At 60.2% G+C, this 57,671-nt stretch carries 49 protein-coding genes and 2 pseudogenes (2 of these 51 only partly in view); 26 read left to right on the top strand and 25 right to left on the bottom strand.

All coding sequences use genetic code 11. The features are described 5' to 3' along the window. From AC3IUE_RS30075 to betI, 5 genes are all read right to left on the bottom strand, one after another. Positions 1–1,306 carry the 5' portion of a TldD/PmbA family protein gene (locus AC3IUE_RS30075; RefSeq protein ID WP_489264507.1) on the bottom strand. The gene continues 32 nt to the left of window position 1, outside the view, so 1,306 of the gene's 1,338 nt are visible here — the first part of the coding sequence; its start codon is at positions 1,304–1,306; its stop codon lies beyond the left edge, outside the window. Then, complete coding sequence (locus AC3IUE_RS30070; RefSeq protein WP_489264506.1) at positions 1,306–2,748, bottom strand: TldD/PmbA family protein; 1,443 nt, start codon at positions 2,746–2,748, stop codon at positions 1,306–1,308. The genes AC3IUE_RS30075 and AC3IUE_RS30070 overlap by 1 nt, the downstream gene beginning before the upstream one ends. Positions 2,749–3,022: 274 nt before the next feature. Beyond that, on the bottom strand, positions 3,023–4,726 hold the full coding sequence (gene betA / locus AC3IUE_RS30065) for a choline dehydrogenase (protein ID WP_489264505.1): 1,704 nt from the start codon (positions 4,724–4,726) through the stop codon (positions 3,023–3,025). Between the two features lie 155 nt (positions 4,727–4,881). Then, entirely contained in the window at positions 4,882–6,354 is a 1,473-nt protein-coding gene (gene betB / locus AC3IUE_RS30060; protein ID WP_046045290.1) for a betaine-aldehyde dehydrogenase, read from the bottom strand. Between the two features lie 108 nt (positions 6,355–6,462). Beyond that, the gene (betI, locus tag AC3IUE_RS30055; RefSeq protein ID WP_489264504.1) at positions 6,463–7,056 is read right to left on the bottom strand and encodes a transcriptional regulator BetI; all 594 of its coding nucleotides are present in this window, start codon (positions 7,054–7,056) and stop codon (positions 6,463–6,465) included. A 379-nt stretch (positions 7,057–7,435) separates the two neighbouring features. On the opposite strand from betI, the gene AC3IUE_RS30050 reads away from it, so the two are divergent. Then, on the top strand, positions 7,436–9,385 hold the full coding sequence (locus AC3IUE_RS30050; protein WP_489268990.1) for a BCCT family transporter: 1,950 nt from the start codon (positions 7,436–7,438) through the stop codon (positions 9,383–9,385). Between the two features lie 200 nt (positions 9,386–9,585). On the opposite strand, the gene choV is transcribed toward AC3IUE_RS30050, so the two are convergent. The 3 genes from choV to AC3IUE_RS30035 form a co-directional block, all read right to left on the bottom strand. After that, positions 9,586–10,764: a choline ABC transporter ATP-binding protein gene (gene choV, locus AC3IUE_RS30045; protein WP_056739058.1), complete on the bottom strand. Its 1,179-nt coding sequence runs from the start codon at positions 10,762–10,764 to the stop codon at positions 9,586–9,588. Beyond that, on the bottom strand, positions 10,761–11,606 hold the full coding sequence (choW, locus tag AC3IUE_RS30040; RefSeq protein WP_046045293.1) for a choline ABC transporter permease subunit: 846 nt from the start codon (positions 11,604–11,606) through the stop codon (positions 10,761–10,763). Before choW ends, choV begins: the two co-directional genes overlap by 4 nt. Positions 11,607–11,672: 66 nt before the next feature. Beyond that, positions 11,673–12,620, bottom strand: coding sequence for a choline ABC transporter substrate-binding protein (locus AC3IUE_RS30035; RefSeq protein ID WP_056739060.1), 948 nt, complete (start codon positions 12,618–12,620; stop codon positions 11,673–11,675). 435 nt (positions 12,621–13,055) lie between these two features. On the opposite strand from AC3IUE_RS30035, the gene AC3IUE_RS30030 reads away from it, so the two are divergent. Beyond that, the gene (locus AC3IUE_RS30030; RefSeq protein WP_046052442.1) at positions 13,056–14,432 is read left to right on the top strand and encodes an L-serine ammonia-lyase; all 1,377 of its coding nucleotides are present in this window, start codon (positions 13,056–13,058) and stop codon (positions 14,430–14,432) included. Between the two features lie 512 nt (positions 14,433–14,944). Next, complete coding sequence (gene gbdR / locus AC3IUE_RS30025; protein ID WP_046029844.1) at positions 14,945–16,048, top strand: choline metabolism transcriptional regulator GbdR; 1,104 nt, start codon at positions 14,945–14,947, stop codon at positions 16,046–16,048. 106 nt (positions 16,049–16,154) lie between these two features. Here gbdR and AC3IUE_RS30020 read toward each other — a convergent pair whose 3' ends face one another. The 6 genes from AC3IUE_RS30020 to choX all read right to left on the bottom strand — a co-directional run bounded on the left by AC3IUE_RS30020 (position 16,155) and on the right by choX (position 21,500). Continuing rightward, positions 16,155–16,418 carry a hypothetical protein gene (locus AC3IUE_RS30020; protein ID WP_149416450.1) on the bottom strand — a complete coding sequence of 88 codons (264 nt, stop codon included), beginning with the start codon at positions 16,416–16,418 and terminating at the stop codon, positions 16,155–16,157. Positions 16,419–16,797: 379 nt separating this feature from the next. Next, complete coding sequence (locus tag AC3IUE_RS30015; RefSeq protein ID WP_489264503.1) at positions 16,798–17,961, bottom strand: gamma-butyrobetaine dioxygenase; 1,164 nt, start codon at positions 17,959–17,961, stop codon at positions 16,798–16,800. 14 nt (positions 17,962–17,975) lie between these two features. Beyond that, a complete protein-coding gene (locus AC3IUE_RS30010; protein WP_489264502.1) occupies positions 17,976–18,452 on the bottom strand; it encodes a thioesterase family protein in 477 nt (158 codons plus the stop codon). A 134-nt stretch (positions 18,453–18,586) separates the two neighbouring features. Further along, positions 18,587–19,552, bottom strand: a complete 966-nt coding sequence (locus tag AC3IUE_RS30005) for an L-carnitine dehydrogenase (protein WP_338920995.1) — start codon at positions 19,550–19,552, stop codon at positions 18,587–18,589. A 27-nt stretch (positions 19,553–19,579) separates the two neighbouring features. Beyond that, positions 19,580–20,467, bottom strand: a complete 888-nt coding sequence (gene cdhC, locus AC3IUE_RS30000; RefSeq protein ID WP_017341199.1) for a 3-dehydrocarnitine:acetyl-CoA trimethylamine transferase CdhC — start codon at positions 20,465–20,467, stop codon at positions 19,580–19,582. Between the two features lie 88 nt (positions 20,468–20,555). Beyond that, positions 20,556–21,500 (bottom strand): choline ABC transporter substrate-binding protein, encoded by a 945-nt coding sequence (gene choX, locus AC3IUE_RS29995; protein ID WP_462000063.1) that lies wholly within the window; start codon positions 21,498–21,500, stop codon positions 20,556–20,558. Positions 21,501–21,708: 208 nt separating this feature from the next. Here choX and AC3IUE_RS29990 point away from each other — a divergent pair, with 208 nt between their 5' ends. Then, positions 21,709–22,668, top strand: coding sequence for a GlxA family transcriptional regulator (locus tag AC3IUE_RS29990; protein ID WP_489264501.1), 960 nt, complete (start codon positions 21,709–21,711; stop codon positions 22,666–22,668). A gap of 123 nt (positions 22,669–22,791) precedes the next feature. Here the strand turns inward: AC3IUE_RS29990 and AC3IUE_RS29985 are convergent, their stop codons facing one another. From AC3IUE_RS29985 to AC3IUE_RS29975, 3 genes and pseudogenes are all read right to left on the bottom strand, one after another. Then, positions 22,792–23,208, bottom strand: coding sequence for a DUF3010 family protein (locus AC3IUE_RS29985; RefSeq protein WP_489264500.1), 417 nt, complete (start codon positions 23,206–23,208; stop codon positions 22,792–22,794). Between the two features lie 32 nt (positions 23,209–23,240). Beyond that, a pseudogene (locus AC3IUE_RS29980) lies at positions 23,241–23,471 on the bottom strand (helix-turn-helix domain-containing protein); the annotation flags it as partial. Positions 23,472–23,481: 10 nt separating this feature from the next. Next, on the bottom strand, positions 23,482–23,883 hold the full coding sequence (locus tag AC3IUE_RS29975; RefSeq protein ID WP_046045304.1) for a lysozyme inhibitor LprI family protein: 402 nt from the start codon (positions 23,881–23,883) through the stop codon (positions 23,482–23,484). Positions 23,884–24,119: 236 nt separating this feature from the next. Between AC3IUE_RS29975 and AC3IUE_RS29970 the strand changes: the two genes are divergently transcribed. The 8 genes from AC3IUE_RS29970 to AC3IUE_RS29935 all read left to right on the top strand — a co-directional run bounded on the left by AC3IUE_RS29970 (position 24,120) and on the right by AC3IUE_RS29935 (position 33,991). Next, positions 24,120–25,097: a dipeptidase gene (locus tag AC3IUE_RS29970; RefSeq protein ID WP_128874053.1), complete on the top strand. Its 978-nt coding sequence runs from the start codon at positions 24,120–24,122 to the stop codon at positions 25,095–25,097. Positions 25,098–25,268: 171 nt separating this feature from the next. Next, complete coding sequence (locus AC3IUE_RS29965) at positions 25,269–25,799, top strand: DUF5943 domain-containing protein (RefSeq protein WP_008033249.1); 531 nt, start codon at positions 25,269–25,271, stop codon at positions 25,797–25,799. Between the two features lie 15 nt (positions 25,800–25,814). Next, on the top strand, positions 25,815–27,875 hold the full coding sequence (gene dgcA / locus AC3IUE_RS29960; RefSeq protein ID WP_046045305.1) for a dimethylglycine demethylation protein DgcA: 2,061 nt from the start codon (positions 25,815–25,817) through the stop codon (positions 27,873–27,875). Between the two features lie 169 nt (positions 27,876–28,044). After that, a complete protein-coding gene (gene dgcB, locus AC3IUE_RS29955) occupies positions 28,045–29,994 on the top strand; it encodes a dimethylglycine demethylation protein DgcB (protein WP_489264499.1) in 1,950 nt (649 codons plus the stop codon). Continuing rightward, complete coding sequence (gene etfA, locus AC3IUE_RS29950) at positions 29,994–31,214, top strand: electron transfer flavoprotein subunit alpha (RefSeq protein WP_056739079.1); 1,221 nt, start codon at positions 29,994–29,996, stop codon at positions 31,212–31,214. The genes dgcB and etfA overlap by 1 nt, the downstream gene beginning before the upstream one ends. 15 nt (positions 31,215–31,229) lie before the next feature. Beyond that, positions 31,230–32,000, top strand: a complete 771-nt coding sequence (gene etfB, locus AC3IUE_RS29945; RefSeq protein WP_056739081.1) for an electron transfer flavoprotein subunit beta — start codon at positions 31,230–31,232, stop codon at positions 31,998–32,000. A 146-nt stretch (positions 32,001–32,146) separates the two neighbouring features. Then, entirely contained in the window at positions 32,147–32,713 is a 567-nt protein-coding gene (locus AC3IUE_RS29940) for a GNAT family N-acetyltransferase (RefSeq protein WP_489264498.1), read from the top strand. Positions 32,714–32,791: 78 nt separating this feature from the next. Continuing rightward, on the top strand, positions 32,792–33,991 hold the full coding sequence (locus tag AC3IUE_RS29935; protein ID WP_489264497.1) for a retropepsin-like aspartic protease: 1,200 nt from the start codon (positions 32,792–32,794) through the stop codon (positions 33,989–33,991). Between the two features lie 680 nt (positions 33,992–34,671). On the opposite strand, the gene gbcA is transcribed toward AC3IUE_RS29935, so the two are convergent. After that, complete coding sequence (gbcA, locus tag AC3IUE_RS29930; protein ID WP_489264496.1) at positions 34,672–35,967, bottom strand: glycine-betaine demethylase subunit GbcA; 1,296 nt, start codon at positions 35,965–35,967, stop codon at positions 34,672–34,674. A 284-nt stretch (positions 35,968–36,251) separates the two neighbouring features. On the opposite strand from gbcA, the gene gbcB reads away from it, so the two are divergent. Further along, on the top strand, positions 36,252–37,352 hold the full coding sequence (gbcB, locus tag AC3IUE_RS29925) for a glycine-betaine demethylase subunit GbcB (protein ID WP_056739089.1): 1,101 nt from the start codon (positions 36,252–36,254) through the stop codon (positions 37,350–37,352). Positions 37,353–37,575: 223 nt separating this feature from the next. Here gbcB and AC3IUE_RS29920 read toward each other — a convergent pair whose 3' ends face one another. From AC3IUE_RS29920 to AC3IUE_RS29910, 3 genes are all read right to left on the bottom strand, one after another. Continuing rightward, complete coding sequence (locus tag AC3IUE_RS29920; RefSeq protein ID WP_489264495.1) at positions 37,576–38,400, bottom strand: SDR family oxidoreductase; 825 nt, start codon at positions 38,398–38,400, stop codon at positions 37,576–37,578. A gap of 241 nt (positions 38,401–38,641) precedes the next feature. Further along, on the bottom strand, positions 38,642–39,175 hold the full coding sequence (locus AC3IUE_RS29915) for an REP-associated tyrosine transposase (protein WP_489264494.1): 534 nt from the start codon (positions 39,173–39,175) through the stop codon (positions 38,642–38,644). Positions 39,176–39,431: 256 nt separating this feature from the next. Next, positions 39,432–40,472 carry a threonine aldolase family protein gene (locus tag AC3IUE_RS29910; protein ID WP_046045314.1) on the bottom strand — a complete coding sequence of 347 codons (1,041 nt, stop codon included), beginning with the start codon at positions 40,470–40,472 and terminating at the stop codon, positions 39,432–39,434. 133 nt (positions 40,473–40,605) lie between these two features. On the opposite strand from AC3IUE_RS29910, the pseudogene AC3IUE_RS29905 reads away from it, so the two are divergent. The 8 genes and pseudogenes from AC3IUE_RS29905 (at position 40,606) to fdhA (ending at position 50,345) form a co-directional block, all read left to right on the top strand. Further along, positions 40,606–40,937, top strand: a pseudogene (locus tag AC3IUE_RS29905) (TraX family protein). 284 nt (positions 40,938–41,221) lie between these two features. After that, positions 41,222–42,475 (top strand): serine hydroxymethyltransferase, encoded by a 1,254-nt coding sequence (glyA, locus tag AC3IUE_RS29900; RefSeq protein WP_033053962.1) that lies wholly within the window; start codon positions 41,222–41,224, stop codon positions 42,473–42,475. Between the two features lie 23 nt (positions 42,476–42,498). After that, positions 42,499–43,749, top strand: coding sequence for a sarcosine oxidase subunit beta (locus AC3IUE_RS29895; protein WP_007947735.1), 1,251 nt, complete (start codon positions 42,499–42,501; stop codon positions 43,747–43,749). Positions 43,750–43,763: 14 nt separating this feature from the next. After that, positions 43,764–44,093 carry a sarcosine oxidase subunit delta gene (locus tag AC3IUE_RS29890; RefSeq protein ID WP_123368610.1) on the top strand — a complete coding sequence of 110 codons (330 nt, stop codon included), beginning with the start codon at positions 43,764–43,766 and terminating at the stop codon, positions 44,091–44,093. Further along, the gene (locus AC3IUE_RS29885; RefSeq protein ID WP_489264493.1) at positions 44,090–47,107 is read left to right on the top strand and encodes a sarcosine oxidase subunit alpha; all 3,018 of its coding nucleotides are present in this window, start codon (positions 44,090–44,092) and stop codon (positions 47,105–47,107) included. Before AC3IUE_RS29890 ends, AC3IUE_RS29885 begins: the two co-directional genes overlap by 4 nt. A 129-nt stretch (positions 47,108–47,236) precedes the next feature. Further along, positions 47,237–47,869 carry a sarcosine oxidase subunit gamma gene (locus AC3IUE_RS29880; protein WP_436273336.1) on the top strand — a complete coding sequence of 211 codons (633 nt, stop codon included), beginning with the start codon at positions 47,237–47,239 and terminating at the stop codon, positions 47,867–47,869. Between the two features lie 212 nt (positions 47,870–48,081). Next, positions 48,082–48,939 (top strand): formyltetrahydrofolate deformylase, encoded by an 858-nt coding sequence (gene purU, locus AC3IUE_RS29875; protein ID WP_008147101.1) that lies wholly within the window; start codon positions 48,082–48,084, stop codon positions 48,937–48,939. A gap of 206 nt (positions 48,940–49,145) precedes the next feature. Further along, the gene (fdhA, locus tag AC3IUE_RS29870; RefSeq protein ID WP_007947729.1) at positions 49,146–50,345 is read left to right on the top strand and encodes a formaldehyde dehydrogenase, glutathione-independent; all 1,200 of its coding nucleotides are present in this window, start codon (positions 49,146–49,148) and stop codon (positions 50,343–50,345) included. A 253-nt stretch (positions 50,346–50,598) separates the two neighbouring features. Here the strand turns inward: fdhA and AC3IUE_RS29865 are convergent, their stop codons facing one another. Genes AC3IUE_RS29865 through AC3IUE_RS29855 form a run of 3 tightly spaced genes read right to left on the bottom strand, consistent with a single transcriptional unit; the run spans position 50,599 to position 52,549 of the window. Continuing rightward, complete coding sequence (locus tag AC3IUE_RS29865; protein WP_489264492.1) at positions 50,599–51,273, bottom strand: anti-sigma factor; 675 nt, start codon at positions 51,271–51,273, stop codon at positions 50,599–50,601. Beyond that, positions 51,270–51,905: a sigma-70 family RNA polymerase sigma factor gene (locus AC3IUE_RS29860; protein WP_056741254.1), complete on the bottom strand. Its 636-nt coding sequence runs from the start codon at positions 51,903–51,905 to the stop codon at positions 51,270–51,272. The genes AC3IUE_RS29865 and AC3IUE_RS29860 overlap by 4 nt, the downstream gene beginning before the upstream one ends. A 53-nt stretch (positions 51,906–51,958) precedes the next feature. Beyond that, positions 51,959–52,549: a fasciclin domain-containing protein gene (locus tag AC3IUE_RS29855; RefSeq protein WP_056741255.1), complete on the bottom strand. Its 591-nt coding sequence runs from the start codon at positions 52,547–52,549 to the stop codon at positions 51,959–51,961. Positions 52,550–52,764: 215 nt separating this feature from the next. Here AC3IUE_RS29855 and AC3IUE_RS29850 point away from each other — a divergent pair, with 215 nt between their 5' ends. Beyond that, positions 52,765–53,325 (top strand): DUF2780 domain-containing protein, encoded by a 561-nt coding sequence (locus AC3IUE_RS29850; protein ID WP_489264491.1) that lies wholly within the window; start codon positions 52,765–52,767, stop codon positions 53,323–53,325. Position 53,326: 1 nt separating this feature from the next. Here AC3IUE_RS29850 and yihG read toward each other — a convergent pair whose 3' ends face one another. Continuing rightward, positions 53,327–54,214, bottom strand: coding sequence for a 1-acylglycerol-3-phosphate O-acyltransferase, YihG family (gene yihG, locus AC3IUE_RS29845; RefSeq protein ID WP_489264490.1), 888 nt, complete (start codon positions 54,212–54,214; stop codon positions 53,327–53,329). Positions 54,215–54,483: 269 nt separating this feature from the next. Here yihG and rloA2 point away from each other — a divergent pair, with 269 nt between their 5' ends. From rloA2 to creD, 4 genes are all read left to right on the top strand, one after another. Further along, positions 54,484–54,990, top strand: a complete 507-nt coding sequence (gene rloA2, locus AC3IUE_RS29840; RefSeq protein ID WP_033053442.1) for a retropepsin-like aspartic peptidase RloA2 — start codon at positions 54,484–54,486, stop codon at positions 54,988–54,990. 74 nt (positions 54,991–55,064) lie between these two features. Next, positions 55,065–55,745, top strand: coding sequence for a two-component system response regulator CreB (gene creB / locus AC3IUE_RS29835; RefSeq protein WP_489264489.1), 681 nt, complete (start codon positions 55,065–55,067; stop codon positions 55,743–55,745). Continuing rightward, on the top strand, positions 55,745–57,166 hold the full coding sequence (gene creC / locus AC3IUE_RS29830; protein ID WP_489264488.1) for a two-component system sensor histidine kinase CreC: 1,422 nt from the start codon (positions 55,745–55,747) through the stop codon (positions 57,164–57,166). The genes creB and creC overlap by 1 nt, the downstream gene beginning before the upstream one ends. Before the next feature lie 262 nt (positions 57,167–57,428). After that, positions 57,429–57,671: the 5' end (the start) of a cell envelope integrity protein CreD gene (creD, locus tag AC3IUE_RS29825; RefSeq protein WP_489264487.1), read on the top strand. 1,128 nt of this gene lie beyond the right edge of the window; 243 of the gene's 1,371 nt are visible here — the first part of the coding sequence; the start codon lies at positions 57,429–57,431; its stop codon lies off the right edge, out of view.

Genomic DNA, 57,671 nt, shown 5'->3' with positions numbered 1-57,671 from the left:
CCCCCGGCAACAATGCCGAAGCGGTGGCCCGCTGGCTGTAGGTACTGGCCGACAACATCAGCTCGCGCTCCTCGGTCAACGCTTCCAGCTGCGATCCCAGCAAACTGTACGCACTGTCATCAAACCGCATGGTGCTCACCGGCGCCTGAATCTCGCCGTTCTCGACCCAGAAGGTCGCAAACCGCGTCATGCCGGTCAGGCGTGCCGCCGGCTGATCCGAGTAGTTCAGGTACCAGAGGTTGCTGATGTACAAGCCCGTGCCCAATTGCTTGAGAATCTCTGCATCAGGCAACGTACCAGCCGCCATGTTCACTGCGCTCGGCATTTCACCACCGCTGGCGCCGTTGGCAGTCAGGCCGTACTCGGCCGCACTGCGTGAACTGACCATCTGCGCGCCAGCCTTGCCGTTGACGATCAACCCCAGATCGCTGCGCGGATAACCTTCGCCGGAGAATGCCGGGCTCAACGAACCGCTGACCTTTTCATCGACCGACACCAACGGGCTGAGCGCACTGTCGCCCGCGTAAAGCTTCTGCAGCGGACTGTTTTTGCTGGCAATCGACTGCGCCGAGAAACCGCCCCAGCCCAGCATGTCCATGATTTCTCCCAGAGCTGCCGGCGCCAGATAGGCGCGGTACTGACCCGGCGCCAGGGTGTGTTGCGGTCTGCCGAGAAACGCCAACTGCTCGCGTGCCTGCGCAAAGCGCTTGGTAAACCCTTCGCTGTTCCAGTCGTGCCCGGCGTAACTGGCTTTCACCGCTTGGCCGTTTTCATGGACCAGACTGAAATCGAAGTTGAAGCTGTTGGCCTGATGCCAGCCGAACGCGCCCGAAGAACTGGCGAAACCACGACTGATCGGGCCGGCGGCGTAGAAACCCACCAGATCCAGCCCTTCGGCCGCCTGGGTGATTTCAGCGACCACCTGCTCGGTGTCCGGCAGCGGGTGATCTTGAACATTCTTGCTCTGCCAACCGTTGTGGTTGAGCAGCAGGTACGGATCCTGCGGCAGCAGCGGCAAGGTTTCGCGCAACTGTTGCAGACCCTCGGCCAGACGCTGAACGTCGACTTCCGCATCACCGGAAAGGGTAATGTTCAGGTCGGCATGCCGCCCCTCGTTGATCAGTTTGAAACCGACGCTCGCCTGTTGCACCTGCCCGGCCTGACGCACCTTGGCATGGTTGAAGCGCACGAAGGCCGACGATTCCGCGGCGTAGCTGAGGGTGAATTGTTCCGGCTCGTGAATCGCGTCGCGCAGCCAGTTGACCAAGGCCTTGAACGCATCGGCCTGACTTTTTGAAGTACTCATCAGGCATCTCCCCCAAACACATCCACATTGCTGAACACACAGGCCGGCGACGCATGGCCGACGCGGATCACCTGGTTCGGTTCGCCCTTGCCGCAGTTCGGTGTGCCCAGGACCTTGACGGAGTTGGCATCGCCAACGGCGCTGAGGCTTTTCCAGAACTGCGCGGAAATTGCCCGGTAGTTCGGGTTCTTGACCACGCCTTTGAGTTCGCCGTTTTCGATCAGTTGGCCCCACTCACAGCCGAACTGGAACTTGTTGCGGGCATCGTCGATGGACCAGGACCGGTTGGTGCTCATCAAGATGCCGTGCTCGATGTTACCGATCATCTGCTCCAGCGGTTGATCGCCGGGCTCGATGTTCAGATTGGCCATGCGGTCGATTGGCGGGCGGTTCCAGCCGCAAGCGCGGCTGTTGGCGACGCCTTCCATACCGGCACGGAATTGCGACAGTGCACCGCCCAATGGGCGCAGCAGCAAGCCTTCTTTAATCAGGAATTGTTTGCTCGCGGCAGTACCGTCGTCGTCATGGCCATAGCTGGCTAGCTGCTCGGGAATGTCCGGGTCGAAGGTCACGTTGAGCAGTTTGGAGCCGTATTGCAGGCTGCCGAAGTCTTCTGCCTTGACGAAACTGGTGCCGGCGTAATTGCGCTCGTCACCGAGGATGCGGTCCAGTTCCAGCGGATGGCCGATGGATTCGTGGATCTGCAGCATCATCTGGTCCGGCATCAACAGCAGGTCGCGCGGGCCTTGCGGAGTGTTCGGTGCCAGCAGCAATTGCAGCGCCTGATCGGCGATTTTCGGACCGGCGCCGACCAGGCCGCAGCGGCTGATCACATCGAAGCCGCCTTGTTGGCCGAAATTTTCGCGGCCCAGGGTGCGGGTCTGGCTGTCATTGCCGTCGTAGGCGGTGACGTCCACGCTCGGGTAGACGAAACGCTGGGCCTGGCGCAGTTCGGCGCCGGCGCTGTTGAGGTAAATCTGCTCGACGTTAGTGATGCCGATGCTCACCTGCCAATTCACCAGTCGCTCGTCCTTGGGCACGGACGCGGATTCGGCGCCGAGCAGTTGGTAGCAATCGCTCAGGGACGGGAAGGGCTGGTCCAGGTTCGGCGAAAAGTAGTCGGCGCGGTCGCTGGAGACGGCTTGCTCGCGCAGGTCGAGCAGGGCGTGTGGCTTGAGTCGGCGGGCTTGCTGCTCGGCTCGCTCCAGCGCGGCTTGCAGGCCGGATTGCGACAGGTCATTGGTCGCGGCGTAGGCTTCGACGCCGTTGACCCGAACGGTCAGCATCGCGCCTTCGTCACGGCTCAGGCTCGGAGGTTCGGCGACATTCTTGCGCACCGACAGGTACTGGCCGGACTCGCGCACATAACGCAACGAAAAGAATTCAGCGCCCGTGCGCAAGGCAGCGAAGCGCTGCTTGAGCTGGGGATGGAAATCGAACATTCGGGAACCTCCTTGGTATGGAGTGGCGGTGTATCGATGTTGCGAGGGGGGTGAAACGTTTGCGTGGCGCTAGATTAGGCCTGCGTGGGGGGTAGGATCAAGCGCGGAGCGGTGTAGGAAAGGATTACCAGGAGAGGTGTTGTGTTTCGTAGGGCCCCTTCGCGAGCAGGCTCGCTCCCACATTTGGTCTTTGGTGTTCACAGAATCTGTGTTCACTGAAGATCCCCTGTGGGAGCGAGCCTGCTCGCGAAGGCCGCGCCTCGGTGTAACGGTTTTACTGAGCAGTCAGGCTCACATCACGCAACGGCTTGCCTTTCACCGGAGCATCACCCGCCACGAAGTAAGCAGCCTTGCTACGAGGCAATGGCTTGCGGCCACGGATCTTGTCGGCGATTTTCTCGGCGATCATGATCGTCGGCGCGTTCAGGTTGCCGGTGGTGATGATCGGCATGATCGAGGCATCGACCACACGCAGGCTCTGCATGCCATGCACACGACCTTCAGCGTCAACCACGGCCATTTCGTCGGTGCCCATTTTGCACGAGCAGGACGGGTGGAACGCAGTTTCGGCGTGTTCGCGGATGAACTGGTCGAGCTGCTCATCGGTTTGCACGTCGATGCCCGGGCTGATTTCGCGGCCACGGAAAGCGTCCAGTGCAGGCTGTTGCATGATTTCACGGGTCAGGCGGATGCCGTCACGGAATTCCTGCCAGTCCTGCTCGGTGGCCATGTAGTTGAACAGGATGCTCGGGTACTCGCGCGGATCCTTCGACTTGGCCTGAATCCGACCACGGCTTGGCGAACGCATGGAGCCCATGTGCGCCTGGAAGCCGTGCTCTTTCACACCGTTGCTGCCGTTGTAGTTAATCGCAACCGGCAGGAAGTGGTACTGGATGTTCGGCCAATCGAATTCCGGACGGGTACGGATGAAACCGCCGGCTTCGAACTGGTTGCTGGCGCCGATACCGGTGCCGTTGAACAGCCACTCGGCGCCGATGGCCGGCTGGTTGTACCAGAGCAACGACGGGTACAGCGAGACCGGTTGGGTGCACGCGTATTGCAGGTACAACTCGAGGTGATCCTGCAGGTTTTCACCCACGCCTGGCAGGTCGTGGACCACCGGGATGTCGAGTTTTTTCAGCAGCTCGGCCGGGCCGACGCCGGAGCGTTGCAGGATCTGCGGCGAAGCGATGGCGCCGGAGCACAGCAGCACTTCTTTGCGGGCGCGGGCTTCAACGCGCTCTTCGGCCGCGCCGATCAAGTAACGCACGCCGACCGCACGCTTGCCTTCGAACAGGATCTTGTCGGTCAGGGCGTGGGTGACGATGGTCAGGGTCGAGCGCTTCTTGGCGATGTCCAGGTAACCGCGAGCGGTGCTGGCGCGACGGCCGTTCGGCGTCACGGTACGGTCCATCGGGCCGAAACCTTCCTGTTGGTAACCGTTCAGGTCTTCGGTGCGCGGGTAACCGGCTTGTACGCCGGCTTCAACCATCGCGTGGAACAGCGGGTTGTTGCCGGCTTTCGGCGTGGTCACGCTGACCGGGCCGTCGCCACCGTGGTAGTCGTTCGGGCCGATGTCACGGGTTTCAGCCTTGCGGAAATACGGCAGACAGTTCAGGTAGTCCCAGTCTTCAAGACCTGGCAGTTTGGCCCAGTTGTCGTAGTCCATCGCGTTGCCGCGGATGTAGCACATGCCGTTGATCAGCGAAGAACCACCCAGGCCCTTGCCGCGACCGCATTCCATCCTGCGACCGTCCATGTGTGGCTCTGGATCGGTTTCGTAGGCCCAGTTGTAGCGACGACCTTGCAGCGGGAATGCCAAAGCAGCCGGCATTTGCGTGCGGAAATCCATACGGTAGTCCGGGCCGCCTGCTTCGAGCAGCAGGACGGTGACGCCTTCGTCTTCAGTCAGACGGGTCGCCAGGGTGTTACCGGCGGAGCCGGCACCGATGATGATGTAATCGAATTCTTGGGACATTGAATGCACCCTCTTTGAAGTTGGTCAGGTCACCTGTAGCAGCTGTCGAGGCACGAGGCTGCGTTGGGCCGCGCAGCGGCCCTCTGAGGGCGGTCCTGCGGACACGCAACGCAGCCTCGTACCTCGGCAGCTGCTACAGGGTTTTCAGCCGGGGCTTAGAACACCGAGGCGTAATCGCCCAGTTCGACCTGTACCGATTTGATGCGTGTGAAGTTGTTCAGCGAGCTGATGCCGTTCTCACGACCCACGCCCGACTGCTTGTAGCCGCCAACCGGCATCTTGGCGTCGGATTCGCCCCAGGCGTTGATCCAGCAGATACCGGCTTCCAGTTGATGAATCACGCGGTGAGCGCGGTTCAGGTCTTTGGTGACAACACCAGCCGCCAAACCGAACTCGGTGTCGTTGGCGCGACGGATCACTTCTTCTTCGGTTTCGTAGGTCAGGATGCTCATCACCGGGCCGAAGATTTCTTCGCGCACGATGGTCATCTCGTCGGTGCAGTCGGTGAACACGGTCGGTGCCACGAACGCGCCTTTGGCGAATTCGCCTTCGGTCAGGCGGCTGCCGCCGCATAGAACGCGAGCGCCTTCTTCCTTACCTTTGGCGATGTAACCCAGCACGCTTTCCATGTGGGCGAAGCTGACCAGAGGACCGAAGTTGGTGTTCTCGTCTTCCGGGTTGCCAACGCGGATGCGCGCAACGCGTTCAACGATCTTGGCTTCGAAAGCGGCTTTCAGGTGGCTTGGCACGAACACGCGAGTGCCGTTGGTGCAGACCTGACCGGAGCTGTAGAAGTTGGCCATCATCGCGGTGTCGGCGGCGCGATCGAGGTCGGCGTCGTCGAAGATGATCAGCGGGGATTTGCCGCCCAGTTCCATGGTCACGTCTTTCAGCGACGAAGCGGAAGCGCTGGCCATGACCTTCTTGCCGGTGTCGGTGCCGCCGGTGAAGGAGATTTTTTCGATGCGTGGGTGCTCGGTCAGCCAGGTACCGACTTCACGGCCACTGCCGGTCAGAACGTTGAACACGCCAGCCGGAACGCCAGCTTCGGTGTAGATCTCGGCCAGTTTCAGCGTGGTCAGGGAAGTGACTTCGCTTGGCTTGAAGATCATCGCGTTACCGGCCGCCAGGGCAGGTGCGGATTTCCACAGGGCGATCTGGATCGGGTAGTTCCACGCGCCGATACCGGCCACGACGCCCAGCGGCTCGCGACGGGTGTAGACGAACGAAGTGGTGCGCAGCGGAATCTGCTCGCCTTCGATGGCCGGCACCAGACCTGCGTAGTACTCCAGCACGTCAGCGCCGGTGACGATGTCGACGTACTTGGTTTCGGAGAACGACTTGCCGGTGTCCAAGGTTTCCAGAGCAGCCAGTTCATCGTTGCGCTCGCGCAGGATATCGACGGCACGACGCAGGATGCGCGAACGCTCCATGGCGGTCATCGCGGCCCAGATTTTCTGGCCCTTTTCGGCGCTGACTACAGCGCGCTCAACGTCTTCCTTTGTCGCACGTTGTACGGTTGCGAGGACTTCACCGTTAGCCGGGTTGATGGCTTCGAAAGTGGCGTCGCTGCTGGCGTCACTGTAGCCGCCATCGATGTAGAGTTTTTGCAGTTCGAAACGGGCCATATAGTCCTCGCAAGAGCATAAGTTGGTTGGCGGTAACCACTGGGCGTGCCTTATAGCTTGGGCAACGCTGGTCAGTGGCGGTTCAGGTGCTGAGCGGTTCTGTGTGCTCTAACTCACCTGCTTGGCCAGTTGGAAATCCATGTATTCGTAAGCGATCTGGTGCGCCTGCTCGGTGTCGAAAGCATCTCCCGACAGCGCGCCGCGCAACCACAAACCGTCAATGAGGGCTGCCAGGCCGCGGGCTGCACTGCGCGCTTGATCAAGCGGCAATACACGGCGGAACTGGCAGCACAGGTTGGAATACAGACGGTGATCGTTGATCCGCTGCAACCTGTGCAAAGACGGGTGGTGCATGCTGGTGGCCCAGAAGGCCAACCAGGTTTTCATTGCCGGGCCATTGACCTGGCTGGCGTCGAAGTTGCCTTCGATAATCACCTGGAGGTGCGCCCGCGGGCTGCTGTCCTCCAGCGCCTGACGGCGCGCGGTGACGTTCTCGCTGAGGACACTCATCAGATACTGCGCCGTGGCGGCGATCAGGCCATTCTTGTCCTGAAAGTAGTGACTGATGATGCCATTCGAGACACCGGCCAAACGGGCGATCAGCGCAATGCTGGCGTCCCCCATGCCGACCTGATCTACCGCCTGCAACGTGGCTTCGATCAACTGCTGGCGGCGGATGGGTTGCATACCGACCTTGGGCATCTTGCACATCTCCTTAGGCCTTCCGGCGGACGTGAAGCGTCTATCGGATTGAAGGCCAGTCTATTTTGTTTTGATTGAACGTTCAATCAACAAAGAATAAGATCTGCGACAATTCGTCGCTGCCTACAGGTTTTTCCTACATGTAGTTGGCGGAAAAACGACATCCGAAAACGCTCGAAACCCACGCGCATTGGCGCTCCCGGGTTTCGGGCTTTTTTCGGGCTGTCTTTATATCACCCGCTGGTCGGCTGCCAACTAAGCGATTGGTCGGGTAACGCGTTGCCTTGTGTTCTTCTCTCGCACTGCCTGGAGCATCTGTGCCATGAGTTCTGCCTCTCTAATAAAGACCCCACCCGAGAAGGTGACGGTCAACGGTTGGGTGTTCTACACCTCTACCGCGTTGATCCTGTTGTTGACCGCCATTCTGATCATCGCCCCGCAAGAGGCTGGCAGATTGCTCGGTATTGCCCAGGCCTGGTTGTCCCGCAGCTTCGGCTGGTACTACATGGTGGTGATCGCCGCCTACCTGGTCTTCGTGGTCGGCCTGGCGTTTTCGTCCTACGGCAAGCTCAAACTGGGCAGCAAGGACGACACCCCGGACTTCAGCTACGGCGCCTGGGCGGGGATGTTGTTCTCGTCGGGTATCGGCATCTCGCTGCTGTACTTCGGTGCTTCGGAGCCGCTGGACCACTACTTCAATCCGCCGGAAGGCGTGGCTGCCAGCAACATGGCCGCCCGTCAGGCCGTTCAGCTGACGTTCCTGCACTGGGGCCTGCATGGCTGGGCGATCTACGCATTGGTCGGCCTGGCCGTTGCTTACTTTGCTTACCGTCATAACCAGCCGCTGGCGTTGCGTTCGGCGCTGTATCCGCTGGTCGGCGAGCGTTGGGTCAAAGGCGCCGCCGGTCATGCGGTAGACGGCTTCGGCATGTTCGTGACCCTGCTGGGTCTGGTGACGAACCTGGGGATTGGTTCGCTGCAAGTGTCGTCGGGGCTGGAAAACCTGTTCGGCATGGAACACAGCAACACCAACCTGCTGATCGTGATCATCGTGATGAGCACCGTGGCGACCATCGCTGCCGTGTCCGGCGTGGAAAACGGCATTCGCCGTCTGTCCAACCTGAACATCGTGCTGTTCAGCGGCCTGCTGATTTTCGTGCTGCTGTTCGGCCCGACCCTGCACCTGCTCAACGGCTTCGTGCAAAACGTCGGCGACTACCTGAACGGCGTGGTGCTGAAGACCTTCGACCTCTATGTGTACGAAGGCGACAGTGAGAAGTCTGACCGCTGGTTGGGCCTGTGGACCCTGTTCTACTGGGCCTGGTGGATTTCCTGGGCCCCATTCGTGGGTATGTTCATCGCGCGTATTTCCCGCGGTCGCACGGTGCGTGAGCTGGTGGCCGGCGTGCTGCTGATTCCGCTGGGTTTCACTCTGGCGTGGCTGTCGATCTTCGGTAACTCGGCCCTCGACCTGGTGATGAACCATGGGGCGGTGGAGCTCGGGAAGACGGCGCTCGAACAGCCGTCGATGGCGATTTACCAACTGCTTGAGCACTACCCAGCGTCGAAAATCGTGATCGGCGTGTCGATATTTGTCGGTTTCGTGCTGTTCCTGACCCCGGCGGATTCCGGCGCGGTGATGATGGCCAACCTTTCCTGCAAGGGCGGTAACGTCGACGAAGACGCCCCGCACTGGCTGCGGATCTTCTGGTCGGCGGTGATCACGCTGGTGACCATCGGCCTGCTGTTCGCCGGTAACTTCGAAGCCATGCAAACCATGGTGGTGCTGGCCGGTCTGCCGTTCTCGGTGGTGCTGGTGTTCTTCATGTTTGGCCTGCATAAGGCGATGCGCCAGGACGTGCAGATCGAACAGGAGCAAGCGGAGCTCGCAGCGCGTGGTCGTCGTGGTTTCAGCGAGCGTTTGACGCAGCTGGACTTGCAGCCGAACCAGTCGATTGTTCAGCGTTTCATGGACAAGCAGGTCAGCCCGGCGCTGGAAGATGCGGCTGTGCAATTGCGTGCTCAGGGTCTGGATGTGCAGACGTTGCTGGGCAAGTCGAAACGCTGCATGGGCCTGCGGATCGAGATGGAAGAGGGCAACCCTTTTGTCTACGAAGTAAGCCTGGACGGCTATCTGGCAGCGGCGAGCGACATGGTTTCGGCTGAAAGTGCTGATGAACCGCGTGCACGTTACTACCGCGCCGAGGTGTACCTGCACAACGGCAGCCAGGACTACGACTTGATGGGCTTCACTTCGGATCAGATCACCCGTGACGTGCTCGATCAGTTTGAAAGCCATCGGCAGCTCCTTGGCCGTGTCTATAGCTGAGTGTTGAACAGGCTTGGTGTTTCAGTCTGAACCACCGCGCCGCCTTCATTCGCGAGCAGGCTCGCTCCCACATTGGAATGCATACCCCTGTGGGAGCGAGCCTGCTCGCGAAGGGGTCATCAGCCGTAAAGCTGCTTGACCCGATATCGCTATAAACAAAAACGCCGCGATCCTCTCGCGGCGTTTTTGTGTGTGTTGCCTTACCCCAGGTTCTTGCCGAGCAGTGCGTGATACAGCTCACTGTCACCGAGGATCCCGACAACTTTGTTGTTGTCGTGCAGCACCAGCTTGTTACCCGTCTGATATCGAATCTGCAGCGCGTCGCGCATGCCGATGTTCGAATCCACCAGTGTTGGCCGACGACCCAAGCCTTCAACCGCTTGCCCTGGGATCCAGTTCTGCAGGTCCAGGCTCGCGCCATTCTGGCGTGCGCCTTTGATGGTGTTGCCTTCGGCCAGGTCCAGCCAGGAATCGCCGCCCGGATCGAGGCATACCGAACCGTTGATGCGTTTGCAGTTGTCCAGGGTGCGCATCAGGCTGCGACCGCAGAGAACGTTCAGCGGGTTGGTGTGGGCAACGAAGGTCCGCACGTAATCGTCCGCAGGGTTCAACACGATCTCTTCCGGCACGCTGTACTGAACAATGCGGCCATCTTTCATGATTGCGATACGGCTGCCGAGCTTCAGGGCTTCATCGAGGTCGTGGCTCACGAACACGATGGTTTTGTTCAGCTTGCTTTGCAGTTCCAGCAGTTCGTCTTGCAGACCTTGGCGGATCAGCGGGTCGAGTGCCGAGAACGGTTCATCCATCAGCAGGATGTCGGCGTCCATCGCCAGGGCACGGGCCAGGCCCACGCGTTGTTGCATACCACCGGACAGCTCGTTGGGTTTCTTGTTGCGCCATTGGGTCAGGCCCACCAGCTCAAGCTTGTCATCCACCAGTTTGCGGCGTTCTTTCTCAGGGCGACCCTGCATTTCCAGACCGAAACTGATGTTCTCGCGCACCGTCAACCAAGGCATCAGGGCAAACTTCTGGAACACCATCGCAATGCGCTTGGTGCGCATCATTTTCAGTTCCGCCGGGGTGCAGGAAGCGATGTCGATCTGCTTGCCTTCGTGCTCGACGAACAGTTTGCCGCGGCTGACGGTGTTGAGGCCGTTGATGCAGCGCAGCAAGCTGGACTTGCCGGAGCCGGACAGGCCCATCAGTACGCAGATTTCACCTTTTTCGACGTCCAGGCTGGCCTTTTCGACCCCAACGATCTGCCCGGTCTTTTTCAGGATCTCGTTACGGGTCATGCCTTGATCCAGCAGCTTGAGCGCCTCGCGTGGATCCTTGGAGAAGATTACGTCGACGTTTTCGAAGCGAATAATGCTCATGCGTCACCCCCTACTTTGGCTTCGGGTTGTTTGCAGATACGGTCGAGCATGATCGCCAGCAGTACGATCGCCAGGCCTGCTTCGAAGCCCAGGGCGATATCAGCAGTGTTCAGTGCGTTGACCACGGGTTTGCCCAGGCCATCGGCGCCCACCAGTGCCGCGATCACCACCATCGACAACGACAGCATGATGCACTGGGTGATACCGGCCGCGATGCTTGGCATGGCGTGGGGCAGTTCGATTCGCGAGAGCAGCTGACGTCGCGAGCAGCCAAAGGCCTTGCCAGCGTCCATCAATTCTTCCGGGACATCGCGAATACCCAGGTAAGTCAGGCGGATAGGCGCGGCAATCGCGAACACCACCGTAGAGATCAGACCCGGGACCACACCCAGACCGAAGAGGGTCAGGGTAGGAATGAGGTACACGAAAGTCGGTACGGTCTGCATCAGATCGAGCACCGGACGCATCAGTGTGTAGAACATCGGTTTATGCGCGGCGACGATGCCCAACGGCACGCCGATGATCACGCAGACGAAGGTGGCAAACAGCACCTGTGCGAGGGTTTCCATGGTTTCCTGCCAGTACCCCAGATTGAGGATCAGCAGGAAGGAGGCGATGACAAAAACGGTCAGGCCCCATTTTCGTTGAATGAAGTGTGCCAGTAGCGCGATGAGGCCGATCAATGCCAGCGGGTTGAACCAGGTCAGCGCAAAAGTCACACCGTGGATCATCGTTTCCAGTGACACGGCGATTGCGTCGAAGGTGCTGGCGCCGTGTTGCGTCAACCATTCAACGAAGCCCGCGATGTACTGGCCTAAAGGTATTTTCTGATCAATCAGCATGGTAGTGAACGTCCGCATGCAAGGAAATAAACAGCCCGGGCGAGCGAACTCGCCCGGCGTAAGCGATTACTGCGCGAGCTTGGCTTTCACGGCCTCCAGGCCTGGTTTACCGTCAATGGTGGTCACGCCAGCGAGCCAGGTATCGAGGACCTGTGGATTCTTTTTCAGCCAGGCCTTGGCGGCCGCGTCAGGCTTCATTTTGTCGTCCAGGATGTTGCCCATCAGCGAGCTTTCCATGTCGACGGTGAACTCCAGGTTTTTCAGCAGCTGACCGACGTTGCCGCATTCCTGGACATAACCCTTGCGGGTGTTGGTCGCCACGGTGGCGGCACCGAAGTCTGGGCCGAAGAAATCGTCACCACCCGTGAGATATTGGATCTTGAAGCGTTTGTTCATCGGGTGCGGCGCCCAGCCCAGGAACACCACGGCGGTGTCGCGTTTCTGGGCGCGGTCGACTTGCGACAGCATGCCCGCTTCGCTGGACTCGACGATCTTGAATCCGGCGTCTTTCAAGCCGAAGGCGTTCTTGTCGATCATACTCTGAATCAGACGGTTGCCATCGTTACCCGGTTCGATGCCGTAGATCTTGCCGTCGAGTTCTTTCTTGAATTTCGGAATATCAGAGAAGTCGTGAAGACCTTTGTCATACAGCGCTTGAGGTACGGCGAGGGTGTACTTGGCGCCTGTGAGGTTGGTGCGCACGACGTCCACGGTGCCGGCATCGCGATAAGCCTTGATGTCGTTTTCCATGGTCGGCATCCAGTTGCCCAGGAATATGTCCATGTTCTTGCCGTCGGCCAGGGACTTGTAGGTCACCGGTACGGAAATCATCGTGGTTTTGGTCTTGTAGCCGAGGGCGTTGAGGACGACGCTGGTGGTGGCGGTCGTTGCGGTGATGTCGGTCCAGCCGACATCGGAGAAGTTTACGGTGCTGCATTGAGCCGGTTCTGCGGCTTGAGCCAGAAACGGCAGACTCAGCATGGCGGCCAACAACAACGACGGGGAACCTTTCATGGATGGACTCCTTGGTGTTTTTTTTGGCAGTGTTCCGACTGGACCACCGCACTTATAGGTTGCGGTTGGATGGCGTTTTGGAGACAGCTCTACCACGGCGCCTTGCAATCGAGTCGATACGATCATGTACCAGTGAAAATCTGACGCCTACAGGGGGCGTCGTAACCAGTACAGGGATGGTCGCATCCAGTGTCGGTGACGTCGTTTACAGCTTTTTTCAGCCCCTTTTGACCCTCTGATCCGCAAAAAAACGGCGAAAACGCAGCGTCAAAGCCTCGCGGCGTTGGTGGGCATGAGTGCGTCGGTGTGAGACGTCGAGCGACATGACAAAAGCCTGATGATGCGGCCATCTCGGCGGATTGCAGCTTGAGCGTAGCAGCTCCGTCACTGGGCGCTTTTGCGTCTGGAGTTGGCACATCCAGGAGTTCGGCAGTAATGGCTATCAGTGTTTTCGACCTGTTCAAAATCGGCATCGGCCCTTCCAGTTCGCACACCGTGGGGCCTATGCGCGCCGCGGCGTTGTTCGTGCAAGGTTTGCGTGAGCGGGGTCTTTTGGAACAAGTACGGCGCGTCGAAGTTCAGCTTTATGGTTCGTTATCGGCCACCGGCATCGGTCACGGCAGCGACAACGCGGTGATCATGGGCCTGATGGGCGAGTGGCCGGACGCGATCGATCCGTCGCAAATCGGCATCCGCATCGAAACCCTGCGCGAAACCCACACGCTGTTGCTCGACGGTCGCTTGTCGGTCCCGTTCATCTGGGCCCGGGACATGCGCCTGATCGACGAGAACCTGCCGTTCCACCCCAACGCCATGACGCTGATCGTCGAAGGTGATGACGGCGAGCTGCATCGCGACACCTACTATTCCATCGGCGGTGGTTTTGTCGTTGATGAGGCACAGGCTTCCAGCGGCGTGGTCGATCTGGACCGCACCGTGCTGCCGTACGATTTCTCCAGCGCCGCCGAACTGCTTAGCCTCTGCAAGCAGCACAACCTGCGCGTTGCAGAGTTGATGATGGCCAACGAGAAGGTCTGGCGCAGCGAAGAGGAAATCCGCGCCGGCCTGATGACACTTTGGCGCGCCATGCAGGATTGCGTGGAGCAAGGCCTCAAGCACGAAGGCATCTTGCCCGGCGGCCTGAATGTGCGTCGTCGCGCGGCCAAACTGCACCGCAGCCTTCAAGAACTGAACAAGCCCAATGTGATCGGCTCGACCTTGAGCGCCATGGAGTGGGTCAACCTGTTCGCCCTGGCGGTCAACGAAGAAAACGCCGCTGGCGGGCGCATGGTCACGGCACCGACCAATGGCGCGGCGGGGATCATTCCGGCGGTGTTGCACTACTTTATGAAGTTCAGCGAAGTGGTGACCGACGCCAACGTGGTCGACTATTTCCTCAGTGCGGCGGCGGTAGGGATTCTGTGCAAGAAGAACGCTTCGATTTCCGGTGCCGAAGTCGGTTGCCAGGGCGAAGTCGGTTCGGCTTGCGCCATGGCGGCGGCCGGGCTGGCGGAGATTCTGGGGGCGACACCGGAACAGCTGTGTAACGCGGCGGAAATCGGTCTGGAGCACAACCTCGGCCTGACCTGCGACCCGGTGGGCGGGTTGGTGCAAGTGCCGTGCATCGAGCGCAATGCGATTGCCGCGGTGAAGGCGATCAACGCGGCGCAGATGGCGCTGCGTGGCGACGGTCAGCACTTTATCTCGCTGGATCGGGTGATCCGCACGATGCGTGATACCGGCGCGGATATGCATGACAAATATAAAGAGACATCGCGCGGTGGGTTGGCGGTTAGCGCGGTTGAGTGCTGAGACCGTAGCGCCCCCTTCGCGAGCAGGCTCGCTCCCACAGGGAGTGCGGTCAACTGTGGGAGCGGGCTTGCTCGCGAAGGCGTCAGACCAGTCAAAACTGCGCGCAAAGTGAACACTCGATTCAAAACGCGCCACGTTTTGGCGCGTCGCTTACAGACAAGCGGCTTCACCTGGATCACGGATCCAGGTTGGCCATTACCGCCTGTCACCTGTGCTTGCGGTGACACTCTTCACCAGGTCGCTGTAGCCCTGTTCCCACAAGTGCTACCGATTTGCTCACGCCCAACGGGGCAGAGCGCCTCCCGCCGATAATGGCACTTATAACCTCCTGTCTCTGCGAGTCATATTTAGACACATCACGACGTCGTTTTCAGGAGTTATTGAACGGCCATTCAACTTTAGGCATGGCATTTGCTCTGTCATTACAAAGCCCGTCTCCCACGCGAGAACGATGGCAATAACAAGAGCCTCCGCCTGAGGCCATCACCCGCTTTGTGTGAGGAGATACCGCGATGACGACGTTCAACTCCGGGGCCCAACCCCAGAACCGTGCGCCTCAATCCATCGGCTTTTTGCTGCTGGACAATTTCACGCTTATTTCTCTGGCCTCCGCAGTAGAACCCCTGCGCATGGCCAACCAGTTGTCCGGTCGTGAGCTGTATCGCTGGACCACGATCACAGTCGATGGCGGTCAGGTCTGGGCCAGTGATGGCCTGCAGATCACTCCCGACTGCTCCATGCACAAAGCACCCGCCCTGGACACCATCATTGTCTGCGGCGGTATCGGCATCCAGCGCACTGTTACCCGTGAACACGTTTCGTGGCTGCAAAGCCAGGCGCGTCAGTCGCGCCGTCTCGGTGCGGTCTGCACCGGCAGCTGGGCCCTGGCGTGCGCCGGCCTGCTGGATGGTTTCGATTGCAGCGTGCACTGGGAATGCCTGGCCTCGATGCAGGAAGCTTTCCCGCGTGTGGCCATGAGTACCCGTCTGTTCACCCTCGACCGTAACCGTTTCACCAGCTCCGGCGGCACCGCGCCGCTGGACATGATGCTGCACCTGATCAGCCGCGATCATGGCCGTGAACTGTCGGCCGCGATTTCGGAGATGTTTGTCTACGAGCGTATTCGCAACGAGCAGGATCACCAGCGTGTGCCGCTCAAGCACATGCTCGGCACCAACCAGCCGAAGTTGCAGGAAATCGTCGCGCTGATGGAGGCCAACCTGGAAGAGCCGATCGACCTCGACGAGCTGGCGGTGTATGTCGCCGTGTCGCGTCGTCAGCTGGAGCGGCTGTTCCAGAAATACCTGCACTGCTCGCCGTCGCGTTATTACCTGAAACTGCGCCTGATTCGCGCCCGGCAGCTGCTCAAGCAAACGCCGATGTCGATCATCGAAGTGGCGTCGGTGTGTGGCTTCGTGTCTACGCCGCACTTCTCCAAGTGCTACCGCGAATACTTCGGCATTCCGCCGCGTGACGAGCGCGTAGGCTCCAACACCACGCAACAAGTAGCGATGATGCCGCTGCCGCAAGCACTGGTGCTGTCGCCGTTGTCCGGGCCGTTGTCGGCGTTGAGTCAGGCGCGCAATGAGTCGACGTTTGCCAGCGTAAGGCTCTAAACCGAGGCGCCTTCATTCGCGAGCAGGCTCGCTCCCACATTAGATCGCGTTCCTCCGAGAGGAGTCGGTCAACTGTGGGAGCGAGCCTGCTCGCGAAGGCGGTTTATCAGGCGCTACGGCTCTGCTGATACTCCGCCAACGCGGGCAGCAATTGCCTGTCGATGGCCTGGCGCACGGCCGGCAGGATGGTCGCGCTGCTGGTGTACATCTGCTTGACCATGGTCCGCAGTTCCGTTGCCCGTTCGTTGTTCAAACCTCGTACCGCGCATTCGCAGGCCTGCTCAGCGGTTGCACCAGGGGGCACCGCAAATCCTAACGCCTTGAGCTGGCCCAACAGGTCTTCCTGGTCAATCAAATCGGCGTACATCATGACGCAATCCTTCTTCAGGGAACGGTGTCGTGGATCGATTCTCGTAGGGGTACGGAGTGGCGGCAAGGACGATTTGTCGCAATGGCCGCAATACCTATGAACAGGTCGTTTTCGGCTAACTTGCGCAGAAGGAGAGTGGGCACACTGGGGTCAGCTGGCTTCACGAAGGTTTGGTCACCCTCGCGCAACGGCTCCTCAACAGTACCCACCTCTGCCCCGATCCTGTCACGGCTTGATCGGGGTTTTTTTTGCCTGTGAATCAGGGAGATATGGTGTATGCACTGGCGCCATCGCGAGCAAGCTCGCTCCCACAGTTGATTTGTGCATGACGCAAAACCAATGTGGGAGCGAGCTTGCTCGCGATGAACGATGACGCGGTTTAACGCTGTAAAACGAGGATGCGCGACAACAATTCATCACGGTCGACATAGCAACCCTGAAAATGCCGGGCGCCAGTGGCGGGGTCGAAAGCGTTGCGGGCGTGGAGGGTGCGGCGGTTGTCGAAACACCACATTTCGCCGGGGCTTAACCGCGTCATCACGCGGAATCGCGTTTCCCGGGTCATCGCAATGAAGCGGCGGTAGGCGTGATAGAGAGCGGGCATCTGCTCGACCGATGCATCGAACGGACCGCGCAGAAAGTTCGCCATGCGGATTTCCGAAACCTGCCCAAAGGCATCCAGCGCGATGATCGGCGCGAGACGGCGGTAGTCGCTGTGGCGGTCTTTGTTGCGGAACTCCACAGGGATTTCGCAAAGGCTTTTGAACGCCTCGGGATCTTCATCGCGCAAGGCTTCGGCAATGGCAAAACCGTCGACGAAAATACTCTCCCCACCCTCGGCGTCATTCACCAGGCAATGCAGAAATTGCAGCCCCGGTTGCAACTCCCGGGTCGGCAGGTCGCTGTGCAGCGGCAGGTTGAACGCGGTGTAGGCGTTGCTGTCTGCATCGGCCTTGGATTGCACGTTGAACAGCACGCCAAAATTGCTCTCGCGGATGAAGGAAATCCGCTGGGCAATCAGCTTCAACGAGCCCGGCTCGGTGGACACACCGCGGACCTGAGTCAGGCCGAGATCGCGCACGGCCAGCAGCCATTGCAGCAAGGCGTCGTTGTCGTCCATCAACGCCTGGTAGTCGAATACCGGCAGCTTCAGGTTACTGTTCCAGAGCTGGCTTTTGGGCTTGGCGGCCCGGCGTTCGGCGCGGGACTGGTCATCGTAGGCGTGAGCCCGTAACCAGCCAGGATCGAAGCGGCTGAGATGACCGTCCTGCCAGTCGACACGCAGGCAGCCTTCGGCATCAATGCTGACGTCCGAGGGCTTCAGGTTGTCGGCGACGTCGACGATTTCCAGCACTTGCTCGCGGGTGACGGTGTAGACGCACAGCGGGCACGGGCAGTTGTCCCGCAGCCACTGATGATGAAAAGGGCTGACACGGTCATCGGCCCACTTCACTTGAATTCGGTCCGCCAGGGTGTGTACGGCGGTCAACGCGCTGATCAACGGGTAGGTACGGAAGTCGGCAAAAGCGGCGGCGGTGTTCAATGGCGATCTCCTTGTTATTTTTTAGGGGGTAACGCGATCACTCGGCCAATGTAGTCGGGGGCGGGAAGGTCGGTTTGCTCGGCGACGATGGCTTGCAGCTTGCTCAAGGTGTCTTCGCTGAACGGTGCAGAGCGCGGCCCGGCGAGGTCGACGTGCAGCAGCATTTGCTCGTTGCCTGCCAGCTCCTTGTCATCGCCTACCCAATGCAGGCTGTGATAGAGGTGCAGGCGTTTTTGGTCGTGAGCGATGATTTGGGTGTGCACTTCGACGTCGGCGTCGAGCTTCACTTCGTGCAGGTAATTGAGGTGCAGTTCGAGGGTGAACAGCGAGTTGCCGCTGGCTTCGCGGTTGTTGCTGTCCATCCCCAGACGATCCATCAGCGCGTCGGTGGCGTAGCTGAAGATGAGCAGGTAGAAGGCGTCGCGCAGGTGGCCGTTGTAGTCGACCCAGTCGGGGATGATTTTGGTTTGGTAGGTGGTGAGGGTGGGCATGGTGAGGGATCCAAATGGCGTGGTGACTGGATGGCCTCATCGCGAGCAAGCTCGCTCCCACATTGGTTCTGTGAACGACGCAGATCTAGTGTGGGAGCGAGCCTGCTCGCGATGGGGCCGGCCCTGTTGACTCATTATTCGCTGAAGGCCATCCCATGCTTCTCTTTGGTGGTTTTCACCGCTTCCAGCACCGCCAGCAAGCAATCATCACGATAGCGCTCCAGCGCCGAAATGCTGTGCGTGCCCAGCTGATCGCTGGTGCCATCCACCACATCATCGATTAACTTGTCGGTCAGCTCCGGTGCCGGCAGATACGTCCACGGCAACTGCAACGCTGGTCCGAATTGCGCCATGAAGTGCCGCATGCCCGCATCGCCACCCGCGAGGGTGTAGGTCAAGAATGTGCCCATGAACGACCAGCGCAGACCCGCGCCAAAGCGAATCGCATCGTCGATTTCACCGGTGGTCGCCACACCGTCGTTGACCAGGTGCAGCGCCTCACGCCACAGCGCTTCGAGCAAGCGGTCGGCGATAAAACCGGGTACTTCCTTGCGCACATGCAGCGGACGCATGCCCAAGGATTCATAGACTTTCATTGCTGCTTGAACGGCTTCCGGGGCGGTGTTTTTTCCGCCAACCACTTCCACCAACGGCAGCAGATAAACCGGGTTGAACGGGTGCCCGACGACGCAACGTTCCGGGTGTGTCGAACTCTCGTAGAACTCGCTCGGCAACAGGCCGGAAGTACTGGAGCCGATCAAGGCATTGGGCTTGGCTGCCGCGCTGATTTTGCTGTGCAGTTCCAGTTTCAGGTCCAGACGCTCAGGGGCGCTTTCCTGAATGAAATCCGCATCGCGAACGCATTCTTCAATGGTGGCGACAAAGCGCAGCCGATCCTGCGATGCGCCCGGCGCCAGGCCCTGTTTCTCCAAAGCGCCCCAGGCATTGGCGACGCGTTTGCGCAGCGCGGCTTCGGCACCGGGCGCCGGGTCCCAGGCCACCACGTCGAGGCCGTGGGCGAGGGCGCGGGACACCCAACCGCTGCCGATGACACCGCTGCCCAGGGCTGCGAAGGTTTTGATTTCAGTGATAAAAGTCATGGCAATTCCAGAATTTGAAAAGGTCGATTAACCGCGCTTGGTCAGGCCCATTTTTGCCCGGCCTTCCGCCGGGGTCAGAACACGGGCGCCGAGACGGCTGAGGATTTCCGAGGCGCGTTCGACCAGTTGGCCGTTGGTCGCCAGTACGCCCTTGTCCAGCCAGATGTTGTCTTCCAGACCGACCCGCACGTTGCCGCCGAGCAATACCGCTTGCGCAGCCATCGGCATTTGCATGCGACCGATGCCGAAACCGGCCCAGACCGCATTGGCGGGCAGGTTGTCGACCATGGCTTTCATGGTGGTGGTGTCGGCCGGCGCGCCCCACGGGATGCCCAGGCAGAGTTGGAACAGCGGGTCGTCGAGCAATCCTTCCTTGATCAACTGCTTGGCGAACCACAGGTGACCGGTGTCGAAGATTTCCAGCTCGGCCTTCACGCCCAGCTCTTGAATGCGTTTGGCGCCAGCGCGCAGCTGGGCCGGGGTGGACACGTAAATGGTGTCGCCGTCGCCGAAGTTCAGGGTGCCGCAATCGAGGGTGCAGATTTCCGGCAGCAGTTCTTCAACGTGAGCCAGACGGGTCAGCGGGCCGACCAGGTCAGTGTTCGGCCCGAACTCCATCGGGTTCTCGCCCGCGCCGATTTCCAGGTCGCCGCCCATGCCGGCGGTGAGGTTGACGATGATGTCGACGTCCGCCTCGCGGATGCGCTCCATCACTTCGCGATACAGCGCGACATCACGGCTGAATTTGCCGGTTTCGGGGTTACGAACGTGGCAGTGAACGACAGTGGCGCCGGCCTTGGCCGCTTCCACGGCGGCCGCGGCGATTTGTTTCGGGGTGACCGGCACGTGTGGGCTTTTGCTGGTCGTGTCGCCAGCACCGGTGAGTGCGCAGGTGATGATGACGTCGTGGTTCATGAGGCGGTTCCTGTTCTTTATGGGAATGGCGGGCGTGATTAGTCGATTCGCAGCCCGGTCGGGCTGCGAGTCGGTGGTTCAATCGGGTTTATTTGGTGGTCAGTTGCAGGTTTTCAGCCGCCGGTTTGCCATCGAAGGTGGTCACGCCTTCGAGCCAGCGTTGCTTGTCTTGCGGGTGATCTTTCAGCCATTGCTTGGCCGACTCGAAAGCGTCCTTGTGATCCAGCAGCGGCTGCATCATCCGGCTCTCGTCTTCGGCGGTGTAGGTCAGGTTGCTCAGCAAACGACCGATGTTCGGGCATTGCTCGGCGTATTTCGGCGCGGTGACGGTCCAGACGGTGGCCATGCCTTCGTCCGGGCCCAGAGCATCGTCGCTGCCGGTGAGGTACGTCATCTTCACGTTGACGTTCATCGGATGCGGCGCCCAGCCGAAGAACACCACGGCCTCCTTGCGTCGCACGGCGCGATCCACCGCCGCGAGCATGCCGGCCTCACTGGACTCGACCAGCTGGAACTTGCCGAGGCCGAACTGGTTCTTGGCGATCATCGCCTTGATCTGGGTGTTGGCGCCCGAGCCCGGCTCGATGCCGTAGATTTTGCCGCCCAATTCCTTTTCAAACTTGGCGATGTCGGCAAAGGTTTTCAGGCCCTTGTCGGCGAGGTAGGTCGGTACGGCGAGTGTGGCGCGGGCATCTTTCAGGCTTGGCGCCTCAAGCACCTTGACCTGATTGGCCGAAACGAACGGCGTGATGGTCTGGGTCATCAGCGGGTTCCAGTAGCCCAGGAACAAGTCCAGGCGCTGGTCGCGGATCCCGGCGAAGATGATTTGCTGGGAAGCGCTGGTTTGTTTGGTGTTGTAGCCGAGGCCATCAAGCAGGACTTGGGTCATGGCACTGGTGGCGATCACGTCGGTCCAGTTCACAACGCCCATGCGCACGTTCTGGCATGAAGCAGGTTCGGCCGCCATGACGCTGGCGCTCAGGAAAGCGGTACCGCTGAGTGCAAGAACACAGCTGCTGATCAGTCGTTTCATCTCAGGTTCCTCGGCAGTTCGTTATTGTGGGTCCGGTCGTCTTTGTGCGCCGGTGATGCCAAGTTACGCAGCTTAAGGCCCGCTAAAGCGCACTGCGGCGACCAGCTCTTGCACTGCAGCGACCTGCGCTCTTGAATGCCGCCGGCAAGTGGCGTATCAACGTCCACACGCTTCCCGTCCTCTCGCTACCTGCCATCGAGTGCGCTCCATGTCCCAGGATTTCTACTTCTTGTTGATGCCGGGTTTCTCGGCCATCGGTTTTATCTCGGCCATCGAGCCGCTGCGGGTCGCCAATCGCTTTCGTGGCGAGCTGTACCGCTGGCATGTGCTCAGTGCGGACGGCGGGGCGGTGCTGGCCAGCAACGGCATGTCGGTCAACGCCGACGCGGCGCTGGAACCGCTGAAGAAAGGTGCAACCCTGCTGGTGGTCGCCGGCTTCGAACCGCTGAAATTCGCCACCCCGGCGCTGGAACACTGGCTGCGCCGCCTGGACAACGAAGGCGTGACCCTCGGTGCCATCGACACCGGCAGCTTCATCCTCGCCGAGGCCGGCCTGCTCGACGGCCACCGCTTGACCCTGCACTGGGAAGCCATCGACGCGTTCAAGGAATCCTATCCACAGCTCAGCGTCACCCAGGAGCTGTTCGAGATCGACCGTCGGCGCATTACCTCCGCCGGCGGCACCGCTTCCATCGACCTGATGCTCGACCTCATCAGCCAGGCCCACGGCCCGGAACTGGCGATCCAGGTCAGCGAACAATTCGTACTCGGCCGCATCCGCCCGCGCAAAGACCACCAGCGCATGGAAGTCGCCACGCGTTATGGCATCAGCAACAAGAAACTGGTGCAGGTGATTGGGGAGATGGAGCAGCACAGCGAACCGCCGCTGAGCACACTTGAGTTAGCCGAATCGATCAAGGTGACGCGGCGCCAGTTGGAGCGATTGTTTCGCCTGCATTTGAACGACACGCCGAGCAATTTCTATCTGCGCTTGCGGCTGGAGAAAGCCCGGCAGTTGTTGCGGCAGACGGATATGAGCGTGTTGGAAGTGAGCATTGCGTGCGGGTTTGAATCGCCGTCGTATTTCACTCGCAGCTATCGGGCGCGGTTTGCGCGGTGTCCGCGGGAAGATCGGCGGCGGATGGGGGATGGTCGGGAGCTGGTCTGAACACAGAAGATCCCCTGTGGGAGCGAGCCTGCTCGCGATAGCGGTGGATCAGTCAATATCAACTTGAATGACGGACCGCTATCGCGAGCAGGCTCGCTCCCACATTTTGATCCGGTTTCGCTTTTACTTCTTCATCAGGGCGGAGCAGGCCGCTTTAAACGCTTCATGCTGATACTTGTTCAGCGTCCCCGGCAGTTCAAAGTCGAATTTCTTGTTCTGCGCATTAATCGTCTGTGGCGACAGCAGCGTGACCTCGCAATTTTCCAGTAACTGGAAAACACCTTCGATCTTGAACGTGGTCGGCCCACCGGCGAACTCACCTTTCTTGCTGCGCTTCTTGATCGCGATCCGATCGATGGCGTTCTCGCGCACAAACGACGCCACCTGAGCGGCAAACACTTTGACGTTGGCGGCTTCGTCGTCATCGTCTAGGGCGATTTTCTTGGTGGCTAGAGCGACGTGGCTCAGCACCTGATCGTCGAGGGAGGCCACGGCGATGATGGCTTCGCTGCCTTTGATTTCGATGCCGCAGATTTTCATTTGAATTCCTTAACTGGCTGATGGCGTGCAGCTTACAGCTCAAGCTGATCGGCGTTGATGCCAAAAGCCGCGGCAATTTTCTCACGGGTCGCCTTGCGAGGCTTGGCAACAGTCTCCTGCTGGGCGAAGGCCGGTTGGGAGATGCCCATGCGTTTGGCCACTTCATCCTGTGTAAGGTTCAGATGTTCGCGCCAGGCCCTGATGGGTAGAGCACCGTCAACGATGCGGCTGACTACTTCGTGTGGGATCAAATGATTCTCCATGTGTATGTTTCTACTCCTGCCCAATCGACTCCAAAAACTCCGACCGTTCATCACTCATCCGCGCCACGCAATCATTCTGCGCAATCGTGAATGCCTTGCTACCGCTCGTCGCCGGAAACGCCTCAACCGCGCAATCCGCATCCCGGGTCTTCAGCCACTGCTGTTGTGCGGCTTTGAGCTTGGCGGTGATGTCGGTCAGTTGCGCCGGGTTCTTGCCGTAGAGCGTCTGCATGCGCTCGGTCAGGCCCTGATAGTTGTCTTTTAGCAGCTGTTCGGCGGTGTTTTTGCTAAAGGTCGAGCATTCCAGGGTCTGGACTTCGTTTTCGACTTTGTCGCAGGGGTTATCGTCGGCCTCTTCCGCCGCGTGTACGCCGGTCGCTATCAGTGCCAAAGCCAGGAAGATCGATTTCATTGCGCCGCCGCCCCTTATTTCAGTAAAGCATCCAGTAATGGCGCGAATTCTGGCCCATGCGCAGGCCCTTGAACAGGTGGCTCATGACGTCCGGCGACGACCCTTTGTCGCGGATTGACGCTTTCGGCAAACCCCCTGTCGTTTTTGCACCCGGCTGCACCCTCCCTCAGGCATATGCTGGCCCCAAAGCGCCGGCACACGATTCGGCGCATGAATCGCTAATAGGGGACAGCCTGATGAGCCCAGCCGAATTGCACGCCGACAGCATCGTTATCGACGGTCTGATTATTGCCAAGTGGAACCGTGAGCTGTTCGAAGACATGCGCAAGGGCGGTCTGACCGCGGCCAACTGCACCGTGTCGGTGTGGGAGGGCTTTCAGGCCACTGTGAACAATATCGCCGCCAGCCAGAAGCTGATCCGCGAAAACAGCGACCTGGTGATTCCAGTGCGCACCACCGCCGATATCCGCAAGGCCAAGGAGCAGGGCAAGACCGGCATCCTGTTCGGCTTCCAGAATGCTCACGCCTTTGAAGACCAGATCGGCTACGTCGAGGTGTTCAAGCAGCTGGGCGTCGGTATCGTGCAGATGTGCTACAACACCCAGAACCTGGTCGGCACCGGTTGCTACGAGCGTGATGGCGGCCTGTCGGGTTTCGGTCGCGAAATCGTCGCCGAGATGAACCGCGTCGGCGTCATGTGCGACCTGTCCCACGTAGGTTCGAAAACCTCCGAAGAAGTCATCCTCGAATCCAAGAAGCCGGTCTGCTACTCCCATTGCCTGCCGTCGGGTCTGAAGATTCACCCGCGCAACAAATCCGATGAAGAACTGAAGTTCATCGCCGATCACGGCGGTTTCGTCGGCGTGACCATGTTTGCGCCATTCCTGGCCAAGGGCATCGATTCGACCATCGACGATTACGCCGAAGCCATCGAATACACCATGAACATCGTCGGCGAAGACGCCATCGGTATCGGCACCGACTTCACCCAGGGCCATGGCCAGGACTTCTTTGAATACCTGACCCATGACAAGGGCTACGCCCGCCGCCTGACCAGCTTCGGCAAGATCATCAACCCGCTGGGCATCCGCACCGTCGGCGAGTTCCCGAACCTGACCGAAACCCTGCTCAAGCGCGGCCATTCCGAGCGCGTGGTCCGCAAGATCATGGGCGAGAACTGGGTGAGCGTCCTGAAGGACGTCTGGGGCGAGTAAGCCCACTTTGAACAACGATCCCTTGTAGCAGCTGCCGAGGTACGAGGCTGCGTTGCGGTCCGCAGGACCGCCCTCGGGGGCTGCTTCGCAACCCAACGCAGCCTCGCAGGCTCGGCAGCTGCTACAGGGCTAGCACGACAACACAACGAATTTTTCTGGAGTTAAGTTTCCATGGCCAAGATCGCCCCGCAATTGCCAATCGAAGTCGACAGCGAAACCGGTGTCTGGACCTCCGACGCCCTGCCGATGCTGTATGTGCCGCGTCATTTCTTCGTCAACAACCACATGGGCATCGAGGAAGTGCTGGGCGCCGACGCCTACGCCGAAATCCTCTACAAGGCCGGCTACAAATCCGCCTGGCACTGGTGTGAAAAAGAAGCCGAATGCCACGGCCTGGAAGGCGTCGCGGTGTTTGAGCACTACATGAAGCGCCTGTCGCAGCGCGGCTGGGGCCTGTTCAAGATCCAGGACATCGACCTCGACAAAGGCACCGCCAGCGTCAAGCTCGAACACTCGGCGTTCGTCTACGTGTACGGCAAGGTCGGGCGCAAGGTCGACTACATGTTCACTGGCTGGTTTGCCGGTGCCATGGACCAGATTCTGCAAGCCCGTGGCAGCAAGATCCGCACCGTTGCCGAACAGGTTTACGGTGGCTCCGAAGAAGGCCACGACGACGGCCTGTTCACCGTCAAGCCGTTGTAAGTCGAGGAACCCGCCATGGCTTTCGAAGCAATGTTCCAGCCGATCCAGATCGGCAAACTGACCATCCGCAACCGCGTGCTCAGCACCGCGCACGCCGAGGTCTATGCCACCGACGGCGGCATGACCACCGACCGGTACGTCAAGTATTACGAAGAGAAAGCCAAGGGCGGGATCGGCCTGGCGATTTGCGGCGGTTCCTCCAGTGTGGCCATCGACAGCCCGCAAGGCTGGTGGAAGTCGGTCAACCTGGCCGATGACCGGATCATTCCGCACTTCCAGAACCTGGCCGATGCCATGCACAAGCATGGCGCCAAGATCATGATCCAGATTACTCACATGGGTCGTCGTTCCCGCTGGGACGGCGAGCATTGGCCAACCCTGCTGTCGCCTTCGGGCATCCGTGAGCCGGTGCACCGTGCAACCTGCAAAACCATCGAGCCGGAAGAAATCTGGCGGGTGATCGGCAACTACGCCAGCGCCGCCGCGCGGGCCAAGGCCGGTGGCCTGGACGGCGTCGAGCTGTCCGCCGTGCACCAGCACATGATCGACCAGTTCTGGAGCCCGCGCGTCAACAAACGTACCGACGAATGGGGCGGCAGCTTCGAAAACCGCATGCGTTTCGGCCTGGAAGTGATCAAGGCTGTGCGGGCTGAAGTCGGCCCGGATTTCTGCGTCGGCATCCGTCTGTGCGGTGATGAATTCCACCCGGACGGCTTGTCCCACGAGGACATGAAGCAGATCGCCAAGTACTACGACGACACCGGCATGATCGACTTCATTGGCGTGGTGGGGTCGGGTTGCGACACCCACAACACCCTGGCCAACGTTATCCCGAACATGAGTTATCCACCGGAGCCATTCCTGCACTTGGCGGCCGGTATCAAGGAAGTGGTGAAGGCCCCGGTTTTGCACGCGCAGAACATCAAGGACCCGAACCAGGCGACCCGTATTCTGGAAGGCGGCTACGTCGACATGGTCGGCATGACCCGCGCCCACATCGCCGACCCGCACCTGATCGCCAAGATCAAAATGGGTCAGGTTGACCAGATCAAACAATGCGTCGGCGCCAACTACTGCATCGACCGTCAGTACCAGGGTCTGGACGTGTTGTGCATCCAGAACGCCGCGACCTCCCGTGAATACATGGGCGTGCCGCACATCATCGAGAAATCGACCGGTGTGAAGCGCAAAGTCGTGGTGGTCGGTGCCGGTCCTGCCGGGATGGAAGCGGCTCGCGTGTCGGCCGAACGTGGCCACGACGTGACCCTGTTCGAGAAAAAAGAATTCATCGGCGGGCAGATCACTACCGCGTCGAAAGCTCCGCAACGGGACCAGATCGCCGGTATCACTCGCTGGTTCCAGCTGGAACTGGCTCGTTTGAAAGTTGACCTGCGCCTGGGCGTGGCGGCCGATGCGGCAACCATTCTCGACCTGCGTCCGGACGTGGTGGTACTCGCCGTCGGCGGCCATCCGTTCCTGGAGCAGAACGAGCACTGGGGCGCGGCTGAAGGCCTGGTGGTCAGCAGCTGGGACATCCTCGATGGCAAGGTCGCACCGGGCAAGAACGTGCTGGTTTACGACACCATTTGCGAGTTCACCGGGATGTCGACCGCCGACTTCCTCGCCGACAAGGGCAGCCAGGTCGAGATCGTCACCGACGACATCAAACCGGGCGTTGCGATTGGCGGCACCTCGTTCCCGACGTACTACCGCAGTATGTACCCGAAAGAAGTGATCATGACCGGGGACATGATGCTGGAGAAGGTCTACCGCGAAGGCGACAAGCTGGTGGCGGTGCTGGAAAACGAATACACCGGCGCCAAAGAGGAGCGGGTGGTGGACCAGGTCGTCGTCGAAAACGGCGTGCGTCCGGACGAAGAAATCTATTACGCGCTGAAGGAAGCGTCGCGCAACAAAGGCCAGATGGACATCGAAGCCCTGTTCGCGATCAAGCCGCAACCTTCGTTGAGCCAGGCAGGCGACGGCTACTTGCTGTTCCGCATCGGCGACTGCGTGGCGCAGCGCAACACCCACGCGGCGATCTACGACGCGTTGCGGTTGTGCAAGGATTTCTAAGAGCTTGTGGATAACCCTGTGGGAGCGAGCTTGCTCGCGATGAACGATAACGCGGAGTTTCTGATGCACCGCGTCGCCTGAATCGCGAGCAAGCTCGCTCCCACAGGAATCGGGCAAGGCATCCAGGTAGTTTGGCCTGCAAGACCCTGCGGTCTTTGGGAGCTCCACCATGTTGAACACCCTTCTTCCAATCCTGTTGTTCGCTGCCCTGGGCCTTGCCGTCCTCGGCGCGTTGCGGCGGGTGGCTATGTGGCGCCGAGGCCGGGCTTCGAAAGTCGACCTGATCGGCGGCCTGTTCGCCATGCCCAAGCGTTACATGGTCGATTTGCACCATGTGGTCGCGCGGGACAAGTACATCGCCAACACTCACGTCGCCACGGCTGGCGGTGCGGTGGCGTCGATTGTGCTGGCGATCCTGGTTCACGGTTTCGGCCTGCACAATCGCATTCTCGGTGTTGCCCTGTTGGTTGCCTCGGCGGTGATGTTCGTCGGTGCGATTTTCATGTTCCTGCGTCGTCGCAACCCACCGGCTCGCCTTTCCAAAGGGCCATGGATGCGTCTGCCGAAAAGCCTGTTGGCGTTCTCTGCAAGCTTCTTCCTGTTGACCCTGCCGGTGGCCGGCATCCTCCCGGAAAACTTCGGCGGTTGGGTGGTGGCTGCGATCCTCGGCGTCGGTGTGCTGTGGGGCGTATCGGAATTGTTCTTCGGCATGACCTGGGGCGGGCCGATGAAGCACGCCTTCGCCGGTGCCCTGCACCTGGCCTGGCACCGTCGCGCCGAGCGTTTTAATGGCGGCCGTTCCACCGGTTTGAAACCGCTGGACCTGAACGACCCGACCGCGCCACTGGGCGTGGAAAAACCCAAGGATTTCACCTGGAACCAACTGCTCGGCTTCGACGCCTGCGTGCAGTGCGGTAAATGCGAAGCTGCGTGCCCGGCGTTCGCCGCCGGCCAGCCGCTGAACCCGAAAAAACTGATTCAAGACATGGTCGTTGGCCTGGCCGGTGGCACCGACGCCAAGTTCGCCGGCAGCCCGTATCCGGGCAAGGCGATCGGCGAGCACGCCGGTAACCCGCATCAACCAATCGTCAACGGTCTGGTGGACGCTGAAACCCTGTGGTCTTGCACCACTTGCCGCGCTTGCGTCGAGGAGTGCCCGATGATGATCGAGCACGTCGATGCCATCGTCGACATGCGCCGTCACCTGACCCTGGAAAAAGGCGCGACCCCGAACAAGGGCGCCGAAGTCCTGGAAAACCTGATCGCCACCGACAACCCTGGCGGCTTCGCCCCGGGTGGGCGGATGAACTGGGCGGCGGACTTGAACCTCAATCTGATGAGCGAGAAGAAATCCGTCGACGTGCTGTTCTGGGTCGGCGACGGCGCCTTCGACATGCGCAACCAGCGCACCCTGCGCGCCTTCGTCAAAGTGCTGAAAGCGGCCAAGGTCGACTTCGCAGTGCTGGGGCTTGAAGAGCGCGACAGCGGTGACGTGGCCCGACGTCTGGGCGACGAAGCAACCTTCCAGTTGTTGGCCAAACGCAACATCCAGACCCTGGCCAAGTACAGCTTCAACCGCATCGTCACCTGCGACCCGCACAGCTTCCACGTGCTGAAAAACGAGTACGGCCCCTTCGACGGCAACTACCTCGTGCAGCACCACAGCACCTACATGGCGGAAATCATCGGCGCTGGCGCCCTGAACCTCGGCCAGCACAAAGGCAGCAGCGTGACGTATCACGATCCGTGCTACCTCGGCCGCTACAACGGCGAATACGAGGCGCCGCGTGAAGTGCTGCGCGCCCTGGGTATCGAGATCAAGGAAATGCAACGCTCCGGTTTCCGCTCGCGCTGCTGCGGCGGTGGCGGCGGTGCGCCGATCACCGACATCCCGGGCAAGCAACGGATCCCTGACATGCGCATGGAAGACATCCGCGAAACCGGCGCCGAACTGGTGGCCGTGGGTTGTCCACAGTGCACCGCGATGCTCGAAGGCGTGGTCGAACCGCGGCCGCTGATCAAGGACATCGCCGAACTGGTGGCGGACGCGTTGCTCGAAGACGCTGCCCCGAGCAAGCCGACCAAACCGGCCCAACGTGAACCTGCGGAGGCCCACTGATGAGCGACATTATCCGCCGCGACCCACGCGCCGAATGGATCGCCCGTAACCGTTTGCACCCGCTGCACGCGGCCATGCAACCGGCGCAACACAGCTGGATGGGGCCTAACGGCGTCATTCGCAAGAATCCCCATGGCATCGGTTTTATCGGTCCCAACGGCATCAAACGGATTGACCGCAGCGGCGCTCAACAGGGCGGGGCGAGCAAACGCTCGGCTGCGGTTGAAGTGCAATTGCCACTGCATCAAGTGCCTGCACCTGCGTTTTACATCAGCGTGGTGCCAGACATGGTCGGCGGCCGCTTGAGCAGCCACGACCGCGACTTGCTGGGTCTGGCTCACCAATTGGCCGGCAAGGACGGCGCGGTGTTGGCCGTGGTCTTCGGCGAACACAAAGAAAGCGCCTTCGCCACCGCGGGCGTCGATCGCTTGCTGGTGCTGGAAGGTGACGAATTCAGCGGTTATGCACCGGAACAACGGGTCCAGGGCCTGCGGGCTGTGGATAACCAGTTCAGCCCGCGTCACTGGCTGCTGCCGGACAGCCGCAGCGGCGGTGGTGAACTGGGTCGACGCTTTGCCGCAGCACTGGGCGAACGCCCGGCCACGCGGGTCTGGCAGGTTAAGGATCAGGAATGCATCGGTCGCGCCGGTGCCGGTTTGCAGGACCTTGCGCGCCCGGTGGCACGCTTGATCCTGGCTGCCGTCGAATGCGCCGAACCGGTCAGCGAAACCCGTCACGAAGCCTTGCCGGTGGAGTTATCCACAGCGGTGGCGCGCAGTCTCTCGCGCATCGAGGATTTGGGCGCGGTGGCGGTCGATCCGGCGGCGATTCCGATGGCCGAAGCCGAGTTCATCTTCTCCGGCGGCAACGGGGTCAAGGACTGGGGACTTTTCCACAGGACCGCCGAAGCGCTGGGCGCTACCGAAGGCGCGTCCCGAGTGGCGGTGGACGATGGCTTTATGGCCCGCGACCGTCAGGTTGGTGCGTCCGGCACCTGGGTCACCGCGCGGGTTTACGTGGCGGTGGGGATTTCCGGGGCGATCCAGCACCTGCAAGGCATCGGTGCCTGCGACAAGGTAGTGGCAATCAACCTCGACCCTGGCTGCGACATGATCAAACGGGCCGACCTGTCGGTGATCGGCGAGAGTGCAGAGATTCTTCAAGCCTTGATCGATGCGGTAGAGGCTTACCGCAATGAAGCCAAGCGCGATGCGGCTTAAGGAAAGGAAAGGGTTATGAGCACGAAAATCATCAGCCTGGTGTCCATCGGCGCCCACCCGACCTCCGGCCGGCCACGTCGCGCGGAACAGGATGCGCGGGCGGTGGAGCTGGGCCTGCAACTGGCTGGGGATAACCTGCAAGTGCTGCATGCCGGCGACGTCGCGGAACCTGCGCTACGTGCGTATCTGGGCATGGGCCTTGAACAGCTGCATGTGCTTGAGCAGCCGGAAGGCGCCGATGCACTGCCGGCATTGACCGCGTATTTGCGTGACGCCGGGGCTCAGGTCGTGCTGACCGGTAGCCAGGCGGAAACCGGCGAAGGCTCGGGCATGTTGCCGTTCCTGCTGGCCGAAAGCCTGGGCTGGCCGCTGGTCGTCGGGCTGGCTCAAGTTGAATCCATCGACGGTAATTCAGCACTGGTGCTGCAAGCTTTGCCGCGCGGTCAGCGCCGTCGCCTGAAAGTACGGCTGCCGTTCCTCGCGACTGTGGATAACGCCGCGCCGAAGCCTCGGCAGAGCGCTTACGGTCCGGCCCGACGCGGGGTGTTGCAGGCGGATGAAGTCGAAGTGATCGACGATGAACTGCTGGCAGTCGCCACGCTGCAACCGGCCAAGCCACGGCCTAAACGCTTGAAGGTGATCAAGGCCAAGAGCGGCGCGGACCGGATGAAAGCTGCGACTGCCAAGGCCAGTGGCGGTGGCGGGCAGGTGCTAAAAGGGTTGAGCGCCGAGGCGGGGGCTGAGGCGATTCTCAAGTTACTGATCGAAGAAGGCGTGGTCCGCTAACGAATAACCAATACAGATCTAATGTGGGAGCGAGCCTGCTCGCGAAAGCGGTGTGTCAGTCAACATCTCCGGCGACTGATCCATCGCTTTCGCGAGCAGGCTCGCTCCCACAGGGTGCTCCTGTCACCGACATTTATGGGGAAACAATGACCGTTGAATTTCGTTCGGCCCTGCGCGCGGATGCGCGGGAGATTGCTCGTTTGTTTCAGATTTCATCAGAAGGTGCTGCGGATTACATCTGGAGCCATCTGGCGCAGCCCGGTCAGGATTTACTGGACGTGGGCGCCAGTCGTTACGCCCGTGACGACGTCGATTTTTCTTATCAGAACTGCCTCATCGCCGAGGTTGATGGAAACGTCATTGGCATGATGCACAGCTACGTGATGCGTCACGATCCGCTGGCGCCTCCAGTAACCGATCCGGTGCTGGCGCCGTACGCCAAGATGGAAATCCCCGACACCCTCTATATATCCAGCCTGGCGCTCCATGAAGGCTGGCGAAACCAGGGCCTGGGCAAACAATTCCTCGCCTACGCTTACGACCGTGCCAACCAGCTGGGGCTCAATGGCTTGAGCCTGATCGACTACGCGATGAACACCGGCGCCCGTCGGTTTTACGAGCGACATGGCTTTCGTATCGTCGATACCTGCCAAATCACTCCCCATCCGATGATTCGGGTCACGGGTGAGGCCTATCTGATGTATCGGCCCTGATGAGCTACATTTCTCTATGAGCTGCTCAGGGGTGCCGCAGCGCTAGTTCATAAAACTCGTTTCAAGAATGGGTTGAACATGAGGGCGGTCAGTCGGCGTGAGACATGTCTGATCGGCGGCGTGAATTCAAAGTCGTCTCTGGTGCTGTTTGCATTTTTTATCTGTGCAGCAACAAGTTCGATGGCTGATACCCTGCCGGCAGCTGCGGATTTCTACACATGGTTAGAGTCCGAACAGGGACAAAAAGCGACCTTGGCGCAGCTGAAACAGCAATGCGCCAAGGTATTGGATGCTGAAAAAAACCTGAATTGTTCAGTGTCTGTTCTCGCCCGAATGTTCGAGGCCAAAACCGCAAACCAGATTCCCGAATACTATCTGGCGATCAAGCGTCGTCACGCTCAAGCAATCGCGAATGATCCTGAACTCAACGCAATGTTTTCCATGTTCGGCAGCGAATCCCTCGCGACCTTGCGGGCGGTCGGCGATTTCTCGGTGACAAGAGCGAAGCGGCACGAGGTGCTGGCGATTCATCCTTACGCCAGTGACGGTCACGCGACTGACGAGGTGCTGCCCTACCTCGATGTCAAAGCGGCCAATGGTGTCTTGTCGCGCTTCATTCTGGACACCGGCGCACCGCAAACCCGGGTCAACCTCGACACTGCGAAGCTGATGGGAGTCAGGTTATTAAGCGACTCTCACTATGGCTACAGCACGTTTTATGGTGAACGTGACCTGTCTGCCAGACTCGGGATCTTTGAGTCTTTAAAGATAGGCTCAAGCGAGTTCAGAAACGTCCTGGTGTTTGTCAGCGACCGGGAAAACCTGTTGGGGCTTGATTTGCTCGGTAAGTTGGGGCGTTTGAAGGTCACCCAAAAGACCCTGGAGCTTAACGCCGAACCTCCCGCGCGATGTGATTCGCCAATTACCTATGCGCGCATCGACATCAATCAACGACTGACCATTGCCGCACGCCTGGATCGTCGGGCGACGCCGGCGATTATTGACACCGGCAATGTTGATTACCTGACGTCCTCCTCGCCGGGCAACTCACCCATTCATGTCACCGATAAGCCGCGCTCCCAAACCTTCAAGGGTGAATTGAGCCTGGCGGGACATATCCAACTGGTCACTTACAACTACTACCCGGACTTTACGATTCCTCCGTCGTTGTTGCTGGGTCAGTACGTGCCTTCGCTTTTGCTTGGGTGGGGTGCATTCAATGACTATGAGTTGAATCTGGACATCGACTCGGGCCGGTCGTGTTTCAACAGGACCTGATCGAGGTTACCCACAATCCCTGTTAGCGCTTCTGTGGATAACGTGTTCGCCCATCGCTACACCCCATACAAATCAAGCCCTGCAACCCTTCGTACAAAAAACAACCAGCCTAACTTGCGGTTTTTTCGGGCTTTTTCCAGAGGATAACTTTGGAAGCGAGCCAATACTTGCCCCCAATCTCTGTTAGCGCATCTGTGGATAAGATGTTCGCTGTCCTCTACAGACCATATAAACCGGGCTTATCAGGCGAGTGATCAAAAAACGATCAAATCGTCGTTTTAGACCGAGAAACCTCGCGCAAACCCCGATTTATCGCGGCTTCCAACGGTTTTCCACAGATCCGCCCAAGTTGCCCCCAAAGTCTGTTGGCGCTTCTGTGGATAAGGTGTTCGCCATCCTCTGCAAGCCACGTATAACGTGCCTTACAAGCTTTCGATCAAAAAACAACCAATCGCTGCTCAAAACCCTGCTTCTGGATAAGTCACGGATTTTCTTCAGTTTCTGTGGAGAAATTTTGCGCCGTAAACCGAGTTGTCCCCATTTGCTGTGGGTGGAGGTGTGGATAACTTGTTCGCGAACCGCTGCAGCCCCATGCCAGCGGCAGCTCTAAAGCGATTGATCGAAATTTGAACAATAAAAAACCGCGAAACATGTTCGCGGTTTTTTTTCAGCGGGATCGGTCAGCCTTGAACCGGAACCCCTTTGAGGTAAGGCGCAGGTTCCGCGCCCAGATTGTTCAGCAAACGCTCGCTGTACCAGTCCACGAAGTTCACCACGCCAAACTCATAGGTCTTGGAGTAAGGGCCTGGCTGGTAAGCCGTGGAGTTGATGCCGCGCTGGTTCTCTTCGGCCAGACGACGGTCCTGGTCGTTGGTCGCATCCCAGACCTGGCGCATGCGCTCCACGTCGTAGTCCACGCCTTCGACGGCGTCCTTGTGGACGATCCACTTGGTGGTGACCATGGTTTCCTGCGCGCTGATCGGCCACACGGTGAACACGATGATGTGGTCGCCCATGCAGTGGTTCCACGAGTGCGGCAAGTGCAGGATGCGCATCGAGCCCAGGTCCGGGTTTTTGATCCGGCCCATGAGTTTGGCGCAGCCTTGTTTGCCGTCCAGGGTCATCGACACGGTGCCCTTGAGCAGCGGCATGCGCACGATGCGGTTACGCAGGCCGAAGCTGGCGTGGGCGTAAGGGATCTTCTCGGCTTCCCAGGCAGCGGCGGAGGCGGCGACGTGGTCCTTGAAGGCCTGGTCGGCACGCGGGTCAGTGACGTCGTCCCATTCCAGCAGGGTTTTCAGCAGTTCCGGGTGCGACGCGTTGCAGTGGTAGCACTCGCGGTTGTTTTCCAGCACCAGTTTCCAGTTGGCCTTTTCCATCAAGGTGGTGGTAATCGCCACCTTGGTGTTCTCCATGTCGTACGGTTCCATGTAATGGTTCAGCGTCGACAGGAAGTCATCAATGGCTGGCGGATTTTCCGACAGGCTGATGAAGATGTAGCCGCCGGCAGTCTTCACGTTGACCGGTTTGAGGCCGTACTCCTTCATGTCGAAGTCGGCGCCCATCTCGGTGCCGGCGAACAGCAGGCGACCGTCCAGTTCGTAGGTCCACTGGTGGTAGTGGCAGACCAGTTTGGCGACCTTGCCTTTTTCACTGGTGCACAACCGCGAACCACGGTGACGGCAGACGTTGTGGAACGCATGGATCACGCCTTCGGCGCCGCGAATCACGATGATCGGGTTCTTGCCGACTTGCAGGGTCAGGTAGTTGCCCTTGGTCGGGATTTCGCTGGCCATGCCGGCGATCAACCACTCTTTCTGGAAGATTTCCTGCATGTCGATATCAAACAGCCGCTCGTCAGAGTAAAACGGCTGCGGCAGCGAGAAAGTGCGCTCGCGCTCTTGCAGCATCTGCGCGGTGGCCTTGCGTGCGGGTTCCAGCGGATCGCCCAGGCTGATTTTTGCGGTGACGTCCATCGATTTGATCCTCAAGGCCATTCTGTGCGGCCGGCGAAAGTGGCTGATACGGTTTGCTACGCAAGGGTGTAAAGAAATCGTCTTTGTGTGGAGCGAGTGTGGGGCCGGCGCTGGGCAGAACCTTATCCATGGGCGACATGGCCCAATCTGTTCCCGACGCGCAACCCCCGGTAGATGCAGGCTGGTCGCGATAAGTATGTGAATGTCGCAGATAGGTAAATGGGTGGTTCGCACGTTACGCAGAATCGCCAACATAAGGCCGACCATCGGCGGTGGAGAACAGCATGTCCAACAGCTTCCTGAATCCGGTAACCACCCAGACCTGGGCCAATGGTCGACACATCGTCCGTTGCGTCAAAGTCATCCAGGAAACCTGGGATGTGCGCACCTTCTGCTTTATGGCTGACCAGCCAATCCTGTTCTTCTTTAAACCGGGGCAGTTTGTCACCCTGGAGCTGGAAATCGAAGGGGTGCCGATCATGCGCTCCTACACCATTTCCAGCTCGCCATCGGTGCCGTACAGCTTTTCGGTGACGATCAAGCGCGTGCCGGGCGGCAAAGTCTCCAACTGGCTGCACGACACCCTGCACGAAGGCCAGGAGCTGGCGGTGCACGGGCCGGTCGGGCTGTTCAACGCCATGGACTTCACCGCGCCGAAGGTGCTTTACCTCAGCGGCGGCGTGGGCATCACGCCGGTCATGTCGATGGCGCGTTGGTTCTACGACACCAACGGCAACGTCGACATGGTGTTTATCCACAGCGCCCGTTCGCCGAAAGACATCATTTACCACCGCGAGCTGGAACACATGGCGTCGCGGATCGATAACTTCAGCCTGCACCTGATCTGCGAGAAGCATGGTCTGGGCGAACCGTGGGCCGGTTATCGCGGTTACCTGAACCACAAGATGCTGGAGCTGATGGCGCCGGACTTCATGGAGCGCGAAGTCTTCTGCTGTGGCCCGACGCCGTATATGAACGCGGTCAAGCGCATGCTGGAGGCGGTCGGCTTCGACATGTCGCGTTATCACGAGGAATCCTTCGGCGCTACGCCAGCGGAAGCCCGTGCTGATGCGGTGGAGCAAGCCGAAATCGCCGCAGACGCGCCGGACATCGACGTGGCGGACCTGCACCAGGTGGAATTCACCGCGTCCGGCAAGAGCATTCGTGTGGCGCCGGGGGAAACCGTTCACGCCGCCGCTGCCAAGTTGGGTCTGTTGATTCCGAAGGCTTGCGGGATGGGGATCTGCGGGACGTGCAAGGTGATGAAGCTGGGCGGGGAGGTCGAGATGGACCACAACGGCGGGATCACCGAGGAAGACGAAGCCGAAGGGTTCATTCTTTCGTGCTGCAGCGTGCCGAAGGGTGATGTTCGGATTGAGTTCTGATGGAAGTCTGGAAGGGTAGTCAACTTCAAGATCCACCCCTCACCCCAGCCCTCTCCCCAGTGGGGAGAGGGGGAAAGGGGGCAGATCTTCATGCTGTTCAAAACCTGAGCTCACCTCGATATCTCAGGTCGCAAATTTTCTAAAGAAATCCACAGTCAGTCCCCTCGCCCCTTTGGGGAGAGGGTTAGGGTGAGGGGCGGATCTTACTGACACCCTAAACCACTCAGTCGACAAACAGGTCCGGCATCAGCGGGTCGGTGGTGTCAGGCGCGAACCGATACGGTTCAAAGTCCGTCACCCCGTGCTCCCGCAGAATCTCCTCATCAATCAGCAATCGCCCGGTAATGCTGCGACCACTGCTATCCAGAATGACATGGGCGGCATCGGCCATGATCGCCGGCGTTCGTGCGTGTTTGAAGGATTCCCGCGAACCGAGCTGAAACTCGATGGCGGCAGTGGCGATCATCGTCTGCGGCCACAGGGAATTGACGCTGATGCCGTAGTTTTTGAATTCCTCACTCATGCCCAATGTCAGCATGCTCATGCCGTATTTGGTCACGGTGTAAGGGCTGTACTGCGCAAACCATTTGCTCGCCAGATTCAGTGGCGGGGAAAGGCTGAGGATGTGTCCGCCGCTTTTCTTCAGATAGGGCAGGGCGGCCTGGCTGCACAGGAGCACGGCGCGGGTGTTGATCTGGTGCATCAGGTCGAAGCGCTTGAGCTCGATGTGTTGAACCCCGGTCAGTTTGATCGCCCCGGCGTTGTTGATCAGCGCATCAATGCCGCCGAAATGCTCGTTGGCCTTGGCCAGAGCCTCGCGCACCGCGACTTCATCACGCACATCCACCTGCAAGGCCAGCGCCTTGCCGCCCGCGGCTTCGACTTCCTTGGCCACGCTGAAAATCGTGCCCGGCAACTTGGGGTGCGGCTCGGCGCTTTTCGCGGCAATCACAATGTTGGCTCCATCCCGCGCAGCCCGCAGCGCGATCTCACGACCAATCCCGCGACTGGCACCGGTGATGAACAGGGTTTTGCCTTTCAATGACATGCGTGCGCTCCTGATTATTGTTATCTGAGCGGATCAAAACAGCTCGCAGTCAAATGTAGACCAACTCACCAGCCTCCACTGATCGTTCCCACGCTCCGCGTGGGAATGCAGCCCGTGACGCTCCGCGTCACAACGGTGTCCGGCATTGCATCGGCGGTGAGGCAGGAACGCGGAGCGTCCCGAGAGGCATTCCCACGCGGAGCGTGGGAACGATCCCGTTGCAGGGGGCTCGGTTGTCGTCTCAAAACCACTTTTGAATCTCGATCAGTCCTTCCATACCCGCGTAATTTCGGGCGCTTGAATACCTCCAGTGCTCCGGCAAATCCACATACCCACGCTTCACCGGGTTGTAATGAATGTAATCCAGCTTCTGGCGCATCACCGTTTCGCTGTACACCATTTCCGCGTGCGAACCTTCCTGCCACAGCTGATACACCCGGTCCTGCTTGTGCGCGCGTTTGCTGAAACGCAGGCGCTGCAATGCGCGATCGGCGCCTTTGCTTTGCAGGTCGTCGAGGATTTGTCGGGCGGTGAAGGATTTGAATTGGCTGAGGCATTTGATGAGATCCGGAGCTTCTGCGACAAAGTGCAGATGGTTCTCCAGGACCACATAGCCAAACAGCTTTAAATCATGATGGGTTTGCTGATAGCGCCAGCAGTTGAGCAGGTGATCGACGATGTAGGGGCGGATGAACAGCGGGAGCCATTCCATGATCGTGCAGGTCAGGAAGTGCGGTTTGTCGGGTTCGGTGATGGTGTAGCGGCTTCGGCCCATGGGTGCATTCCTTTGCGCGGGAATGACTAGGGTGAGCGGGGTTGTGTGGTGGCGCTAGCGGACAGCGACGCAGAAGGGAGTGGGAAATTGCGACGCGCCACTAATGATCGTTCCCACGCTCCGCGTGGGAATGCCTCTCGGGACGCTCCGCGTTCCTGCCTCACCGCTGATGCAGTGCCGAGCACCGTTGTGACGCAGAGCGTCACGGGCTGCATTCCCACGCGGAGCGTGGGAACGATCAGTAGGCTGGCGGGTTTTACCGGGACATGACTTCGCGAATATCCGCCGCCAATTCCCGTACGCGTTCTTCTTCGGTGTCCCACGAGCACATGAAGCGTGCGCCGCCGTTGCCGATGAAGGTGTAGAAGCGCCAGCCCTTGGCCGTCAGTGCAGCGATGGCCGGTTCCGAGAGTTGCAGGAACACGCCGTTGGCTTGCACCGGGAACATCAGTTCCACGCCTGGAATGTCGCTGACCAGTTCAGCCAACAGCTGCGCGCAGTGGTTGGCGTGGCGGGCGTATTTGAGCCAGGCGTCGTTTTCCAGAATCCCGACCCAAGGCGCCGACAGGAAGCGCATTTTCGAGGCCAGTTGCCCGGCCTGTTTGCAGCGGTAGTCGAAGTCTTCAGCCAGCTTGTGGTTGAAGAACAGAATCGCTTCCCCCACCGCCATGCCGTTTTTCGTGCCGCCGAAGCACAACACGTCGACGCCGGCCTTCCAGGTCAGGTCGGCCGGCGAGCAGCCGAGGAAAGCGCAGGCGTTGGAGAAGCGCGCGCCGTCCATGTGCAGGTTCAGGCCCAGCTCTTTGCAGGTGGCGCTGATGGCGCGGATTTCTTCCGGGGTGTAGACGCTGCCGACTTCGGTGGCTTGGGTCAGGGTCACGACGCGCGGTTTCGGGTAGTGGATGTCCTGGCGCTTGAGCGCGATTTCGCGGATCGATTCCGGGGTCAGCTTGCCGTTCTCAGTGCGGGCGATGAGCAGCTTGGAACCGTTGGAAAAGAACTCCGGTGCGCCGCATTCGTCGGTTTCGACGTGGGCGGTTTCCGAGCAGATCACGCTGTGGTAACTCTGGCACAGCGACGACAGGGCCAGGGAGTTGGCCGCGGTGCCGTTGAAGGCGAAGAATACTTCGCAGTCGGTTTCGAACAGTTTGCGGAAATCGTCGGACGCGCGTGCCGTCCATTCGTCGTCGCCATAGGCGCGTTGGTGGCCGTGGTTGGCCTGTTCCATGGCAGCCCAGGCTTCAGGGCAGATACCGGAATAGTTGTCGCTGGCGAATTGTTGGCTCTTATCGGTCATGGCCCTGCTTTCCGTGGTCGAGGCTCTTATGGTGAAGAATCTCGTGGTCAATGATGGTGCGCACTTTACCGAAGATCATCCGGAGAGCACACGCGATGCGTCTGACAGAAAAATACAAAGACGACGGGCAATTATGCACAGGACGCAAAGGGATGGGGCACTGGATCTGCTCAAGTGGCTGACGCTCTTGAGCATGGTGCTCGATCACCTGCGATATGTCGGTTATTCCGTCGATCTGCTGTATGTGCCGGGGCGACTGGCGTTTCCGTGGTTCTGTCCGCGCGGTTTCACAATGTTGAAGCCATCCTCGGCATCGCCGCTTGTCTGATCGCGCCACTGGCCAGCCTGCTTTTGCTGCGTTACGCCGGTCAGCTTAAGCCTCCGCCTCCAATGCGCCGCTGGGCGTATGCCTTGTATCCGTTGCACTTTCTACTGTTGCTCGCAGTGCGACAGACAATCGCTTAACCCCTGTGGGAGCGAGCCTGCTCGCGATGAGGGAGTGTCAGGCGACATCAATGTTGCTGACTCACCGTCATCGCGAGCAGGCTCGCTCCCACAGGGGATCTCTGCTGGTTTGGAGAGTGTGTTCGGCATGCCATTCTCCGCCATGTCGTAAACGCACCTTTGCGTGGCGTCCGTAGGCATTTGGCCTGTCTGCGCCGGTCATACCATCGCATTCAAAGGGCACTGTCGAAACACCAGTGCCTTACCGAGACGAATGGCGCATAGATGCCGCTGGGAGAGACGCGATGTTCAGCAAGCAAGACCAGATCCAGGGTTACGACGATGCACTGCTGGCGGCGATGAATGCCGAGGAGCAACGCCAGGAAGATCACATCGAGCTGATCGCGTCAGAGAACTACACCAGCAAACGCGTCATGGAAGCGCAAGGCAGTGGCCTGACCAACAAATACGCCGAAGGCTATCCGGGCAAGCGCTACTACGGTGGCTGCGAGCACGTCGATAAAGTTGAAGCGCTGGCCATCGAACGCGCCAAGCAGCTGTTCGGTGCTGATTACGCCAACGTGCAGCCGCACTCCGGTTCCTCGGCCAACAGCGCCGTGTACCTGGCTCTGCTGCAAGCCGGCGACACCATTCTGGGCATGAGCCTGGCCCATGGCGGTCACCTGACCCACGGCGCCAAAGTGTCGTCCTCGGGCAAGCTGTACAACGCCGTGCAGTACGGCATCGACACCAAAACCGGTCTGATCGACTACGACGAAGTCGAGCGCCTGGCCGTCGAGTGCAAGCCGAAGATGATCGTCGCCGGCTTCTCTGCTTACTCCAAGACCCTCGACTTCCCACGCTTCCGTCAGATCGCCGACAAGGTCGGTGCCCTGCTGTTCGTCGACATGGCTCACGTTGCAGGTCTGGTCGCTGCCGGCCTGTACCCGAACCCGCTGCCGTACGCCGATGTGGTCACCACCACCACCCACAAGACCCTGCGCGGTCCACGTGGCGGCCTGATCCTGTGCAAGTCCAACGAAGAAATCGAGAAGAAGCTGAACGCTGCAGTTTTCCCGGGTGCACAGGGCGGCCCGTTGATGCACGTCATCGCTGGTAAAGCGGTGTGCTTCAAGGAAGCGCTGGAGCCAGGTTTCAAGGCCTACCAGCAACAAGTGATCGACAACGCCCAGGCCATGGCCGGCGTATTTATCAAACGCGGCTACGATGTAGTGTCCGGCGGTACCGATAACCACCTGTTCCTGGTCAGCCTGATCCGTCAGGGCCTCACCGGCAAAGAGGCGGATGCAGCACTCGGTCGCGCCCACATCACCGTGAACAAGAACGCTGTCCCGAACGATCCACAGTCGCCGTTCGTGACCTCCGGCCTGCGCATCGGCACCCCGGCGGTGACCACTCGCGGCTTCAAGGTTACCCAGTGCGTCACGCTTGCCGGCTGGATCTGCGACATCCTCGACAACCTCGGCGACGCCGATGTCGAGGCCAATGTTGCGCAGCAAGTTTCGGCCCTGTGCGCGGACTTCCCGGTTTATCGCTGAGCGCGGTTTTGGAGTAAATGACTATGCAACGCTACTCGGGCTTCGGCCTCTTCAAACACTCCCTCAGCCATCACGAAAACTGGCAGAAGATGTGGCGCACGCCGACCCCTAAAAAGGTCTATGACGTGGTCATCGTCGGCGGTGGCGGGCATGGTCTGGCGACCGCCTACTACCTCGCCAAAGAGCACGGCATCACTAACGTGGCCGTGGTCGAAAAAGGCTGGCTGGGCGGCGGTAACACCGCGCGCAACACCACCATCGTTCGCTCCAACTACCTGTGGGACGAGTCGGCGCACCTGTACGAACACGCAATGAAATTGTGGGAAGGCCTGTCCCAGGACCTGAACTACAACGTGATGTTCTCCCAGCGCGGCGTTTACAACCTGTGCCACACACTTCAAGACATTCGCGATTCCGAGCGTCGTGTCAGCGCCAACCGCCTCAACGGCGTGGACGGCGAACTGCTCGATGCCAAACAAGTGGCTGACGAGATTCCGTACCTCGACTGCTCGAAAAACACTCGCTACCCGGTGATGGGCGCTACCGTCCAGCGTCGCGGCGGCGTGGCTCGTCACGATGCCGTGGCGTGGGGCTTTGCCCGTGCCGCCGACGCCTTGGGCGTTGACCTGATTCAACAGACCGAAGTGATCGGCTTCCGCAAGGAAAACGGTGTGTGCATCGGCGTTGAAACCAATAAAGGCTTCATCGGCGCCAAGCGCGTCGGTGTCGTGACCGCCGGTAACTCCGGGCACATGGCCAAACTCGCCGGTTTCCGTCTGCCGATCGAATCGCACCCGCTGCAAGCGCTGGTGTCCGAGCCGATCAAGCCGATTATCGACAGCGTGATCATGTCCAACGCCGTACACGGTTACATCAGCCAGTCCGACAAGGGCGACCTGGTGATCGGCGCCGGCATCGACGGCTACAACGGCTACGGCCAGCGTGGTTCGTACCCGGTGATCGAGCACACCATTCAGGCCATTGTCGAGATGTTCCCGGTGTTGTCCCGCGTGCGTATGAACCGTCAGTGGGGCGGCATCGTCGACACCACGCCGGACGCATGCCCGATCATCTCGAAAACCCCGGTCCCGAACATGTTCTTCAACTGCGGTTGGGGCACCGGTGGCTTCAAGGCAACACCTGGCTCGGGCAACGTGTTTGCCGCGAGTCTGGCCAAGGGTGAAATGCACCCATTGGCTGCACCTTTCTCCATCGACCGTTTCCACAACGGTGCGTTGATCGATGAACACGGCGCTGCTGCGGTTGCCCACTAACAGGAGAAATCCCCATGTTGCATATCTTCTGTCCTCACTGCGGCGAACTGCGCTCCGAAGAGGAATTCCACGCATCCGGCCAGGCGCACATCCCGCGTCCACTGGATCCGACCAACTGCACCGACGAGGAGTGGGGCGACTACATGTTCTTCCGCGATAACCCTCGCGGTCTGCACCACGAGCTGTGGGATCACGTCGCCGGTTGCCGTCAGTACTTCAACGCCACCCGTGACACTGTGACCTACGAGATCCTCGAGACTTACAAGATCGGTGCAAAGCCACAATTCACCGACAAGACCGATAGCCCGAAAGCGGCCGCCACGGCTCTGGGAGAGAAGGTATGAGCCAGATCAATCGCCTGTCCAACGGCGGACGGATCGACCGCAACAAAGTGCTGAGCTTTACCTTCAACGGCCAGAGCTACAAAGGCTTTGAAGGCGATTCCCTGGCCGCAGCCTTGTTGGCCAACGGTGTCGACATCATCGGTCGCAGCTTCAAGTATTCCCGTCCGCGCGGCATCTTCGCCGCCGGTGCCGAAGAGCCGAACGCCGTGCTGCAAATCGGCGCGACCGAAGCCACGCAGATCCCGAACGTACGCGCCACGCAACAAGCGCTGTATCAAGGTTTGGTCGCCACCAGCACCAACGGCTGGCCGAGCGTGAACAACGACATGATGGGGATTCTCGGCAAGGTCGGCGGCAAGCTGATGCCGCCGGGCTTCTACTACAAAACCTTCATGTACCCGCAATCGTTCTGGATGACTTACGAGAAGTACATTCGTAAAGCCGCCGGTCTTGGCCGCTCGCCGACCGAGAACGATCCGGACACCTACGACTACATGAACCAGCACTGCGACGTGCTGATCGTCGGCGGTGGCCCTGCTGGCCTGGCCGCTGCACTCGCTGCTGCCCGCAGCGGTGCCCGTGTGATCCTCGCCGATGAACAGGAAGAGTTCGGCGGCAGCCTGCTCGACTCCCGCGAAAGCCTCGACGGCAAGCCTGCTGCCGAATGGATCGCCAGCGTCATCGCCGAACTGAAAGACACCCCGGACGTGCTGCTGTTGCCGCGCGCCACAGTCAACGGTTACCACGACCATAACTTCCTGACCATTCACGAGCGCCTGACCGATCACCTCGGCGACCGCGCCCCGATTGGCCAGGTCCGTCAGCGCATCCACCGGGTTCGCGCCAAGCGTGTAGTGCTGGCGACCGGCGCTCACGAGCGTCCACTGGTTTACGGCAACAACGACGTGCCGGGCAACATGCTCGCCGGCGCTGTGTCGACTTACGTGCGTCGTTACGGTGTGGCACCGGGTAAAAAACTGGTGCTGTCGACCAACAACGATCACGCCTATCGCGTTGCTCTGGATTGGCTCGACGCCAGCCTGCAAGTCGTCGCCATCGCCGATGCCCGCAGCAATCCGCGCGGTGCGCTGGTTGAAGAAGCGCGCGCCAAAGGCATCCGCATCCTGACCGGCAGCGCCGTGATCGAGGCCCGTGGCAGCAAGCACGTGACCGCCGCTCGCGTTGCCGCGATCGATGTCAAAGCGCACACCGTGACCAGTCCTGGTGAGTGGCTCGAGTGCGACCTGGTTGCCAGCTCCGGCGGTTACAGCCCGGTGGTTCACCTGGCGTCGCACTTGGGTGGCAAGCCGATCTGGCGTGAAGACATCCTCGGTTTCGTACCGGGCGAAGCACCGCAGAAGCGCGTGTGCGTCGGTGGCATCAACGGCGTTTATGGTCTCGGCGATTCCCTGGCCGATGGTTTTGAAGGCGGCGCTCGCGCAGCCAGCGAAGCCGGTTTCAGCGTGGTCGAAGGCACCTTGCCGAAAGCCCTGAGCCGTCTGGAAGAGCCAACACTGGCGCTGTTCCAGGTGCCGCACGAAAAGAACACCGCACGTGCGCCGAAGCAATTCGTCGACCTGCAAAACGACGTCACCGCGGCCGCCATCGAACTGGCAACCCGCGAAGGCTTCGAGTCGGTCGAACACGTCAAACGCTACACCGCACTGGGCTTCGGTACTGACCAGGGCAAGCTCGGCAACGTCAACGGTCTGGCCATCGCCGCCCGTTCGCTGAACGTGACCATCCCGCAGATGGGCACCACCATGTTCCGCCCGAACTACACGCCGGTGACCTTCGGCGCCGTGGCCGGTCGTCACTGTGGGCACATCTTCGAGCCGGTGCGTTTCACCGCGCTGCATCACTGGCACGTGAAGAACGGCGCCGAGTTCGAAGACGTCGGTCAGTGGAAGCGTCCTTGGTACTTCCCGAAAAGCGGTGAAGACCTGCACGCCGCCGTGAAACGCGAATGCAAAGCCGTGCGCGACAGCGTCGGCCTGCTGGACGCTTCGACCCTGGGCAAAATCGACATCCAGGGCCCGGACTCGCGCGAGTTCCTCAACCGCATCTACACCAACGCCTGGACCAAGCTCGATGTGGGCAAGGCCCGCTACGGCCTGATGTGCAAAGAAGACGGCATGGTCTTCGACGACGGCGTAACCGCCTGTCTCGCCGACAACCACTTCGTGATGACCACCACCACCGGCGGCGCTGCACGCGTGCTGCAATGGCTGGAAATCTACCACCAGACCGAATGGCCAGACCTGAAGGTGTACTTCACCTCCGTGACGGATCACTGGGCAACCATGACCTTGTCCGGGCCGAACAGCCGCAAGCTGCTCAGCGAAGTCACCGACATCGACCTGAGCAACGAAGCGTTCCCGTTCATGACCTGGAAAGAAGGTCTGGTCGGCGGTGTGCCGGCGCGGGTATTCCGGATTTCGTTTACCGGTGAACTGTCGTACGAAGTCAACGTGCAAGCCGACTATGCAATGGGCGTGCTGGAAAAAATTGTTGATGCTGGCAAGAAGTACAACCTGACGCCATATGGCACCGAAACCATGCACGTGCTGCGGGCCGAGAAGGGCTTCATCATCGTCGGCCAGGACACTGACAGCTCGATGACCCCGGACGACCTGAACATGGGCTGGTGTGTTGGTCGCACCAAACCGTTCTCGTGGATTGGCCAGCGTGGCATGAACCGCGAAGACTGCGTGCGTGATCAGCGCAAACAGTTGGTCGGTCTGAAGCCGATCGATCCGACCAAATGGCTGCCAGAAGGCGCGCAATTGGTGTTCAACACCAAGCAAGCGATCCCGATGACCATGGTCGGTCACGTCACCTCCAGCTACTTGCACAACTCCCTCGGCTATTCGTTTGCCATGGGTGTGGTCAAGGGCGGCTTGAAGCGCATGGGTGAGCGTGTGTTCGCACCGCTGGCCGATGGCAGCGTGATCGAGGCGGAAATCGTTTCTTCGGTGTTCTTCGATCCAAAGGGTGATCGCCAGAACGTATAAGTCGATCGTTCCCACGCTCTGCGTGGGAATGCATCCCGGGACGCTCCGCGTCCCAAGAGCGGACGCAGAGCGTCCATGGCGGCATTCCCACGCAGAGCGTGGGAACGATCAACAAAAGAAAGGTGCTTTATGACCGCAGCCAATGTTTACCAACAACGCCCAACCACTGGGGCCAAGGCCGAGTCGTCGCTGCATCACGCCGACCTCGCCAGCCTGGTGGGCAAGGGTCGCAAAAGCGCCGGCGTGATCGTGCGTGAGAAAAAACTCCTCGGCCACCTGACCATTCGTGGCGATGGCCATGATGCTGCGTTCGCTGCCGGGGTGCACAAAGCTCTCGGTATCGAATTGCCGGGCGCGCTGACCGTCGTCGTTAAAGGCGAAACCAGCCTGCAATGGATGGGGCCGGATGAATGGCTGCTGATCGTGCCGACCGGTGAAGAGTTCGCCGCCGAGAAGAAACTGCGTGAAGCGCTGGGCGACCTGCACATCGCGATCACCAACGTCAGCGGCGGCCAGCAACTCCTCGAACTGAGCGGCCCGAACGTGCGCCAGGTGCTGATGAAGTCCACCAGCTACGACGTGCACCCCAACAGCTTCCCGGTGGGCAAGGCTGTGGGGACCGTGTTTGCCAAGTCGCAACTGATGATCCGCCATACCGCCGAAGACACCTGGGAACTGCTGATTCGTCGCAGCTTCTCGGATTACTGGTGGTTGTGGTTGCAGGATGCGGCCGCCGAATACGGCTTGAGCGTCCAGGCTTAAAAGCCACCCCTCACCCCAACCCTCTCCCCATGGGGGAGAGGGGGAAAGGGAGCCGATTTGTGTTGTTCTTGAACCTGAGTTCGACTCGGTTTAACAGGTCGCAGTAACTTTGCCAGTCACTGCGATCAGTCCCCTCGCCCCTCTGGGGAGAGGGCTAGGGTGAGGGGTGGATTTCCCTGACACCCAGCACAATGAACAGGAGTCACCGCACTATGAGCCGCGCCCCAGACACATGGATTCTGACCGCCGACTGCCCAAGCGTTCTCGGCACCGTGGACGCGGTGACCCGCTTTCTGTTCGAGCAGGGCTGCTACGTCACCGAACACCATTCCTTTGATGATCGGCTTTCGGGCCGTTTCTTCATTCGTGTGGAATTCCGTCAGCCCGACGGCTTCGACGAACAAGCCTTCCGCGCCGGCCTCGAAGAACGCGGCCAAGCCTTCGGCATGATCTTCGAACTGACGGCGCCGAACTACCGCCCGAAAGTGGTGATCATGGTTTCCAAGGCCGATCACTGCCTCAACGATTTGCTCTACCGCCAGCGCATCGGTCAATTGTCGATGGACGTCGCCGCCGTGGTTTCCAACCACCCGGACCTCAAGCCGCTGGCGGACTGGCATCAGATTCCGTACTACCACTTCCCGCTGGACCCGAACGACAAACCGTCGCAGGAGCGTCAGGTCTGGCAGGTGATCGAAGAGTCCGGCGCCGAACTGGTGATCCTTGCCCGCTACATGCAAGTCCTGTCGCCAGAGCTGTGCCGCAAACTCGACGGCAAGGCGATCAACATCCATCACTCCCTGCTGCCCGGTTTCAAGGGCGCCAAGCCTTATCACCAGGCCTACAACAAGGGCGTGAAACTGGTCGGCGCCACGGCGCACTACATCAACAACGACCTGGACGAAGGCCCGATCATCGCCCAGGGCGTAGAGGCTGTGGACCACAGTCATTACCCGGAAGATTTGATCGCCAAAGGGCGGGATATCGAAGGGCTGACCCTGGCCCGGGCCGTGGGTTATCACATTGAACGACGAGTGTTTTTGAACGCCAATCGCACGGTCGTTCTTTAGATCGCTATCGCGAGCAAGCTCGCTCCCACAGGGATTTGTGTGGTTCGCAGACCTTGTGTACACCCCGATCTACTGTGGGAGCGAGCTTGCTCGCGATGGCGGCATAACAGACAACACAAGACACACAAGCAATAACCCGAGCAATCAACGCGCCGCCGTTCCATGGCGACGCGACCGCTACATAAAAACAACAGCGAGGTGAAAGCATGTCTGGCAATCGTGGTGTGGTGTATCTCGGCAATGGCAAAGTCGAAATACAGAAAATCGACTATCCAAAAATGCAGGACCCGCGCGGCAGGAAGATTAACCACGCTGTCATCCTGCGTGTGGTTTCCACCAACATCTGTGGTTCCGACCAGCACATGGTGCGTGGCCGTACTACCGCTCAAACCGGCCTGGTACTGGGCCACGAGATCACCGGTGAAGTGATCGAGAAGGGCAGCGACGTCGAAAACCTGCAAATCGGCGACCTGGTGTCCGTACCGTTCAACGTGGCTTGCGGGCGCTGCCGTTCCTGCAAGGAAATGCACACCGGTGTTTGCCTGAGCGTTAACCCGGCGCGTCCGGGCGGTGCTTACGGTTATGTCGACATGGGCGACTGGACCGGCGGCCAGGCTGAATACGCGATGGTGCCGTATGCCGACTTCAACCTGCTGAAACTCCCGGATCGCGATCGCGCGATGGAAAAAATCCGCGACCTGACCTGCCTCTCCGACATCCTGCCGACCGGTTACCACGGCGCAGTGACGGCGGGCGTTGGCCCGGGCAGCACCGTGTACATCGCTGGTGCCGGTCCTGTCGGTCTGGCTGCTGCCGCTTCCGCTCGCCTGTTGGGCGCAGCGGTGGTGATCATCGGTGACGTCAACACCGTCCGCCTGGCGCACGCCAAGGCTCAGGGTTTCGAAATCGCCGACCTGTCCCTGGACACCCCGCTGCACGAACAGATCGCTGCACTGCTGGGCGAGCCAGAAGTGGATTGCGCCGTCGACGCCGTGGGCTTCGAAGCGCGCGGTCATGGTCATGACGGCGTGAAACACGAGGCTCCGGCCACCGTGCTCAACTCGCTGATGGGCGTGGTTCGGGTTGCCGGCAAAATCGGTATCCCAGGCCTGTACGTGACTGAAGATCCGGGTGCAGTCGATGCAGCCGCGAAAATGGGCAGCCTGAGCATCCGCTTCGGTCTGGGCTGGGCCAAATCCCACAGCTTCCACACCGGCCAGACGCCAGTGATGAAGTACAACCGCCAGCTGATGCAGGCGATCATGTGGGACCGTATCCACATTGCCGACATCGTGGGTGTGGAAGTCATCAGCCTGGATGACGCGCCACGTGGTTATGGCGAGTTCGATGCGGGCGTGCCGAAGAAGTTTGTGATCGATCCGCACAAACTGTTCAGCGCAGCGTAAGGCTTCACGCAAAACAAAGGCGACCTTCGGGTCGCCTTTTTTGTGTTTTTGATGTTGGCAGATCGAGAGGTTTGTCGTATTCGAAACCCACCCCTCACCCCAGCCCTCTCCCCGGCGGGGAGAGGGGGAAAGGGGGCCGATCTCTATGCTTTTCAAACCTGAGTTCGACTCGGACTTTCAGGTCGATGTACATCGAAAGAACAACTCGGTCAGTCCCCTCTACCTCCGGGAGAGGGCTAGGGTGAGGGGTGGTTTACAAGGCCGCCAACGCCCCTTGATACAACACCGGTCCCGTCGGTTGCCCCGTCGGCGAACCACCCTGCGGCTCAAGACTCACCGCCAACGCAATCGGCTTGCCGATCAACGTCTTCTGCGTATCGCTCAGCTCTACGCGCCCCTTGCCGCCCGCCGGAATTACCCCAAGGGAAATCGGCTTGCCATCCGCTGGAATCGCCCACAGCTCCAGACTTCGCCCCGGGTCAACCGCTGCCAGCGTCAGCGGCTCAACGTTCAAATAATCCTCATGCGCTTCAACCTTCAGCGCAGGCTGCGCGTCGGCCGCCAGCAGCGTGGCGCTGTAACGCGCACTGTCGCGGTTATAGATCACACCCAACGTCACGGCGATCACCAGCGAGCAAACCGCAGCCGTCACTCGCAACCAGCTCCAGAACGGACGTTTTTCCGGCATGTGCAGCACTTGCGGCTCAATCCGCGCCGTAATGCCCTGCCACACCCGATCCGGCACCGGCTGCTCGGGCAGCGCTTCGGTCAAACTGGCCAGGCTTTCCTGCCACTGCGCTAATTCCGCACGAAGCGCCGCGTCTTCCAGCAACAGCTGTTCGAAACGCCGACGAGCGGCAGACGGCATCAAGCCAATGGCGTAATCGGCGGCGAGGGCGCGGCGCAGGGTCGGGGTTTGATAGTTCATGATTCAAGGCACCTGCGCAGTCGCTCCATACCGCGGCGGATCCAGGATTTCACCGAGCCCAGCGGCGCGGCCAGGTGTTCGGCGAGCTCAGAGCAGGACAGCCCCTGAAAGTAAGCCACGGTGATCGATTGACGCTGCATGCCGTCGAGGCTTTCCAGGCAGCGGTTCAAGGCGTTGGCCTCACGGGCACTGCTTAGCTGTTCGTGGGCCGATGGGCTTTCATCCACCAGCGCCTGTTCTTCAAGGTCACTCAACGGCCGGTCGCGGTGTTTGCGCAACTGATCGATGGCCTGATGACGGGTGATGTTGATCATCCAGGTCAGCGGTGCCGACAGATGCGCCTCGTAGCGCGAAGCGTTGTTCCAGATGCGCACGAAGCTTTCCTGCAGCACTTCTTCAGCCAGATCCGGCCGCCCCATGAATCGCAGCGCTACGCCATGCAGCCGTGGGCCGACGCTGCGGTAAAGCGTCTCGAAAGCGCGGCGGTCGCCCAGTGAACACTGGGCCAGAAGCTGCCTGAGCTGATCGGCGTCGGCGATGGGAATGGCAGTTCTCCAGGCAATCGAGGTGGGCTGGGTGAGGTGCCGGTTGCAGGCAGAGGTTAGTTCACGGTGCGCGGTAGTTCCATTCATGGGCGGCCACCTCGGAAACCGCCGACCCTGATGCGCAGGGTCGGCGGCACGCCTCAGCTTTTCGGCATCAGTACTTTGTCGATGACCTGAATCACACCGTTGGACTGGTACACGTCATAGGTGGTGATGTCGGCGACGTCACCTTTTTCATCCTTGATCGTGATGTTGTGCGGACCGTTCATCATTGCCCACAGCTTGCCGCCTGCGACGGTGGTCAGTTCGGCCGTGCCGCCACCAGCCTTGATCTTCTCGGCCAGGGTCATCATGTCGAGTTTCCCGGCGACCACGTGGTAGGTGAGGACGTGAGTCAGGGTCGCCTTGTTGGCGGGTTTGAGCAGGGTATCGACCGTGCCGGCCGGCAGGGCGGCGAAGGCCGAGTTGACCGGGGCGAACACGGTGAACGGGCCTTTGCCCTTGAGGGTATCCACCAGGCCTGCGGCTTTCACGGCGGCGACCAGGGTGGTGTGGTCGGCGGAGTTCACCGCGTTATCGATGATGTCCTTGCTCGGCATCATGCTCTGGCCGCCGACGATGACCGCGTGGCTCGTGTCTGCCGCTTGCACAGTGTTCAGGACGAATCCGCCGCCAAGGGCCAGGGTCAGCAGGCTGGCAATCAACGGCGTTTTGATCGAAGTGCGTTTCATGGTGATGATCCTCGTGCAGGGAATCGGCCAGGAATGTCTGTCCGTGCTTGATATACGCGGGCGGGACCAGACTGGATGCAGCGCCGGTCAATTCTTTTTCGACTGTTCGTCGGGGGCTCGCCAAGACTCGGAACAATCCCCTGGGATGCCAGTCCAACACACGGTTTTTCGCTGCCCATTGCCGGGCGGTTTTCATGGCACATGAGGATGTCTGAATGAAGATTTCACGCGGTTTTGCACTGGCTTCGCTGATGTGTCTGGCGGCCAGTCCGGTCTTTGCTCAGTTCAGCCTGTTCGATGCGGCCAATGCCCTCTCCGGCACGCAGGACGATGACGCCGCCGCGTCCGCGCCGACCGCGACGACCGCGCAGGCGGCCGGTCTGCTGAGTGCTCTCAGCCAATTGAACGTGACGCCAGAACAAGCCATTGGCGGTGCCGGGGCGATGCTCGGTCTGGCGAAGAATCAATTGAGTTCGACCGACTACTCGGAGTTGTCCAAAAGCGTGCCCGGAATCGACTTGCTGTCCGGTGGCGGTCAACTTGGCCTCCTCAGCGGCTTGCTTGGCTCGTCCGGTCAAGCGGCAGGTCTGGGCAACGTCTTGGGCAACCTGAATAACACCAACGACCTGAACAGTGCCTTCAACGCATTGGGGATGGACACTGGCATGATCGGCCTGTTTGCCCCCGTGCTTCTGCAATTTTTCGGTCAGCAGGGCGTCGGCGGTTCGCTGCTGACAAACCTGGGCGGGATCTGGGGCGCAGGCACCGGTACCTGATTCAGCGGCGCTCGGCGCGCAACGCGTCGATGCGCTGGTCCTTCTCGATCCAGAGCTGGTTGACCCAGTTCTGGATGGTTTCGCGAAACTGCGGATCGTTTTCGTAGTCGCCCTGCCACAGCGCCGGGTCAAGTTCGCGGGTCTTGATGTCGATGATGACTTTCGGCACGTTGCCGCTGAGCAAATCCCAGAACCCCGGAATCGTCTGCTGCGGATACACCACCGTCACATCAAGGACGGCGTCCAGCTGTTCGCCCATTGCTGCCAGAACAAACGCCACGCCGCCAGCCTTGGGCCTGAGCAGGTGGGTGAAGGGTGATTGCTGCTGGGCCCGTTTCGCAGCGGTAAAGCGTGTGCCTTCCAGGTAATTGACCACCGTCACCGGCTGACGCTTGTACAACTCGCACGCCGCTTGGGTGATCTGCAGATCCTTGCCGGCCAGCTCAGGGTGCTTCGCCAGGAATGCCTTGGTGTAGCGTTTCATGAACGGGTAATCCAGCGCCCACCACGCCAACCCGAGGAACGGCACCCAGATCAGCTCTTTCTTGAGGAAGAACTTGAAGAACGGCGTGCGTCGGTTCAGGGTCTGGATCAGCGCCGGGATATCGACCCAGGATTGATGGTTGCTGATCACCAGATACGACGTGTCGACCTGCAGGTCATCGCCGCCACGGATGTCCCATTGCGTGGGGATGCACAGGCGGAAAATCAGCTTGTCGATTTCGGCCCAGGTCTCGGCGATCCCCATCACCGTCCATGACGCGTAATCACGCAAGCGCCCGGGCAGGACCAGTTTGAGCAAGGCGAACACCATCAGCGGCCCGAACAGGACCAAGGTGTTGAGCAACAGCAGCAGGGTAACGAAACAGCCGGTGAGCAGGCGGCGCATAAGTAACTCTTGAAAGCCTTTGGGCGCGCAATGATAAGCAGCTTCGGACGGCAGGCCAAATCGGTGACGACGAATGTTTCACCTTCAAACCGCTAACCTATCTACACCGATCGTTCCCACGCTCTGCGTGGGAATGCAGCCCGGGACGCTCTGCGTCCCAGAAGCGTGACGCAGAGCGTCACATGAGGCATTCCCACACGGAGCATGGGAACGATCATGCGTACAACGGTCTAAAATCCCGCTGCCCACTCCTCAAGGAAGCCCATTACGTGAAATCCCTCCTTGCACTGCTTTCCCTCGTGGCCCTGCCGGTCCTGGCCGCTGAGCCGACCCTGTACGGGCGCTACGAATACATCGCGCTGCCGGAAATCGGTGGCGAAGTCCTCAAGGCCAAGATGGACACCGGCGCCCTGACCGCGTCGCTGTCGGCCAAAGACATCGAAACCTTTACCCGCGATGGCGACGAGTGGGTGCGCTTCCGCCTCGCCACCAAAGGCGCGAGCAACAAGGTCTACGAACACAAGGTCGCGCGGATCAGCAAGATCAAGACCCGCTCCGAAGAAGATGAGGATGACAAGGAGGCGGTCGAACCCACCAAGCGTCCGGTGGTCGATCTGGAACTGTGCCTGGGCAACGTCAAACGCACCGTGGAGGTCAACCTCACCGACCGCAGCAGCTTCAACTACCCTTTGTTGATCGGTGCCAAAGCCTTGCGTGAGTTCGGCGCGGCGGTGAACCCGGCACGGCGCTTTACGGCGGACAAGCCCGACTGCTGATTTCAAGTGGTCTCATTGACGTGACGTGAGCCTTGGGGCACCGTTCGCCCACTTAACTCCCGGGCTCGGACGCCATGCCTCATATCCTGATTGTCGAAGACGAAGCGGCGATTGCCGACACCCTGATTTTCGCCTTGCAGGGCGAGGGCTTCACCACCACCTGGCTGAGCCTTGGCGCCGCTGCGCTTGAGCATCAGCGCCAGACCCCGGCCGACCTGATCATTCTCGACATTGGTCTGCCGGACATCAGCGGCTTCGAGACCTGCAAGCAATTGCGGCGTTTCAGCGAAGTGCCGGTGATCTTCCTCAGCGCCCGTGATGCTGAAATCGATCGCGTCGTGGGCCTGGAAATCGGTGCCGACGATTATGTGGTCAAGCCGTTCAGCCCACGGGAAGTGGCGGCGCGCGTCCGGGCGATTCTCAAGCGCATGGCGCCGCGAGCGACCGCCGAGGTGGCATCGGCGCTGTTTCGCATTGACGGCGAACGAGTGCAAATCAGCTACCGCGGCCAGCTTCTAACCCTGACCCGCCATGAGTTTCGTCTGCTGCAATGCCTGCTGGACCAACCCGAACGGGTCTTCAGTCGCGAGCAGCTGCTCGATGCGCTGGGCGTCGCTGCAGATGCCGGGTACGAGCGCAGCATCGACAGCCACATCAAGAGCGTGCGCGCCAAACTGCGCCAGGTGAAGGCCGACGCGGAACCGATCCAGACCCATCGCGGCCTCGGCTACAGCTACAACCCGGGGCATAGCTGATGCCTCTGGGGATCCGGATATTCCTGGTCTACGTGCTGTTTATCGGCCTGACCGGCTACTTCGTGCTGAACACCGTTATGGAAGAAATCCGTCCCGGCGTGCGTCAGTCCACCGAAGAAACGCTGGTCGACACCGCCAATCTCATGGCCGAAATCCTGCGCGACGACTTCAAGGCCGGCACCCTGAACCAGAATCGCTGGCCCGAGCTGCTCAAGGCTTATGGCGAACGGCAACCGAAGGCGAGCATCTGGGGATTGCCGAAGAATCAGGTCAACCACCGGATCTACGTCACCGATGCCAAGGGCGTTGTGGTGCTGGACTCCAGCGGTGTGGCAGTGGGGCAGGATTACTCGCGCTGGAACGACGTTTTACTGACCCTGCGAGGCGAATACGGCGCTCGTTCCAGCCGCAGCGATCCGGACGATCCGAACTCCTCAGTGATGCACGTCGGCGCCCCGATTCGTGACAACGGCCAGATTATCGGCGTGGTCACCGTCGCCAAACCCAACAGCTCGTTGCAGCCATACGTTGATCGCACTGAACGGCGATTGCTTGCCTGGGGTGCCGGTTTGATCGGCCTCGGTCTGCTGTTTGGCGCGCTGTTGTCGTGGTGGTTGAGCGCGGCGCTGCGGCGGCTGACTGCTTACGCTCAGGCCGTCAGTGAAGGCCGACGGGTCGAGGTTCCGCACTACCGTGGCGGCGAACTGGAACAGCTGGCGACGGCGGTGGAGCAGATGCGCACGCAGCTCGAAGGCAAAGCCTACGTCGAGCGTTACGTGCACACATTGACCCACGAACTGAAAAGCCCGCTGGCGGCGATTCGCGGCGCGGCGGAGTTGCTGCAAGGCGAGATGCCGCTGGCCCAGCAGCAGCGTTTTGTCAGCAACATCGACAGGGAAAGCGCGCGGATGCAGCAGTTGATCGAGCGCCTGTTGAATCTGGCCCTGGTCGAGCAGCGCCAAGGGCTGGAAGAGCGGGTGGCGGTGCCGCTGGCGAAGTTGGTAGATGAGTTGCTGAGCGCTCAGGCGGCGCGCATCGAAGGCAAGCAGTTGCGCGTGGAACAAACCATTGCAGCGGATCTGGTGCTGACCGGTGAACCGTTCCTGTTGCGTCAGGCATTGGGTAATTTGCTGGAGAATGCGTTGGATTTCACGCCTGCAACGGGCGTGTTGCGATTCAGTGCCGCGAAGGTCGGCGAGCAAATCGAATTCAAACTTTTTAACCAGGCCGAGGCGATTCCCGACTATGCGTTGCCGCGACTGAGCGAGCGCTTCTATTCGCTGCCGCGCCCGGACAGCGGGCGCAAGAGCACGGGGTTGGGGCTCAACTTCGTTGAAGAGGTGGTCAAGTTGCATGGTGGGTCATTGAACATCGGCAATGTTGACGGCGGTGTTGAAGTCAAATTGCGTATGCCTGCTTAAATCCACCCCTCACCCCAGCCCTCTCCCCACGGGGGAGAGGGGGGAAAGGGAGCCGATCTTCAAGTCTTTCAAATTCTGAGTTCGACTCAATATTTCAAGTCGCCAATTTTCTACGTATCACATCAATCAGTCCCCTCTACCCCTTGGGGAGAGGGTTAGGGTGAGGGGTGGTTCTTGAACTTCTCACACACTCTCCACATTCCACCCACAAATCCCCCACACACTCATCCCAGACTCCCCCCATCCAAACAGGGAGAGTCCCATGAACCGCAGCCTGACCATAAAACTCGGGGCAATTGCCCTTCTGATTCTGTTGTTGCTGATCCCGCTCTTGATGATCAACGGCGTGATCCAGGACCGTCAGCAACTGCGCGACGGTGTTCTCGAAGACATCGCCCGCAGCTCCAGCTACAGCCAGCAACTGAGCGGTCCGATCATGGTGGTGCCGTATCGCAAAGTGGTGCGGATCTGGAAGACCAATGAGAAAACCAACAAGCGCTACCAG

The sequence above is a fragment of the Pseudomonas sp. GL_093 genome (assembly GCF_057837605.1).
The sequence above is the reverse complement of the archived record's forward strand: the minus strand, read 5'-3'. Positions and strand labels throughout refer to the sequence as shown.

Bases quoted from the DNA above. Each gene is read 5' to 3' on its own strand.
- AC3IUE_RS29855 (WP_056741255.1), bottom strand. From the start codon at position 52,549: ATGAAACGCACTTCGATCAAAACGCCGTTGATTGCCAGCCTGCTGACC.
- AC3IUE_RS29895 (WP_007947735.1), top strand. From the start codon at position 42,499: ATGCAACGCTACTCGGGCTTCGGCCTCTTCAAACACTCCCTCAGCCAT.
- etfA (WP_056739079.1), top strand. From the start codon at position 29,994: ATGAGCGACATTATCCGCCGCGACCCACGCGCCGAATGGATCGCCCGT.
- AC3IUE_RS29970 (WP_128874053.1), top strand. From the start codon at position 24,120: ATGAGCCCAGCCGAATTGCACGCCGACAGCATCGTTATCGACGGTCTG.
- AC3IUE_RS29920 (WP_489264495.1), bottom strand. From the start codon at position 38,400: ATGTCATTGAAAGGCAAAACCCTGTTCATCACCGGTGCCAGTCGCGGG.
- AC3IUE_RS30070 (WP_489264506.1), bottom strand. From the start codon at position 2,748: ATGTTCGATTTCCATCCCCAGCTCAAGCAGCGCTTCGCTGCCTTGCGC.
- gbcA (WP_489264496.1), bottom strand. From the start codon at position 35,967: ATGGACGTCACCGCAAAAATCAGCCTGGGCGATCCGCTGGAACCCGCA.
- dgcB (WP_489264499.1), top strand. From the start codon at position 28,045: ATGTTGAACACCCTTCTTCCAATCCTGTTGTTCGCTGCCCTGGGCCTT.
- AC3IUE_RS29850 (WP_489264491.1), top strand. From the start codon at position 52,765: ATGAAGATTTCACGCGGTTTTGCACTGGCTTCGCTGATGTGTCTGGCG.
- creC (WP_489264488.1), top strand. From the start codon at position 55,745: ATGCCTCTGGGGATCCGGATATTCCTGGTCTACGTGCTGTTTATCGGC.
- betI (WP_489264504.1), bottom strand. From the start codon at position 7,056: ATGCCCAAGGTCGGTATGCAACCCATCCGCCGCCAGCAGTTGATCGAA.
- AC3IUE_RS29990 (WP_489264501.1), top strand. From the start codon at position 21,709: ATGTCCCAGGATTTCTACTTCTTGTTGATGCCGGGTTTCTCGGCCATC.
- AC3IUE_RS30035 (WP_056739060.1), bottom strand. From the start codon at position 12,620: ATGAAAGGTTCCCCGTCGTTGTTGTTGGCCGCCATGCTGAGTCTGCCG.
- AC3IUE_RS29910 (WP_046045314.1), bottom strand. From the start codon at position 40,472: ATGACCGATAAGAGCCAACAATTCGCCAGCGACAACTATTCCGGTATC.
- AC3IUE_RS30005 (WP_338920995.1), bottom strand. From the start codon at position 19,552: ATGACTTTTATCACTGAAATCAAAACCTTCGCAGCCCTGGGCAGCGGT.
- creB (WP_489264489.1), top strand. From the start codon at position 55,065: ATGCCTCATATCCTGATTGTCGAAGACGAAGCGGCGATTGCCGACACC.
- AC3IUE_RS29975 (WP_046045304.1), bottom strand. From the start codon at position 23,883: ATGAAATCGATCTTCCTGGCTTTGGCACTGATAGCGACCGGCGTACAC.
- AC3IUE_RS29880 (WP_436273336.1), top strand. From the start codon at position 47,237: ATGACCGCAGCCAATGTTTACCAACAACGCCCAACCACTGGGGCCAAG.
- AC3IUE_RS29860 (WP_056741254.1), bottom strand. From the start codon at position 51,905: ATGAATGGAACTACCGCGCACCGTGAACTAACCTCTGCCTGCAACCGG.
- AC3IUE_RS29890 (WP_123368610.1), top strand. From the start codon at position 43,764: ATGTTGCATATCTTCTGTCCTCACTGCGGCGAACTGCGCTCCGAAGAG.
- AC3IUE_RS29940 (WP_489264498.1), top strand. From the start codon at position 32,147: ATGACCGTTGAATTTCGTTCGGCCCTGCGCGCGGATGCGCGGGAGATT.
- AC3IUE_RS29865 (WP_489264492.1), bottom strand. From the start codon at position 51,273: ATGAACTATCAAACCCCGACCCTGCGCCGCGCCCTCGCCGCCGATTAC.
- choV (WP_056739058.1), bottom strand. From the start codon at position 10,764: ATGAGCATTATTCGCTTCGAAAACGTCGACGTAATCTTCTCCAAGGAT.
- gbcB (WP_056739089.1), top strand. From the start codon at position 36,252: ATGTCCAACAGCTTCCTGAATCCGGTAACCACCCAGACCTGGGCCAAT.
- betB (WP_046045290.1), bottom strand. From the start codon at position 6,354: ATGGCCCGTTTCGAACTGCAAAAACTCTACATCGATGGCGGCTACAGT.
- purU (WP_008147101.1), top strand. From the start codon at position 48,082: ATGAGCCGCGCCCCAGACACATGGATTCTGACCGCCGACTGCCCAAGC.
- dgcA (WP_046045305.1), top strand. From the start codon at position 25,815: ATGGCTTTCGAAGCAATGTTCCAGCCGATCCAGATCGGCAAACTGACC.
- cdhC (WP_017341199.1), bottom strand. From the start codon at position 20,467: ATGAACCACGACGTCATCATCACCTGCGCACTCACCGGTGCTGGCGAC.
- glyA (WP_033053962.1), top strand. From the start codon at position 41,222: ATGTTCAGCAAGCAAGACCAGATCCAGGGTTACGACGATGCACTGCTG.
- etfB (WP_056739081.1), top strand. From the start codon at position 31,230: ATGAGCACGAAAATCATCAGCCTGGTGTCCATCGGCGCCCACCCGACC.
- yihG (WP_489264490.1), bottom strand. From the start codon at position 54,214: ATGCGCCGCCTGCTCACCGGCTGTTTCGTTACCCTGCTGCTGTTGCTC.
- AC3IUE_RS30010 (WP_489264502.1), bottom strand. From the start codon at position 18,452: ATGCCCACCCTCACCACCTACCAAACCAAAATCATCCCCGACTGGGTC.
- choW (WP_046045293.1), bottom strand. From the start codon at position 11,606: ATGCTGATTGATCAGAAAATACCTTTAGGCCAGTACATCGCGGGCTTC.
- AC3IUE_RS29965 (WP_008033249.1), top strand. From the start codon at position 25,269: ATGGCCAAGATCGCCCCGCAATTGCCAATCGAAGTCGACAGCGAAACC.
- choX (WP_462000063.1), bottom strand. From the start codon at position 21,500: ATGAAACGACTGATCAGCAGCTGTGTTCTTGCACTCAGCGGTACCGCT.
- fdhA (WP_007947729.1), top strand. From the start codon at position 49,146: ATGTCTGGCAATCGTGGTGTGGTGTATCTCGGCAATGGCAAAGTCGAA.
- AC3IUE_RS29935 (WP_489264497.1), top strand. From the start codon at position 32,792: ATGAGGGCGGTCAGTCGGCGTGAGACATGTCTGATCGGCGGCGTGAAT.
- AC3IUE_RS29985 (WP_489264500.1), bottom strand. From the start codon at position 23,208: ATGAAAATCTGCGGCATCGAAATCAAAGGCAGCGAAGCCATCATCGCC.
- AC3IUE_RS29885 (WP_489264493.1), top strand. From the start codon at position 44,090: ATGAGCCAGATCAATCGCCTGTCCAACGGCGGACGGATCGACCGCAAC.
- AC3IUE_RS30030 (WP_046052442.1), top strand. From the start codon at position 13,056: ATGGCTATCAGTGTTTTCGACCTGTTCAAAATCGGCATCGGCCCTTCC.
- AC3IUE_RS30020 (WP_149416450.1), bottom strand. From the start codon at position 16,418: ATGATGTACGCCGATTTGATTGACCAGGAAGACCTGTTGGGCCAGCTC.
- AC3IUE_RS29915 (WP_489264494.1), bottom strand. From the start codon at position 39,175: ATGGGCCGAAGCCGCTACACCATCACCGAACCCGACAAACCGCACTTC.
- gbdR (WP_046029844.1), top strand. From the start codon at position 14,945: ATGACGACGTTCAACTCCGGGGCCCAACCCCAGAACCGTGCGCCTCAA.
- betA (WP_489264505.1), bottom strand. From the start codon at position 4,726: ATGTCCCAAGAATTCGATTACATCATCATCGGTGCCGGCTCCGCCGGT.